This window comes from Pseudomonas sp. dw_358 (assembly GCF_018449655.1).
GTDB lineage: Bacteria > Pseudomonadota > Gammaproteobacteria > Pseudomonadales > Pseudomonadaceae > Aquipseudomonas.
Genome location: NZ_JAAVUX010000013.1, coordinates 1 through 57,671 on the forward strand (window position 1 = coordinate 1; position 57,671 = coordinate 57,671).

Annotated in this window: 49 protein-coding genes (1 of these 49 running past the window's edge); 32 read left to right on the forward strand and 17 right to left on the reverse strand. The window is 62.6% G+C overall.

Translation table 11 applies throughout. The features are described 5' to 3' along the window. Nucleotides 1-201: 201 nt before the first annotated feature. Together rhtA and HB675_RS18090 are read left to right on the forward strand one after the other, a co-directional pair. Nucleotides 202-1,089: a threonine/homoserine exporter RhtA gene (gene rhtA / locus HB675_RS18085; protein ID WP_213880020.1), complete on the forward strand. Its 888-nt coding sequence runs from the start codon at nucleotides 202-204 to the stop codon at nucleotides 1,087-1,089. A 63-nt stretch (nucleotides 1,090-1,152) separates the two neighbouring features. Further along, complete coding sequence (locus tag HB675_RS18090) at nucleotides 1,153-1,434, forward strand: hypothetical protein (RefSeq protein ID WP_213880022.1); 282 nt, start codon at nucleotides 1,153-1,155, stop codon at nucleotides 1,432-1,434. 34 nt (nucleotides 1,435-1,468) lie between these two features. Here the strand turns inward: HB675_RS18090 and HB675_RS18095 are convergent, their stop codons facing one another. Then, nucleotides 1,469-3,277, reverse strand: a complete 1,809-nt coding sequence (locus HB675_RS18095) for an aminopeptidase P family protein (RefSeq protein ID WP_213880024.1) — start codon at nucleotides 3,275-3,277, stop codon at nucleotides 1,469-1,471. A gap of 109 nt (nucleotides 3,278-3,386) precedes the next feature. After that, nucleotides 3,387-3,650: a hypothetical protein gene (locus HB675_RS18100; RefSeq protein WP_213880025.1), complete on the reverse strand. Its 264-nt coding sequence runs from the start codon at nucleotides 3,648-3,650 to the stop codon at nucleotides 3,387-3,389. A gap of 303 nt (nucleotides 3,651-3,953) precedes the next feature. Between HB675_RS18100 and HB675_RS18105 the strand changes: the two genes are divergently transcribed. From HB675_RS18105 to gloA, 8 genes are all read left to right on the forward strand, one after another. Further along, nucleotides 3,954-5,276 carry a sugar ABC transporter substrate-binding protein gene (locus HB675_RS18105; RefSeq protein WP_213880027.1) on the forward strand — a complete coding sequence of 441 codons (1,323 nt, stop codon included), beginning with the start codon at nucleotides 3,954-3,956 and terminating at the stop codon, nucleotides 5,274-5,276. Between the two features lie 103 nt (nucleotides 5,277-5,379). Beyond that, a complete protein-coding gene (locus HB675_RS18110; RefSeq protein ID WP_213880029.1) occupies nucleotides 5,380-6,306 on the forward strand; it encodes a sugar ABC transporter permease in 927 nt (308 codons plus the stop codon). 10 nt (nucleotides 6,307-6,316) lie between these two features. Next, complete coding sequence (locus tag HB675_RS18115; RefSeq protein ID WP_213880031.1) at nucleotides 6,317-7,150, forward strand: carbohydrate ABC transporter permease; 834 nt, start codon at nucleotides 6,317-6,319, stop codon at nucleotides 7,148-7,150. Nucleotides 7,151-7,222: 72 nt separating this feature from the next. Beyond that, nucleotides 7,223-8,326 (forward strand): sn-glycerol-3-phosphate ABC transporter ATP-binding protein UgpC, encoded by a 1,104-nt coding sequence (gene ugpC / locus HB675_RS18120; protein ID WP_213880032.1) that lies wholly within the window; start codon nucleotides 7,223-7,225, stop codon nucleotides 8,324-8,326. A 26-nt stretch (nucleotides 8,327-8,352) separates the two neighbouring features. Next, nucleotides 8,353-9,837, forward strand: coding sequence for a mannitol dehydrogenase family protein (locus HB675_RS18125; protein WP_213880033.1), 1,485 nt, complete (start codon nucleotides 8,353-8,355; stop codon nucleotides 9,835-9,837). Nucleotides 9,838-9,840: 3 nt separating this feature from the next. Beyond that, on the forward strand, nucleotides 9,841-11,319 hold the full coding sequence (xylB, locus tag HB675_RS18130) for a xylulokinase (protein WP_213880034.1): 1,479 nt from the start codon (nucleotides 9,841-9,843) through the stop codon (nucleotides 11,317-11,319). A 195-nt stretch (nucleotides 11,320-11,514) separates the two neighbouring features. After that, nucleotides 11,515-11,889, forward strand: a complete 375-nt coding sequence (locus tag HB675_RS18135) for a histone-like nucleoid-structuring protein, MvaT/MvaU family (protein ID WP_213880035.1) — start codon at nucleotides 11,515-11,517, stop codon at nucleotides 11,887-11,889. Between the two features lie 237 nt (nucleotides 11,890-12,126). Further along, nucleotides 12,127-12,648: a lactoylglutathione lyase gene (gene gloA / locus HB675_RS18140; RefSeq protein WP_213880036.1), complete on the forward strand. Its 522-nt coding sequence runs from the start codon at nucleotides 12,127-12,129 to the stop codon at nucleotides 12,646-12,648. A 64-nt stretch (nucleotides 12,649-12,712) separates the two neighbouring features. On the opposite strand, the gene ahpF is transcribed toward gloA, so the two are convergent. From ahpF to galU, 4 genes are all read right to left on the reverse strand, one after another. Beyond that, complete coding sequence (gene ahpF, locus HB675_RS18145) at nucleotides 12,713-14,275, reverse strand: alkyl hydroperoxide reductase subunit F (protein ID WP_213880038.1); 1,563 nt, start codon at nucleotides 14,273-14,275, stop codon at nucleotides 12,713-12,715. 122 nt (nucleotides 14,276-14,397) lie between these two features. Next, nucleotides 14,398-14,961, reverse strand: coding sequence for an alkyl hydroperoxide reductase subunit C (ahpC, locus tag HB675_RS18150; protein ID WP_213880039.1), 564 nt, complete (start codon nucleotides 14,959-14,961; stop codon nucleotides 14,398-14,400). A gap of 135 nt (nucleotides 14,962-15,096) precedes the next feature. Next, nucleotides 15,097-16,455, reverse strand: coding sequence for a glutathione-disulfide reductase (gene gorA / locus HB675_RS18155; protein ID WP_213880041.1), 1,359 nt, complete (start codon nucleotides 16,453-16,455; stop codon nucleotides 15,097-15,099). A gap of 99 nt (nucleotides 16,456-16,554) precedes the next feature. Beyond that, nucleotides 16,555-17,394: a UTP--glucose-1-phosphate uridylyltransferase GalU gene (galU, locus tag HB675_RS18160; protein ID WP_213880043.1), complete on the reverse strand. Its 840-nt coding sequence runs from the start codon at nucleotides 17,392-17,394 to the stop codon at nucleotides 16,555-16,557. Nucleotides 17,395-17,638: 244 nt separating this feature from the next. Here galU and HB675_RS18165 point away from each other — a divergent pair, with 244 nt between their 5' ends. Further along, nucleotides 17,639-17,923 (forward strand): hypothetical protein, encoded by a 285-nt coding sequence (locus HB675_RS18165; RefSeq protein WP_213880046.1) that lies wholly within the window; start codon nucleotides 17,639-17,641, stop codon nucleotides 17,921-17,923. 11 nt (nucleotides 17,924-17,934) lie between these two features. Here the strand turns inward: HB675_RS18165 and HB675_RS18170 are convergent, their stop codons facing one another. After that, nucleotides 17,935-18,291 (reverse strand): hypothetical protein, encoded by a 357-nt coding sequence (locus HB675_RS18170; RefSeq protein WP_213880048.1) that lies wholly within the window; start codon nucleotides 18,289-18,291, stop codon nucleotides 17,935-17,937. A gap of 168 nt (nucleotides 18,292-18,459) precedes the next feature. Here HB675_RS18170 and HB675_RS18175 point away from each other — a divergent pair, with 168 nt between their 5' ends. The 6 genes from HB675_RS18175 (at nucleotide 18,460) to HB675_RS18200 (ending at nucleotide 23,583) form a co-directional block, all read left to right on the forward strand. Continuing rightward, nucleotides 18,460-18,762, forward strand: a complete 303-nt coding sequence (locus tag HB675_RS18175) for a DUF1883 domain-containing protein (protein ID WP_213880050.1) — start codon at nucleotides 18,460-18,462, stop codon at nucleotides 18,760-18,762. A 29-nt stretch (nucleotides 18,763-18,791) separates the two neighbouring features. Next, complete coding sequence (locus HB675_RS18180; RefSeq protein ID WP_213880052.1) at nucleotides 18,792-18,953, forward strand: hypothetical protein; 162 nt, start codon at nucleotides 18,792-18,794, stop codon at nucleotides 18,951-18,953. Nucleotides 18,954-18,962: 9 nt separating this feature from the next. Then, entirely contained in the window at nucleotides 18,963-19,619 is a 657-nt protein-coding gene (alkB, locus tag HB675_RS18185; RefSeq protein ID WP_213880054.1) for a DNA oxidative demethylase AlkB, read from the forward strand. A gap of 88 nt (nucleotides 19,620-19,707) precedes the next feature. Further along, nucleotides 19,708-20,571, forward strand: a complete 864-nt coding sequence (locus HB675_RS18190) for a methylated-DNA--[protein]-cysteine S-methyltransferase (RefSeq protein WP_213880055.1) — start codon at nucleotides 19,708-19,710, stop codon at nucleotides 20,569-20,571. A gap of 284 nt (nucleotides 20,572-20,855) precedes the next feature. Further along, nucleotides 20,856-23,333 carry a PAS domain-containing protein gene (locus HB675_RS18195; protein WP_213880057.1) on the forward strand — a complete coding sequence of 826 codons (2,478 nt, stop codon included), beginning with the start codon at nucleotides 20,856-20,858 and terminating at the stop codon, nucleotides 23,331-23,333. A gap of 52 nt (nucleotides 23,334-23,385) precedes the next feature. Beyond that, a complete protein-coding gene (locus HB675_RS18200) occupies nucleotides 23,386-23,583 on the forward strand; it encodes an AbrB/MazE/SpoVT family DNA-binding domain-containing protein (protein ID WP_213880059.1) in 198 nt (65 codons plus the stop codon). A gap of 88 nt (nucleotides 23,584-23,671) precedes the next feature. Here HB675_RS18200 and HB675_RS18205 read toward each other — a convergent pair whose 3' ends face one another. The 4 genes from HB675_RS18205 to HB675_RS18220 form a co-directional block, all read right to left on the reverse strand. Continuing rightward, complete coding sequence (locus tag HB675_RS18205; protein ID WP_213880061.1) at nucleotides 23,672-24,628, reverse strand: NAD(P)-dependent oxidoreductase; 957 nt, start codon at nucleotides 24,626-24,628, stop codon at nucleotides 23,672-23,674. A gap of 27 nt (nucleotides 24,629-24,655) precedes the next feature. Then, complete coding sequence (locus HB675_RS18210; protein ID WP_213880063.1) at nucleotides 24,656-25,426, reverse strand: SDR family oxidoreductase; 771 nt, start codon at nucleotides 25,424-25,426, stop codon at nucleotides 24,656-24,658. Between the two features lie 47 nt (nucleotides 25,427-25,473). After that, complete coding sequence (locus tag HB675_RS18215) at nucleotides 25,474-26,166, reverse strand: fumarylacetoacetate hydrolase family protein (RefSeq protein ID WP_213880065.1); 693 nt, start codon at nucleotides 26,164-26,166, stop codon at nucleotides 25,474-25,476. A gap of 120 nt (nucleotides 26,167-26,286) precedes the next feature. After that, nucleotides 26,287-27,636: an MFS transporter gene (locus HB675_RS18220; RefSeq protein WP_213880067.1), complete on the reverse strand. Its 1,350-nt coding sequence runs from the start codon at nucleotides 27,634-27,636 to the stop codon at nucleotides 26,287-26,289. A 321-nt stretch (nucleotides 27,637-27,957) separates the two neighbouring features. Between HB675_RS18220 and HB675_RS18225 the strand changes: the two genes are divergently transcribed. Further along, complete coding sequence (locus tag HB675_RS18225) at nucleotides 27,958-28,875, forward strand: AraC family transcriptional regulator (RefSeq protein WP_213880069.1); 918 nt, start codon at nucleotides 27,958-27,960, stop codon at nucleotides 28,873-28,875. A gap of 44 nt (nucleotides 28,876-28,919) precedes the next feature. Here HB675_RS18225 and HB675_RS18230 read toward each other — a convergent pair whose 3' ends face one another. Further along, nucleotides 28,920-29,813 (reverse strand): LysR family transcriptional regulator, encoded by an 894-nt coding sequence (locus HB675_RS18230; protein WP_213880071.1) that lies wholly within the window; start codon nucleotides 29,811-29,813, stop codon nucleotides 28,920-28,922. Between the two features lie 212 nt (nucleotides 29,814-30,025). Here HB675_RS18230 and HB675_RS18235 point away from each other — a divergent pair, with 212 nt between their 5' ends. The 3 genes from HB675_RS18235 to HB675_RS18245 are packed head-to-tail and all read left to right on the forward strand — an operon-like array spanning nucleotide 30,026 to nucleotide 33,452. After that, nucleotides 30,026-31,333 (forward strand): MFS transporter, encoded by a 1,308-nt coding sequence (locus HB675_RS18235; RefSeq protein WP_256737602.1) that lies wholly within the window; start codon nucleotides 30,026-30,028, stop codon nucleotides 31,331-31,333. Then, a complete protein-coding gene (locus tag HB675_RS18240; protein ID WP_213880075.1) occupies nucleotides 31,330-32,604 on the forward strand; it encodes a glucarate dehydratase family protein in 1,275 nt (424 codons plus the stop codon). Before HB675_RS18235 ends, HB675_RS18240 begins: the two co-directional genes overlap by 4 nt. Before the next feature lie 59 nt (nucleotides 32,605-32,663). After that, nucleotides 32,664-33,452 carry a transporter substrate-binding domain-containing protein gene (locus HB675_RS18245; protein ID WP_213880077.1) on the forward strand — a complete coding sequence of 263 codons (789 nt, stop codon included), beginning with the start codon at nucleotides 32,664-32,666 and terminating at the stop codon, nucleotides 33,450-33,452. Nucleotides 33,453-33,488: 36 nt separating this feature from the next. On the opposite strand, the gene HB675_RS18250 is transcribed toward HB675_RS18245, so the two are convergent. Then, entirely contained in the window at nucleotides 33,489-35,789 is a 2,301-nt protein-coding gene (locus HB675_RS18250; RefSeq protein WP_213880079.1) for a fatty acid cis/trans isomerase, read from the reverse strand. 165 nt (nucleotides 35,790-35,954) lie between these two features. Between HB675_RS18250 and metH the strand changes: the two genes are divergently transcribed. From metH to HB675_RS18265, 3 genes are all read left to right on the forward strand, one after another. Beyond that, nucleotides 35,955-39,647 (forward strand): methionine synthase, encoded by a 3,693-nt coding sequence (metH, locus tag HB675_RS18255; protein ID WP_213880081.1) that lies wholly within the window; start codon nucleotides 35,955-35,957, stop codon nucleotides 39,645-39,647. A 506-nt stretch (nucleotides 39,648-40,153) separates the two neighbouring features. After that, nucleotides 40,154-41,806, forward strand: coding sequence for a nitrite/sulfite reductase (locus tag HB675_RS18260; protein ID WP_213880083.1), 1,653 nt, complete (start codon nucleotides 40,154-40,156; stop codon nucleotides 41,804-41,806). Continuing rightward, nucleotides 41,790-42,284, forward strand: coding sequence for a DUF934 domain-containing protein (locus HB675_RS18265; RefSeq protein WP_213880085.1), 495 nt, complete (start codon nucleotides 41,790-41,792; stop codon nucleotides 42,282-42,284). The genes HB675_RS18260 and HB675_RS18265 overlap by 17 nt, the downstream gene beginning before the upstream one ends. A 65-nt stretch (nucleotides 42,285-42,349) precedes the next feature. Here the strand turns inward: HB675_RS18265 and HB675_RS18270 are convergent, their stop codons facing one another. Both HB675_RS18270 and sohB read right to left on the reverse strand, forming a co-directional pair. Beyond that, entirely contained in the window at nucleotides 42,350-46,999 is a 4,650-nt protein-coding gene (locus HB675_RS18270) for a leucine-rich repeat domain-containing protein (RefSeq protein WP_213880087.1), read from the reverse strand. Between the two features lie 91 nt (nucleotides 47,000-47,090). Then, on the reverse strand, nucleotides 47,091-48,113 hold the full coding sequence (gene sohB, locus HB675_RS18275; protein ID WP_213880089.1) for a protease SohB: 1,023 nt from the start codon (nucleotides 48,111-48,113) through the stop codon (nucleotides 47,091-47,093). A 229-nt stretch (nucleotides 48,114-48,342) separates the two neighbouring features. Here sohB and HB675_RS18280 point away from each other — a divergent pair, with 229 nt between their 5' ends. The 8 genes from HB675_RS18280 to HB675_RS18315 all read left to right on the forward strand — a co-directional run bounded on the left by HB675_RS18280 (nucleotide 48,343) and on the right by HB675_RS18315 (nucleotide 55,877). Then, nucleotides 48,343-49,053, forward strand: coding sequence for a histidine phosphatase family protein (locus HB675_RS18280; RefSeq protein WP_213880091.1), 711 nt, complete (start codon nucleotides 48,343-48,345; stop codon nucleotides 49,051-49,053). A 54-nt stretch (nucleotides 49,054-49,107) separates the two neighbouring features. Next, nucleotides 49,108-49,425, forward strand: a complete 318-nt coding sequence (locus tag HB675_RS18285; RefSeq protein WP_213880093.1) for an SCP2 sterol-binding domain-containing protein — start codon at nucleotides 49,108-49,110, stop codon at nucleotides 49,423-49,425. A gap of 187 nt (nucleotides 49,426-49,612) precedes the next feature. Further along, nucleotides 49,613-50,455, forward strand: coding sequence for an iron uptake transporter permease EfeU (gene efeU / locus HB675_RS18290; RefSeq protein ID WP_213880095.1), 843 nt, complete (start codon nucleotides 49,613-49,615; stop codon nucleotides 50,453-50,455). Between the two features lie 7 nt (nucleotides 50,456-50,462). After that, on the forward strand, nucleotides 50,463-51,659 hold the full coding sequence (efeO, locus tag HB675_RS18295; RefSeq protein ID WP_213880097.1) for an iron uptake system protein EfeO: 1,197 nt from the start codon (nucleotides 50,463-50,465) through the stop codon (nucleotides 51,657-51,659). A gap of 20 nt (nucleotides 51,660-51,679) precedes the next feature. Then, nucleotides 51,680-53,005: an iron uptake transporter deferrochelatase/peroxidase subunit gene (efeB, locus tag HB675_RS18300; protein WP_256737598.1), complete on the forward strand. Its 1,326-nt coding sequence runs from the start codon at nucleotides 51,680-51,682 to the stop codon at nucleotides 53,003-53,005. A 9-nt stretch (nucleotides 53,006-53,014) separates the two neighbouring features. Continuing rightward, nucleotides 53,015-53,860, forward strand: coding sequence for an iron uptake system protein EfeO (gene efeO / locus HB675_RS18305; RefSeq protein ID WP_345945782.1), 846 nt, complete (start codon nucleotides 53,015-53,017; stop codon nucleotides 53,858-53,860). Nucleotides 53,861-54,028: 168 nt separating this feature from the next. Continuing rightward, nucleotides 54,029-55,096, forward strand: a complete 1,068-nt coding sequence (locus HB675_RS18310) for a phosphotransferase family protein (RefSeq protein ID WP_213880101.1) — start codon at nucleotides 54,029-54,031, stop codon at nucleotides 55,094-55,096. A gap of 13 nt (nucleotides 55,097-55,109) precedes the next feature. Next, nucleotides 55,110-55,877 carry an SDR family oxidoreductase gene (locus HB675_RS18315; protein ID WP_213880103.1) on the forward strand — a complete coding sequence of 256 codons (768 nt, stop codon included), beginning with the start codon at nucleotides 55,110-55,112 and terminating at the stop codon, nucleotides 55,875-55,877. A 112-nt stretch (nucleotides 55,878-55,989) separates the two neighbouring features. On the opposite strand, the gene nudC is transcribed toward HB675_RS18315, so the two are convergent. Together nudC and HB675_RS18325 are read right to left on the reverse strand one after the other, a co-directional pair. Beyond that, nucleotides 55,990-56,826 carry an NAD(+) diphosphatase gene (gene nudC / locus HB675_RS18320; RefSeq protein ID WP_213880105.1) on the reverse strand — a complete coding sequence of 279 codons (837 nt, stop codon included), beginning with the start codon at nucleotides 56,824-56,826 and terminating at the stop codon, nucleotides 55,990-55,992. Between the two features lie 36 nt (nucleotides 56,827-56,862). Next, nucleotides 56,863-57,671, reverse strand: the 3' portion of a protein-coding gene (locus tag HB675_RS18325) for a crotonase/enoyl-CoA hydratase family protein (protein ID WP_213880107.1). Its footprint extends 4 nt past the window's final position; 809 of the gene's 813 nt are visible here — the last part of the coding sequence; its start codon lies beyond the right edge, outside the window; its stop codon occupies nucleotides 56,863-56,865.

The window sequence follows — 57,671 nt, forward strand, 5'->3', positions numbered from 1 at the left end:
ACAAGAGGTTTTCCGTTTCGTCTGCGCCGGAAGTGGGGCGAATTATAAAGAGATCTGGAGGGGCGTCAAGCCCTGATTGCACGTCCAGGGTGAACTAAATCATCTGCGCATTATATTGCTCATTTTTGCGTTTTTGCGCATCATGCCTGGCCAGAAGCGCTGCCTGCGTTTTTCTTACCTTCTATATTGACGGATCGCCGCATGAACACCGCCAAGCCAAGCCTCGCCAGCAGCCTGTTTCCCGTAGGGCTGCTGGTCATTGCCATGGTCTCGATCCAGTCCGGCGCCTCGCTGGCCAAACAAATGTTTCCCCTCGTCGGGGCTCAGGGCACTACCGCGCTGCGTCTATTGTTCGCCAGCGTCATCATGTTGCTGCTTCTGCGCCCATGGCGCGCCAAGCTGGATGCCGGTTCGCTGCGCACCGTAATGGTGTACGGCCTATCGCTGGGCTGCATGAACCTGATGTTCTATCTGGCCGTACGTACGGTCCCCCTGGGCATTGCCGTGGCCCTGGAATTCACCGGTCCCCTGGCGGTTGCCATCTACGCATCGCGGCGCGCCATCGACTTTCTCTGGATCGGGCTGGCGGTATTCGGGTTGGTCCTGCTGGTCCCGATCGGCCATACCCATGACGCGGTCGATCTCGTGGGAGCCGGTTATGCTCTGGCGGCTGGCGCGTTCTGGGCGATGTATATCATTTACGGACAAAAGGCCGGCCACGACAACGGCGTACAGACCGCCGCCCTCGGGGTGATAATTGCAGCACTGTTTGTGGCGCCCGTGGGCATCATCCATGCTGGGGCCGCCCTCCTGAACCCGGCGGTCATCCCGCTGGCCATCGGTGTCGCCGTCCTGTCAACGGCCCTGCCCTATAGCCTGGAAATGGTCGCCTTGACCCGGATGCCGGCGCGCACCTTTGGCACCCTGATGAGTATCGAGCCTGCGATCGGCGCAGTCTGTGGCCTGCTCTTTCTTCACGAAACCCTTAGCGTTACCCAATGGCTGGCCATCGCTTCGATCATCGCTGCCTCCATCGGCGCGACGCTGACCCTGCGCAAGCAAAGCATTCCGGCGGTGGCTATGGACTAGTGGGACCACCCTGTTTAGGCTGTATCCGCGCTTGAACTCATGCGCCCCCCAGTAAGGACAGCAATGAAGTACCTCACACTCCTGGTCATCGCCCTTGCCCTGGCCAGTTGCGCGGCAACCCAGACCGCGCATGTCACCAAAGGCAGAAAGGGCCTGCATATCAACTGTTCAGGCCTTACTTCGAACTGGGACCAGTGCTACCAGAGCGCCACCGAGTCCTGTGCACCCAAGGGCTACAAGGTCATCGCCAAATCCGGTGATGCGGTCGAGGATCCGGGTGACTATCCGTTCGGCCTGAACCCGGCGGGGTACACCAGCCGCAGCATGATCGTCATCTGCCGATAACCGCGGGCGGTTGTCGGCATTCAAACGGCGCTGATCAAACCGCCTCGGTGCGTACCTGCAACCATTCCAATGATGCACCGCTCAAGAGCGGCGTGAGTCGTTGACGGACCTCGACGTGATAGGCGTTGAGCCAGGTACGCTCCTCCAGCGTGAGCAGCTCAAGCTCCAGGCAACGGGTGTCGATCGGGCACAAGGTCAGGGTTTCGAACTCCAGATACTCGCCGAACACACTTCCCGGCGCAACGCGGTTGAGCACCAGGTTTTCGATCCGCACGCCCCACTGCCCCGGCCGGTAGGTACCCGGCTCGATCGAAGTGATCATGCCCGGATGCATGGCAGTCTGTGGCGTGGACGCAGCCTGGTAGGCAATCACCTGAGGCCCCTCGTGCACGTTCATGAAATAGCCTACCCCGTGACCGGTTCCGTGACCGTAGTCGACGCTGTCTGCCCAGAGCGGCGCTCGGGCGATGGCGTCCAGCAGTGGCGAGAGGATGCCCTTGGGGAAACGTGCTCGGGACAAGGCTGACATGCCCTTGAAAACCCGCGTGCAATCATGCCGCTGTGCCAGGCTCGGCGTCCCGACGGGGACCATCCGCGTAATGTCGGTGGTGCCGCCCAGATACTGCCCGCCCGAATCAATCAGCAACAAGCCGTCGCCTTCGACCACGGCATGGGATGCTTCAGTGGCGCGGTAATGTGGCATCGCACCATTGGCATTGAATGCGGCGATGGTGGCAAAGCTCGGCGAGACAAAATCCGGGCGGCGAGCACGGGCGGCTGTCAGTTGGACATCGACATCCACCTCTGTGACCTGCTGATTGCCCAGCGCGGTCTCCAACCAGGCGAAGAATTCGCACAACGCAGCACCGTCCTGCTCCATGGCCTGGCGAATGAAGCCGGCATCGGTGTCGCTTTTGCGGGATTTGGCCAAGGTTGTCGGGTTCAGTCCCTCAACCAGGTTCACGCTGTCAGGGACATGCTCCAGCAGACCGCAGGTGGTCCTTGCCGGATCAACCAGAAGCCGGGCGCCCTCCGGCATGGCAGCCAGGGCCGAAGTCACTTCGTGGTAGTCATACAGGCTGATCCCATCCTCGGCCAGCTGTTCGCGCAAGGCCGGGTCCAGCTTGGCCAGATCAACGAACAGGCCAGCGCTGTGCCCGCTCACCAAGGCGAATGCAATGAACACCGGGTTGTACGAAACGTCGGAGCCGCGCAGATTGAACAGCCAGGCGATGTCATCCAGCGTGGCGAGAAAATGCCAGTCCGCACCCCGCTCGCGCAGCGCTTGGCGCAGTGCAGCCATTTTCTCGCTGCGGCCCAGGCTGGCATAGGGAGGCAAATGGGCGAAGACCGGATTGGATGGCAGCGGGGGGCGGTCAGTCCAGACGCTGGCCAGCAGATCCCGGTCCACCCTCAGCGTGGCCCCTCGGGCGTGCAGCTTCTCACGCAAGGTTCGGGCCGACGCCAATGCCATGACCGCACCGTCCACCGCCACCACCTGCCCGGGTGCAGCCTGTTCCGCGAGCCAGTCCAACGGACCCGGCTGACCGGGTTGCAGCTTCATCAGGACAATCCCGCTGCCGGCAAGCTCCTTGTCGGCCTGCTCCCAATAGCGGCTGTCGGCCCACAAGCCGGCGAAATCCGCCGTGACAATGAGCGTACCGACCGACCCGTGAAAACCGGACAGCCACTGACGGGCCTGCCAGTATCCGGGCAGGTATTCGGAAAGATGAGGGTCGGCAGACGGCACCAGCAACGCATCGACGCGCTCGTCGCGCATCACCGCGCGAACCTGCTGCAAGCGGGATATGACCTGTGCTACGGATGAAGTGGGGCTGCTCATGATGCCGATGACTCCCTTGCCATGGAACGCGTTTCCAGGAGCAAGATAATGGAGCACGTCACCCGGAGGGGCAACCACCTGCACTATTTTCAGACACTGCCAGCGCCGATCAACCCTTGATGCGCGGCGCCTGGCTGGCTACTGGAGCCGCATCCGCCAGACCTTGGGGCTGCTGCGAAGCGCTCAACAGCGCGGCCTTGCGTTGCTGAAACTCTTGATAAGGCAGGCCTTGGCGAGCCAGCGACTCAAGGGCCAGTTCACGGGTCTCGGCGGCGGTGTAAGGGCGCAACTCCGGATGATTGGCACAGCCTGCCAGGGTGGCAATGCCGGTAGCGATCAGGGCAACGAGCAGCAGGCGGGAAGTGGCTTTCATCGGGTGTTCTCCTTGTATCCAGGGGTTTGGACGGCGTCCAATCAGTGGGTTCAAGTTACCGCTCAGGGCCCCGATGGAGAAATCACGGGGATCGATAGTGGCTATCGGTCATTTGATGAAATTTTCACATCTTGCCCAGCCCCCTCTTCTGCCCTGTACAAAAAAGTATCAGCAAAAGTGCGCTCTAGGATTTGTGCTATCGGGCCTGCGGGTCTGTAATCAGTATCAGCTACTTCCTCACTTCGGAAGGCACAACAACAATAACCAAGCTTCGGTGGCCACGGCCCCGAGCAGGAGTGCACGATGCGCAAGACTGTCCCGCTTCCTTTTCGCACGACCATTCTCGCGGCCTGCCTGGCCCTCTCTGGCACGGCGCTTGCCGCCGAAACGCTGACCATCGCCACGGTCAATAACAGCGACATGATCCGCATGCAGCGGCTGTCCAAGACCTTCGAACAGCAACACCCCGACATCAAGCTCAACTGGGTGGTGCTGGAAGAGAACGTGCTGCGCCAGCGCTTGACCACCGACATCGCCACACAGGGCGGTCAATTCGACGTCTTGACCATCGGCATGTACGAAGCCGCACTGTGGGGCGCCAAGGGCTGGCTCGAACCCATCAAGGACCTCCCCGCCAGTTACGACCTGGACGACGTGTTTCCGTCCGTTCGTGAAGGTCTTTCGGCCAAGGGCCAGTTGTACGCCCTGCCCTTCTACGCCGAAAGCTCGATGACCTACTACCGTACCGATCTGTTCAAGGCGGCAGGGCTGACCATGCCGGAACGGCCCACCTGGACCCAGATCGGCGAGTTCGCCGCCAAACTCAACCAGCCTGACAAGGAACAGTACGGTATCTGCCTGCGCGGCAAAGCCGGCTGGGGCGAGAACATGGCCCTGATCACCACGGTGGCCAACTCCTTCGGCGGGCGCTGGTTCAACGAGCAGTGGCAACCAGAGTTCACCGGGCCGGAATGGAAGGACGCGCTGACCTTCTATGTCGACACCATGAAGAAAAGCGGGCCGCCCGGCGCCTCCAGCAACGGTTTCAATGAAAACCTTGCGCTGTTCAACAGCGGCAAATGCGCCATCTGGGTCGACGCCAGCGTGGCGGGTTCTTTTGTCACCGACAAGAGCCAAAGCAAGGTTGCCGACAGCGTGGGCTTTGCCTATGCGCCCCACGAGAAGACCGACAAGGGTTCGGCCTGGCTTTACTCCTGGGCCTTGGCCATTCCCACCAGTTCGAAAACCAAGCCGGCCGCCAAGGAGTTTGCGGCCTGGGCCACCTCCAAGGATTACGCCAAGCTGGTAGCTGATACCGACGGTGTCGCCAACGTACCGCCCGGCACCCGCAAGTCGACCTACAGCGATGCGTATATGCAGGCGGCCCCGTTCGCCAAGATCACCTTGGAATCGCTGAAAGTCGCCGATCCGAAGAACCCGGGCATACGTCCGGTGCCTTATGTCGGCATCCAGTTGGTGACCATCCCCGAGTTCCAGGCCATCGGCACGTCGGTCGGCAAGCTGTTCTCCCTGGCATTGACCGGCGGCAGCACGGTGGACAAGGCCTTGTCCGATGCGCAGACCTCCACCGAGCGGGACATGAAGCGCGCCGGTTATCCCAAGTAGATTCCCCCGCCGTGTGAGACTTCTCGCAGGAGCGAACCCGCCGCCGTAGCGGCCGCTCGCTCCTGCAGGAAAGCGCCAAGCTCAGAGCTACCCGAGGCCCCTTATGAACACCCACACCGTCAAGGCGCACCTGGAGACCTCCGAGGTCCCCCGCAAACGCCACTTTCTCAATCCAGGCTGGTTTCTGGTCAGCCCATCGGTAGCGCTGCTGCTGCTCTGGATGATCGTGCCACTGGGCATGACCCTGTACTTTTCGCTGATCCGCTACAACCTGCTCAACCCCGGTGAAAACGAATTCGTCGGCCTGGACAACTTCACCTTCTTCGTCACCGACTCGGGCTTTTTGCCCGGCGCCATGAACACTTTGTTGCTGGTGGGCAGCGTCTTGCTGATCAGCGTGGTCTTCGGCGTGCTCATCTCGGCACTGCTGGAGGCCAGCGAGTTCTTCGGCCGCGGCATCGTTCGAGTGTTGCTGATCTCGCCGTTCTTCATCATGCCGACGGTCGGGGCGCTGATCTTCAAGAACTTGATCTTCCACCCGGTCTCGGGGATCCTCGCCGCCCTGTGGAAGGTGTTCGGCGCCCAGCCCATCGACTGGCTGGCGCACTACCCGCTGCTGTCCATCATCATCATCGTCTCGTGGCAATGGCTGCCCTTCGCCATTCTGATCCTGATGACCGCCATGCAGTCGCTGGATCAGGAACAGAAAGAAGCGGCACGCCTGGACGGTGCCGGCCCCATCGCGATCTTCTGGCACCTGACCCTGCCGCACCTGGCGCGCCCCATCGCCGTGGTAATCATGATCGAGACGATCTTCCTGCTCTCGGTGTTCGCCGAAATCTTCACCACCACCAACGGCGGCCCGGGCTTCGAATCGACCAACCTGGCCTACCTGATCTACAACCAGGCGCTGGTGCAGTTCGACGTCGGCATGGCGTCGGCCGGTGGCTTGATCGCCGTGGTCATCGCCAACATCGCCGCCATCATCCTGGTGCGGATGATCGGCAAAAACCTCACCGACAAACAATGAGGCCCGCACCATGATGACCCTCAAACAATCCCGTCGCCTGCAAAGCGTGTTTCTCGGCTGCCTGGCCTGGGCGATTGCACTGGTGCTGTTCTTCCCGATCTTCTGGATGATCCTCACCAGCTTCAAGACTGAACTGAACGCCTTCGCCACGCCGCCGCAGTTCATCTTCACCCCGACGCTGGAGAACTACCTGCACATCCAGGAACGCAGTGACTACTTCCACTTCGCCTGGAACTCCGTGGTGATTTCCTTCAGCGCCACCCTGCTGTGCATGTTGATCGCGGTCCCGGCCGCCTATTCCATGGCCTTCTACGAAACCAAGCGGACCAAGGGCACCCTGCTGTGGATGCTCTCCACCAAGATGCTGCCGCCGGTGGGGGTGTTGATGCCCATCTACCTGCTCGCCAAGAGTTTCGGCCTGCTGGACTCGCGCATTGCCTTGATCGTGATCTACACCCTGATCAACCTGCCCATCGTGGTCTGGATGATTTACACCTACTTCAAGGACATCCCTCGCGACATCCTTGAAGCCGCACGGCTGGACGGCGCCACCCTGGCCCAGGAAATGATCCGCGTGCTGCTACCTATCAGCAAAGGGGGCCTGGCCTCGACCGTGTTGCTGTCACTGATTCTGTGCTGGAACGAGGCGTTCTGGTCGTTAAACCTGACCAGTTCCCAGGCGGCGCCGCTGACGGCGTTGATCGCTTCCTATTCGAGCCCCGAGGGGCTGTTCTGGGCCAAATTGTCAGCAGTCTCGACCCTGGCATGCGCGCCGATTCTGATCTTCGGCTGGATCAGTCAGAAACAATTGGTAAGGGGTTTGTCGTTTGGCGCCGTGAAGTAACGCGGCCCTCCCTTAGTGGGCTTCGCACGCTCCCACAGACAAAGCATTCACAACTATAAGAGGAGCCTGACCATGGCCACCCTGAAAATCCGCAACCTGAAAAAAGGCTTTGAAGGCCTGGAAATCATAAAAGGCATCGACCTCGAAGTCCGCGACAAGGAATTCGTGGTCTTCGTCGGCCCCAGCGGCTGCGGCAAATCCACCCTGCTGCGGCTGATTGCCGGGCTTGAAGACGTCACCTCAGGCACCATCGAACTGGATGGGCGCGACATTACCGAAGTCACCCCGGCCAAGCGCGATCTGGCCATGGTCTTCCAGACTTACGCCCTGTACCCGCACATGACCGTGCGCAAGAACCTGTCCTTCGCCCTCGATCTTGCCGGCAAAGACAAGGCCCAGGTCGAAGCCAAGGTTGCCGAGGCCGCGCGGATTCTCGAACTGGGCGCATTGCTGGAGCGCAAACCCAAGCAACTTTCCGGCGGCCAGCGCCAGCGCGTGGCCATTGGCCGGGCCATCGTGCGCAACCCGAAGATCTTCCTGTTCGACGAACCCCTGTCAAACCTCGACGCCGCGCTGCGGGTGCAGACCCGCCTGGAGTTGTCACGCCTGCACAAAGAGCTGCAGGCCACCATGATCTACGTGACCCACGATCAGGTCGAAGCCATGACCCTGGCCGACAAGGTGGTGGTGCTCAATGGCGGTCGGGTGGAACAGGTCGGCTCGCCTCTGGAACTCTATCACCACCCCGCCAACCTGTTTGTCGCCGGCTTTCTCGGGACACCGAAGATGGGCTTTCTCAAAGGCAAGGTCAGCCGCGTGGACAGCCAGGGTTGCGAAGTGCAACTGGAGGCGGGTGCAAGCGTGCTCCTGCCCCGCACCAGCGCGACCCTGAGCATCGGCAGCAGCGTGACCCTCGGCATTCGCCCAGAGCATCTGGAACTGGCAGCCCCCGGCCAGGCCGGCTTCAGTGTGACTGCGGATGTCAGCGAACGGCTGGGCAGCGACACCTTCTGCCATGTCATCACCGACTCCGCCGAACCCCTGACCCTGCGCATCCGCGGGGACCTCGCCAGCCAATACGGCGAACGCCTGCAACTGCACCTGGCCGCTGAACATTGCCATCTGTTCGACGAAGGCGGCGCCGCCGTGGCCAACCCCCTGCAAGCCGCAGCCTGAACATCGACAAGATCACGGACACGACCATGAAGCTCAATCGACTCAATCTCAGCCAGTTCGACCCACGCATTCAGCGCCCTGCCTACTCCTTGGCCGACACCCGCCAAGGGATCGTCCACATCGGCGTCGGCGGCTTCCACCGCGCTCACCAGGCGTATTACACCGACAAGTTGATGAACACCGGCGAGGGTCGCGAATGGGCCATCTGCGGCGCCGGCCTGCGCGCCGAAGACCGCGGCGTGCATGATGCCCTGGCCGAGCAGGACTACCTTTACACCCTCTATGAACTGGGCGACACCGACGACACCGAAGTGCGGGTCATCGCCTCCATCAGCGGCATGCTGCTGGCCGAAGACAGCCCCCAGGCGCTGATCGACAAACTGGCCGACCCGGCCATCCGCATCGTCTCCCTGACCATCACCGAAGGCGGTTACTGCATCGACGACAGCACGGGCGAATTCATGAGTCATCTGCCGTTGATCCAGCATGATCTGGCCCACCCCGAGCAGCCAAAGACCGTGTTCGGTTTTCTCTGCGCCGCCCTGGCCAAACGCCGCGCCCACGGCACCTCGCCGTTCACCTTGATGTCCTGCGATAACCTGCCCCACAACGGCGCGGTGGCGCGCAAGGCATTGATGGCCTTTGCCGTGCAGCGCGACCCGGCGCTGGCCGAATGGATTGGCAGCCACGTGAGTTTCCCCAATGCCATGGTCGACCGCATCACACCCATGACCAGCAACGCCCACCGCCTGCAACTGCACGACAAGCAAGGCATCGACGACGCCTGGCCAGTCGTATGCGAGCCCTTCGTGCAGTGGGTATTGGAGGACAAGTTCGTCGCCGGGCGTCCGGCATGGGAGAAGGTCGGGGTGCAATTCACCGACGACGTCACGCCCTACGAGGAAATGAAGATCAAACTGCTCAACGGCAGCCATCTGGCCCTGACCTACCTGGGTTTTCTCAAGGGCTACCGCTTCGTCCATGAGACCATGAACGATCCGCTGTTCGTGCGTTACATCCGCACGTACATGGACCTGGATGTGACCCCACAATTGGCACCGGTGCCGGGTATCGACCTGGAAAACTACAAACAGACCCTGATCGAGCGCTTTTCCAACCAGGCCATTGCCGATCAACTGGAAAGGGTCTGCTCCGATGGGTCGTCGAAGTTTCCCAAGTTCACCGTGCCGACCATCAACCGCCTGATCCAGGACCACGCCACGCTCGATCGCGCGGCGCTGGTGGTTGCAGCCTGGGCGCTGTACCTCAAAGGGGTGGACGAGACCGGCACGGCCTACCGCATTCCCGATCCGCGCGCCGAGTTCTGCCAGGCACTGGTGGCCGACGATGCCACGCTGACCGAAAAAGTGCTGGGCGTGGAGGAGATTTTCGGCAAGGCTGTGCCTCAGTCCACGGCGTTCGTCGAAGCCTTCGAGCGCCAAGTGTCCAACCTCAAGACATTGGGTGTGACCGGCACCCTGGAACGACTGCTGCAAGGCACCAAGGAGTGAGGTATGAGCCTGTTCTTAGGCATTGATTGCGGGACCCAGGGCACCAAGGCACTGATCCTCGAGACCGACAGCGGCCGGGTACTGGGCCTGGGCTCGGCGTCCTACAGCATGCAAAGCGGCGCCAATGGTCGTCGTGAGCAAGACCCTGCTGTCTGGGTCCAGGCCCTGCAAAAGGCCACGGCCCAGGCGCTGGAAGCCGCCGGCGCGGACGGCCAGCAGATCCTCGGCGTCGGCGTCTCCGGCCAGCAACATGGATTGGTGCTGCTGGATGCCGACGGCCAGGTGCTGCGCCCGGCCAAGCTGTGGTGCGACACCGAGACCAGCCCGGAAAACGAACGCTTGCTGCACTACCTGGGAGGGGCCGAGGGCTCCATGGCGCGACTGGGGCTGGCCATCGCGCCGGGCTATACGGTGTCCAAGCTGCTGTGGACGCTGGAACAGTTCCCCGAGCTGTTCCAGCGTATCCAGCACATTCTGTTGCCCCACGACTACCTCAACTATTGGCTGACCGGACAACTGTGCAGCGACTACGGCGATGCGTCCGGCACCGGGTATTTCGATATCCGCAGCCGCCAGTGGGACAGCGAGCTGCTGCATCACATCGACCCCAGCCGGCGCCTGGAAGCTGCCCTGCCGCGCCTGATCGAGTCCCACGAAGCCGTGGGCACACTGCTGCCTGAAGTTGCCCGACTGCTCGGCCTCAACCCGGCCGCCGTGGTGTCCAGCGGTGGCGGTGACAACATGATGGGGGCCATCGGCACGGACAACATCACCCCTGGCAACATCACCATGAGCCTGGGCTCCTCAGGCACGGTGTATGCCTTCAGCGCCGAGCCTCTGGTGTCGCCGGAACCGGCCGTGGCTGCGTTTTGTTCGTCCAGTGGCGGCTGGCTGCCGTTGATCTGCACGATGAACCTGACCAACGTTACCGGCGCTGTGCGCGAGCTGTTCAAGCTCGACCTGGCGGGGTTCAACCAGCACGTCATCGACGCGCCCATCGGCGCTGGCAATGTGCTGATGCTGCCGTTTCTCAACGGTGAGCGGGTCCCTGCCTTGCCCAATGCCACCGGCCGCTTCGTGGGCCTGGACAGCAACAACCTGACCCAGGCCAATCTCTGCCGCGCGGCGGTGGAAGGCACCACCTACGGCTTGCGCTACGGACTGGACCTGCTGCGCGACGCCGGCTTGCCCAGCCACTCCATCCGCCTGATCGGCGGCGGCGCCAACAGTCCGGTCTGGCGGCAGATCGTTGCCGACATCATGAATGTCCCGGTGGTCTGCACCGAACAGACCGAGGCGGCAGCACTGGGCGCTGCCATTCAAGCCGCTTGGTGCGCGGGGAAAGGTGGCGAGACCCTGGCACAACTGTGTAACAAGTGCGTGCGCCTGAACAGTGAAACACAGACCTCGCCTGTGGCGGCCAACGCCAGTGCCTATGAAGCGCTGTATCAACGCTACCGCGCCGAACTAGCGACGCTGTAAGCGACTTTAGTTGCCGCGCGACACCGATAAACACCCGGTGCAGCGCCGGCGGCCATTGTGCCGCCGGCGCGTCGGTACAGTGAATCTTGCCAAGTTACTTTGCAGGCCGAACAACTCCCACTATAGTGCTGATGAACGATGAGACGCCGCGCGCGCGCTCAGTGGGGCCTAGCGAACTATAGAGTGGGGAAAACCATGTCCAGATTAGCCGAATTCCGAGCTGCCGAAAAAGCCTTGCAAGAGCAACTTGCTCAGTTGGAAACGTTGAAAAACGACGCCGGCCTGAAAAAAGAGATCGAGTTCGAAGAGAAACTCCTCGGGCTGATGAAACATTACGACAAAGGTCTGCGCGAAATCATCGCCATCCTCGAGCCCGGCAGGGCCTCGAGCAAGGCCGCTGGCAAATCCGCCGGCGCCGCGCCCAAACAGCGCCGCGCCCGGGTGGTCAAGGTTTACGAGAACCCCCACACCGGCGAGCTGATCGAAACCAAGGGCGGCAATCACCGTGGTCTCAAGGCCTGGAAACAGGAGCACGGGGCCAGCACTGTGGACGCCTGGTTGCGCACTTGACCGACGGCTGAAGAGTTTCACGATATTTTCACAGCCACTGTTTCACGATAGGGCCTGCTAATGGAATAGCGCCCCAATGCCCGCTTCGGCGGGCTTCTTATTGCCCGCAGAAAAGTATTCGGTTTGCCCGCGGCGCGCATTTTCGTATCATGCCCCCTTGTAAAAAGAACTCTGACGCTGTGCCGGACTCCTACAAGGCGCACCGCCTGACGTTTCCATCCCTACTCTGGAGTTTCCATGAGCCTGCAAGAACTCGACAACCTGCCCGGCGTCACCGCACAACCGGACAGCGCCACCGCCAAGTTCGTGTTCAATCACACGATGCTGCGGGTGAAGAACATCGAGAAGTCGCTGGATTTCTACACCCGGGTACTGGGTTTCAGTCTGGTGGAAAAACGTGATTTCCCCGACGCGCAGTTCAGCCTGTACTTCCTGGCCCTGGTGCAGCGAAATGAAATCCCCTCCGACGATGCCAAGCGCAATGAGTGGATGAAGTCCATTCCCGGCATTCTCGAACTGACGCACAACCATGGTACCGAAAACGACGCGGACTTCGCCTATCACAACGGTAATGGAGAACCTCGCGGCTTTGGCCATATCTGCGTTTCGGTGCCGGATATCGTCGCCGCCTGCGCGCGCTTCGAAGCACTGGGTGTCGACTTTCAAAAGCGCCTGAGCGATGGCCGCATGAAGAGCCTGGCGTTCATCAAGGACCCGGACGAGTACTGGGTCGAAATAATCCAACCCACGCCGCTGTAAAGCAGGCGTAAAAAAACCCTTGAACGTCAAACGCGCTCAAGGGTTTTTTTATGGACTGGAGCCATCAGGCCGGTGCGGAGGTCCGGATCAAGTGATCAAACGCTGACAGTGACGCCTTGGCCCCCTCGCCGATCGCAATCACGATCTGCTTGTAAGGCACGGTGGTCACGTCACCCGCCGCGAAGATCCCCGGCAGATCGGTCTCGCCCCGCGCATCGGTCATGATCTCGCCACGGGGCGACAGCTCGATGGTGCCCTTGAGCCAGTCGGTGTTGGGCAACAGGCCGATCTGCACGAAGATGCCTTCCAGTTCCACGGTGTGTACTTCGCTGCTCTGACGATCCTTGTACCGCAGCGCGGTGACCTTCTGGCCATCGCCCAGCACTTCGGTAGTCAGCGCACTTTTGATCACTTTGACGTTGGGCAGGCTGTTGAGCTTGCGCTGCAACACCGCGTCAGCACGCAGCTGGCTGTCGAATTCGATCAGGGTCACGTGGGACACGATCCCCGCCAGGTCGATGGCCGCTTCCACACCCGAGTTGCCGCCGCCAATGACTGCCACACGCTTGCCCTTGAACAGCGGGCCGTCACAGTGCGGGCAGTACGCCACGCCGCGATTGCGGTATTCCTGCTCGCCGGGGACGTTCATTTCGCGCCAGCGCGCGCCAGTGGCCAGAATCACCGTCTTGGCCTTCAGCGACGCACCGCTGGCGAAGCGCACTTCGTGCAAACCGCCATCCTTGCCTGGAATCAGCGCTTCGGCGCGCTGCAGATTCATGATGTCGACTTCGTATTGCTTGACGTGTTCTTCCAGCGCCACGGCCAGCTTCGGCCCTTCGGTCTCCTGCACGGAAATGAAGTTCTCGATGGCCATCGTGTCCAGCACCTGACCGCCGAAGCGCTCGGCCGCCACACCGGTGCGAATGCCTTTGCGCGCGGCATAGATGGCTGCTGCGGAGCCGGCAGGGCCACCTCCGACCACCAGCACGTCGAAGGCTTCCTTGGCGTTGAGCTTCTCGGCCTGACGGTCAACCGCGCTGGTGTCGATCTTGGCCAGAATCTCTTCCAGGCCCATGCGGCCCTGACCGAAGTTGACCCCGTTGAGGTAAACGCTGGGCACTGCCATGATCTGGCGTGCTTCGACTTCCGGCTGGAACAGCGCGCCGTCGATGGCCACATGGTGGATATTGGGGTTGAGCACCGCCATCAGGTTCAATGCCTGGACCACGTCCGGGCAGTTCTGGCACGACAGCGAGAAATAGGTTTCGAAACGGAATTCGCCTTTGAGCGAGCGAATCTGCTCGATGACATCTGCGCTGGCCTTGGACGGGTGGCCGCCCACTTGCAGCAACGCCAACACCAGCGAGGTGAATTCATGCCCCATGGGCAGGCCGGCAAAACGCAGGTCCACCGAGCCATCGGGACGATTGATACTGAAAGACGGCTTGCGAACATCGTTGCCATCTTCTTGCAGCGTGATCAGGGTCGACAGCCCATCGATGTCACGCAGCAGGCCGAGCATTTCCTGGGATTTGGCACTGTCGTCGAGGGATGCAACGATCTCGATCGGCTGCGTGACCCGTTCCAGGTACGATTTCAACTGAGTTTTAAGGTTGGCATCCAACATACGGGCGGTATCCTGCAGAAAATTGATTCAAATGAAAACGCCCGAGCGATATCGCCCGGGCGTTTTCGGGGCGGGGGGTGCAACTACTTGCGGGAAACACCCGCCAAGGTCGGCTTCAAGATTCAGATCTTGCCAACCAGGTCCAGCGAAGGAGCCAGAGTGGCTTCGCCTTCTTTCCACTTGGCTGGGCAGACTTCGCCCGGGTGCGCAGCAACATACTGGGCAGCCTTGATCTTGCGCAGCAGTTCCAGTGCATCACGGCCCACACCACCGTCATTCAGTTCAACGATTTTGACCTGGCCTTCCGGGTTGATCACGAAAGTACCGCGGTCAGCCATGCCATCAGCTTCGATCAACACGTCGAAGTTTTTCGACAGGATATGAGTCGGGTCACCGATCAGCGGGTAGGTCACTTTGCTGATCACGTCCGAAGTGTCATGCCAGGCTTTGTGGGAGAAATGGGTGTCAGTGGAAACACCATAGATTTCAACGCCCAGTTTCTGGAACTCAGCGTAGTTGTCAGCCAGGTCGCCCAGTTCGGTAGGGCAAACGAAGGTGAAGTCCGCTGGGTAGAAGAACACGACAGACCATTTGCCTTTGAAATCGGCATCCGAAACCTCGACGAATGCCCCATTGTGGAAGGCGGTAGCGTTGAATGGTTTGACGGTGCTGTTGATGATAGGCATCGGGATGACTCTCCTTCAGGTGTATGAATCGTTCAATGGGGCTAATCCTAGCCCCTCTTGGCGTGCATTGCTCATTGGCAAAGTCGATGCTGACGATTGGCTTTGCCTATGGGGCGACTCTATAAAGAGAAGGCCCTAGCGCTGCACGGGCGTACGCATGGTAACGAATTCCTCGGCGCCAGTCGGGTGCACGCCAATGGTTTCATCAAACAATTGCTTGGTCGCGCCGGCTTTCAGCGCGATGGCCATCCCCTGGATGATTTCACCGGCGTCCGGGCCGACCATGTGGCAACCCAGCACCTTGTCGGTGTTGGCATCCACCACCAACTTCATCAGGGTCTTTTCCTGAACGTCGGTGAGGGTCAGCTTCATCGGACGGAAGCGGCTTTCGAAGATCGTCACCTCATGACCGGCCTCCAGCGCCTGCTGCTCGGTCAGGCCGACCGTGCCGATGGGTGGCTGGCTGAATACCGCCGTGGGAATGTGCTGATAGTCCACCGGGCGGTATTGCTCGGGTTTGTACAGGCGCCGAGCAACGGCCATGCCCTCGGCCAAGGCCACCGGGGTCAGCTGCACGCGGCCGATCACATCGCCCAGGGCCAGAATCGAGGGCTCGGCGGTCTGGTATTGCTCGTCCACTTCGATGAACCCGTCTTTGCGCAGCTTGACCGCCGTGTTCTCCAGCCCCAGGTTGTCCAGCATCGGACGGCGTCCCGTGGCGTAGAAAATACAGTCGGCATTCAGCTCGCGACCATCCTTCAAAGTGGCCTTGAGACTGCCATCTGCCTGCTTGTCGATGCGCGCAATATCGGCATTGAACTGCAGATCGACGCCCTTCTTGCGCAGCTCATCGCTCAAATGTTCTCGTACCGCGTCATCAAAGCCGCGCATGAACAAAGGGCCGCGATAGAGCTGCGTGGTCTGGCTGCCCAGGCCATTGAAAATTCCCGCAAACTCGACGGCGATGTACCCACCTCCGACGATGATTACCCGTTTTGGCAGCTGCTCCAGGAAGAAGGCCTCATTGGAGCCGATGGCATGTTCACGGCCCGGAATTTCCGGAATCACCGGCCAGCCACCGGTAGCGATCAGGATGTGGCCGGCGGAAAAACGCTGGCCGTCCACCTCCACTTCATGAGGCCCGGTAATGCGCGCGTGGCCTTCGAGCAGTTTGACCCCGCTGTTGACCAGCAGGTTGCGATAGATACCGTTGAGACGGCTGATCTCGCGGTTCTTGTTGGCGATCAGTGTGGCCCAGTCAAACTGGCTTTCGCCCACCGCCCAGCCAAAGCCTTGCGCCTGCTCGAAATCTTCAGAAAAGTGCGCGCCATAGACCAGCAGTTTTTTCGGCACGCAGCCGACGTTGACACACGTGCCTCCCAGGTAGCGGCTCTCGGCGACCGCCACCTTGGCACCGAAACCGGCCGCAAAGCGCGCCGCGCGAACGCCGCCCGAGCCGGCGCCGATAACGAAGAGATCGAAGTCATGAGCCATGCTGGAACCCTACCCTTGAAAAAAATGGAATCGCAGAAATAAAAACGCCGCTCATTCCAGAATGAGCGGCGGATTGCAAAACAGCAACCGGTGCCTGGCTTAGTAAGCCTTGCCGGTCTTGTAGAAGTTTTCGAAGCAGAAGTTGGTGGCGTCGATATAACCTTCGGCGCCGCCGCAGTCGAAACGCTCGCCTTTGAACTTGTAGGCCAGTACGCAACCGTCTTGAGCCTGTTTCATCAGCGCGTCGGTGATCTGGATTTCACCGCCTTTACCCGGAGGCGTGTTACGAATGATGTCGAAGATATCCGGGGTCAGAATGTAACGACCGATGATCGCCAGGTTCGACGGCGCATCTTCCGGCGCGGGCTTCTCGACCATGCTGTGCACCCGATAGATGTCATCACGGATCATTTCGCCGGCAATCACACCGTACTTGTTGGTTTCCTGTGGATCGACTTCCTGGATCGCGACGATCGAGCAGCGAAACTGGTTGTAGAGCTTGACCATCTGCGCCAGCACGCCGTCACCGTCGAGGTTGACGCACAGGTCATCGGCCAGCACCACGGCGAACGGCTCGTCGCCGATCAGCGGCTGGCCGCTGAGGATAGCGTGCCCCAGACCCTTCATTTCCACCTGACGGGTGTAGGAGAAGGTGCAGTTGTCCAGCAGACGACGGATGCCGACCAGGTATTTTTCCTTGTCGGTGTTGCGAATCTGGTTTTCCAGCTCGTAGCTGATGTCGAAGTGGTCTTCCAGCGCCCGCTTGCCGCGGCCGGTGACGATGGAGATCTGGTTCAACCCGGCTTCAAGTGCTTCCTCGACGCCGTATTGGATCAGTGGCTTGTTGACCACCGGCAGCATCTCTTTAGGCATTGCCTTGGTCGCTGGCAAGAAGCGAGTACCGTAGCCGGCTGCTGGGAACAAGCATTTCTTGATCATAAAAGTCCTTAATAACGGGCTGTGTCACGAGGTTCGCCGCAGTCTAATCAGGCGACGAGCAGGTGACAATGGCTCGTCCCACCGCGAATGATTGGATGATAGAGAAATCTTGTTACAGATAGTTCAACCGAGTGGTGAATATTGCCGCGGCGCCTGAATGCCACATGACAATCCCGATGCCATCTATGCGCTTGCCCGGACAACCTATAGCATTGCGCCACTTAATCTCAAGACTCCAGCCAAAATGCGTCGACTTCCCGTTCTGCTTGCCGCGATCGCTACCCTCGCCGGGTGCGCTTCAGCCACCCCTACCTACCTCAAGAGCGGCCAGCAAGGCCTGACCATCGACTGCTCGGGCCAGGCGCTGAACTGGGACAAATGCTACGAAAAGGCCCGGCAGTCCTGCCCGAGCAGCAACTACAACATCATCGGTGCCGATGGCAAACCCGCCCCCCGCCCCGATGCCAGTCTACTGGATCAGGACCTGGGCAAGTTTCAAGTGCGCACCTTGACCATCGAGTGCAAATAACCCACTGAGGGTCAACCCGAAATACAGGCCGTGGCGGCCTTGCGCACGTCACCTGGGCGCAACGGGAAGTTCTGCAGGTGCTCTTGCACCTTGATGCTGCTGCCGCTGGAGCGCTCGTCGATGGTAATCACCGCCGCCGGGCCAGACGACATTTTCTGCGGCACGATCACGCGAAAACCTTCCTTGTGTGGCTCCACCGTCGATGGCTTGCGCGTATCAGCCAGCTTGGCCACCAGGCAGTCGGTGTATTGCTTCGGGGTCTTGCCAGAAATCACACTGAGGGTTTCGGGGCTGTGTTCAATTTCTGCCACCGACGTACATCCACTCAACACCACACCCATACCCACCACCAGCCAGGCCCACTTCATAATGATCTCCACAGGAAAAAAACACTAAGACCACGGTCACTGCGCTTTTACTCCCGAGCCTGCTCGAGAAGTAGCCGATCGTCGTCAGCTTGCGCATATCGGCGGCCAGTGTACACCCACGCCGTGGTATCGTTGCCGTTTGCCTGCACCTGCGTCCCGGAGACCGACATGAAATTCGTACACCAGCGCGAGCACCTCAACGAAGATGATCTGGTGGTCATCGAGTGCTCCCAGCGCTGCAACATTCGCCTGATGAGCGACGCCAACTTCCGCAGCTTCAAGAACGGCGGGCGCCACACCTATCATGGCGGCGCGTTCGACACTTTTCCGGCGAAGATCGCTGCGCCCAGCACCGGCTTCTGGAACATCACCATCGACACCGCCGGTTCAAAACCTACCACCGCGACGCGCAAGGCCGCCTTCACGCACACCATCAAGATCGTGCGTCGCTCGACCTCCAAGTTCAGCTGAGCCCGGCTTTACCTCACCGAGTACCTGCCATGACCAAATATGTCATCCGCTACAAGCTCGACGGCGAGCGCCGTTGGGATTTCGCCCAGTTGGCCTCGGGTTCCGTCGAAGAAGCCACCGCCGCGCTGGCGCAGATCCATGGTGACGATGCCGTCAAGATCAGCGACATTCACGTCAGCAAGGCGCTGTAACCACCCACGATGAAACAGGACCTGCTTGCCGAGGCCGACGCCGCCCAGCCCCCGCGCACCGAACAACTGGGCGCGCAGACCTTCGTGCTGCGCGGTTTCGCCCTGCCGCAGGTCGATGCACTGCTGCCCGAACTGCGCGCCGTGCTGGCCGCCTCGCCCTTTCGGCGCATGGTTACCCCCGGCGGCTTCACCATGTCGGTGGCCTTGAGCAACTGTGGCGCGCTGGGCTGGACCACCGACCTGGCGGGCTACCGCTACAGCGATCGCGATCCCCACAGCGGCGCGCCTTGGCCAATGCTGCCCGAGGCCATGCGGACCCTGGCCATTGCGGCGGCGGCCGAGGCCGGCTTTGCCGATTTCGACCCGGATGCCTGTCTGGTCAACCGTTATGTACCCGGGGCAAAAATGTCCCTGCACCAGGACCGCAACGAACGTGATTACAGCCAGCCAGTGGTGTCCGTCTCCCTCGGGTTACCGGCCATGTTCCTGTGGGGTGGTCAGCAGCGCAGCGACCGGCCGCAACGGGTGCCCCTGCTCCATGGCGATGTGATGGTGTGGGGTGGCGTCGACCGTCTGCGCTTTCATGGCGTGCTGGCGCTCAAGGAAGGACGCCACCCGGTGATGGGGCCGCAGCGCATCAACTTCACCTTGCGCAGGGCCGGCTAGCCACTCGATCAAACAGCGCAAGACTCGGAGTGTCCGGCGCCGAACAGCGCGTTATGCTCGCCGCTGAAACAACCTCGGAGCCCCCGTCATGCCTCGCGTCGAACAGCACGCCGCCACCGTCACCGCCGCCTGTCGCAGCATCGAGAACAGCCTCGAGAGCAGCGCCGGCCTGCCTGAACTTCATACCCTGGCTGAACAGGCCGGCTTGAGCCCGGCGTACTTCCATCGCCTGTTCAAACGCCTGACCGGCTTGACCCCCCGCGACTATGCCGCCGCGCACCGCGCGCAACGGGTGCGCGAACACTTGCGCAGTGCCGACTCGGTCACCGAGGCGATCTATCAGGCGGGTTTCAACTCCAACGGGCGTTTCTATGAAGCCGCCGACCGCATGCTCGGGATGAAGCCAGCGGATTTTCGCAACGGCGGCAGCAACGCCGTGATTCACTTTGCCGTGGGCCAGTGTTCACTGGGCGCCATTCTGGTGGCCGGCAGCGAGCGCGGCGTCTGCGCCATCCTGCTGGACGACGACCCAGAGGCGCTGGTCCACGACCTGCAACAGCGCTTCCCCCGCGCCACCCTGGTGGGGGCCGACAGCGGGTTCGAACAGTGGATGGCGCAGGTCGTCGGCTTCGTCGAGGCCCCCGCGCTGGGCCTGGATCTGCCGCTGGACGTGCAAGGCAGCGCCTTCCAGCAACGGGTCTGGAACGCGCTGGCCGATATCGCCCCCGGCAGCACCGCCAGCTATGCCCAGATCGCCCGCTGCATCGGGTCACCCAACGCGGTGCGCGCGGTGGCCGGAGCTTGCGCGGCCAACCCGCTGGCGGTGGCGATCCCCTGCCATCGGGTGGTGCGCAGCGATGGCGGGCTGTCGGGCTACCGCTGGGGTATCGAGCGCAAACAGGCCCTGCTGGACCGGGAACGGCAACAGGCGCCTGATCAGAACCTGGCGTAATTGAGCGCATCCACCAGTGCCGAGCCACCGACACCCGTCAGCGACAGCAACACGGGACAGGCGAGCGCGTCGCGCCAGCGATCAAGCGCCACCAGCGGTGACCATCAGCCGAACCGCGATATCAGGCCGTTGGCAGTGAAAACTGAGGGCAGGTATAGCCCCGCTGGCAGAAGCCGCCAGACAAGCGAAGGTTATTTTTCACCCAGACCGGAACGACCCGGCTCGCGCCAATGTCTGGAACTTAATGCCCCGCTGCACGGGGCACCTGACAAGAATGGAATCGGATGCCTCGACCAACCCAGCACTCGACCTTGAGTTTTCTTTCCGGCGGCGGTCATGCCGGAGCCCTGATACGCCAGCAAGACTGGGCGCGGACGCCGCTTGGCCCGGCCTCTGACTGGCCCGCTTCGTTGCAGACGCTGCTGGTAGTACTGCTGGGCTCGCGCCAGCCAATGTTCGTTGCCTGGGGCCCCGCGCGCACCCTGCTCTACAACGATGCCTACAGCCAGATCCTCGAGGACCGCCACCCGGCCGCCATGGGCCGTGATTTTCTCGACGTATGGCACGACGTCCGCGAGCAAGTGCTGCCGATGGTCGAGCGCACCTACCAGGGCGAAGCCGTGCAGATGAACGACATCAGCCTGCAACTGCAGCGCCATGGCCAGTTGGAGGAAGCGCACTTCTCGTTTTCCCATACCCCGGTACGCGATGCCGATCATCAGGTGCTGGGGTTTTTCTGTGCCTGTCAGGAGACCACCGCCCAGATCATCAGCGAGCGCCGCACCATTGCCGACAGCGCACGGCAACGGCGCCTGTTCGAGCGCGCGCCCGGTTTTGTGGCGATCCTGCAAGGCCCGGAACACGTGTTCGAGTTCGCCAACGTGGCGTACTCGTTGCTGTTCGGCAACCGGGACTTCCTGGGCCGCAGCGTGCGCGAAGCCTTTCCGGAGCTCGGCGGCCAGCGTTATATCGACTGGCTCGATCAGGTTTACCGCAGCGGCGAGCGCTTGGTCTCCTCCCACGTGCCGATTTACCTGGTGCCCGACAGCGGCGGTCCGGCCCTGCAGCACTTCCTGGATTTCATCTACGAACCGGTGATCAACGATCAGGGCGAGGTCACCGGGATCTTCGTCCAGGGCTATGATGTCAGCCAGGCCCACCGTGCCCAGCAGGACCTGCGCGTGGCCACTGACGAGTTGCGTGCGCTCAACGAGACCCTCGAAGCGCGCGTGGCCCAGCGCACCGCCGAGCGCGACCGTGTCTGGCGCAACTCCCGGGACATGCTGGCGCTCATCGACAGAAACGAGATGCTGGCTGCCGTCAACCCGGCCTGGCGCGAGGTGCTGGGGTATGAGGCGCACGAGCTGGAAGGCAGGCGCTTCCTGGAGTTCATCTGGCCCGAGGATGTGGCCGCCACCTCGCACCATTTCCATGAAGTGGCCGGGGTTTGCTCCGACGTCTTCGAGAACCGCTATCGACACAAGGACGGTACGCCCCGCTGGATCTCCTGGCAGACCGTCAAGGAAGGCGATCTGTACTACGCCTACGGCCGCCACGTCACCATGGAAAAGGCCCAGGCTGCCGCGCTGCGCCATGCCGAAGAGCACCTGCGCCAGGCGCAGAAGATGGAAACTGTCGGACAACTCACCGGCGGCATTGCTCACGACTTCAACAACCTGCTGCTGGGCATCACCGGCTCCCTGGAGCTGATTCAGAAACGCATCAACAAGGGCAGCACGACCAACCTGGAGCGGCTCATAGACGGTGCCATGCATTCGGCCACCCGTGCGGCAGGTCTGACCCATCGTTTGCTGGCGTTCGCCCGGCGTCAGCCACTGGTGCCCAAGCCTACCGACGTCACGGCGCTGCTGCTGGGCATGGAGGACCTGCTGCAACGCACCCTGGGTCCCCAGTATCAGTTGGACCTGGCGGGCGCCGCCGACCTGTGGCCGACCCTGTGCGACCCCCATCAACTGGAAAGTGCCATCCTCAATGTGGTGATCAATGCCCGGGACGCCATGCCTCAGGGCGGCCAGATTCAGGTGGTGGTCAGCAACCAGCGCATCGAGGCCGACATGCTGGTGGTGGGCTCGGACATCAGCTCGGGCGATTACGTCAGTGTCTGCATCCAGGACCACGGCACCGGCATGCCGGCTGACGTGCGCCTGCGCGCCATCGAGCCGTTCTTCACCACCAAGCCGCTGGGCCAGGGCACCGGGCTGGGGCTGTCGATGGTGTATGGCTTCGCCAAGCAGAGCGAGGGCCATCTGGACATTCAGTCCAGGCCAGGCCAAGGCACCTCGGTGGCCATCCTGCTGCCCCGCTACGGCGGCGAACTGGAAATGCCGGTTGCACCGCTGGAGCACCGCGAGCCGGGACACCATAGCGAGGCCGTAGTCTTGCTGGTGGAAGACGAGCCGGCCATCCGCCAGTTGATCACCGGCTCACTGGAGGAACTGGGCTGCACGGTGTTTACCGCCGCCGACGGCCTGACTGGCCTGCAGCTGGTGGAGTCCCATGATCATTTCGACTTGTTGATCACCGACCTGGGCCTGCCCGGCCTCAACGGCCGTCAGTTGGCCGAACGGGCGGTGCAGCTGCGCCCGACCCTGCCGGTAATGATCATCACCGGCTACGCCCAGGACGCGACCCTGGCCAAGGGTTTTCTCACCGATGGCATGGAAATGATGACCAAGCCGTTTGCCCTGACCACCTTTACCCGCAATGTCTGTCGCCTGCTGCGCCGCACGGGCGAGGCGTGACCCTCAACAGAAAAATCGAATAGCCTGAAAAGCTTCGGGCAGGAGCATCACCATGCAAGGCATGAAACTGATCATCGAAGACTGGGACGGCGACGGCGCACTGCGCTTGCCGGACGAAGTGTTGCAGGAGCTGGGGGTGGACGTCGGCGACAGCCTGTACATCGTCGAAGCCGATGCGGCGGCGCAGACGCTGGTGCTGTCGACACGGGCCAAGGTGCGTGACCGGCTGGATGATCTGCTGGAAGGCTGATCCGGGCCGCCGTCGGTGCAGGATCCCCAGCCCGCGATGACTATCACGCTTTTTTTCCAGGTGACGCCATCGCGGGCTTCGCGTGCTCCTACGCGGTGACCAACCCCACCACCTTCTGCCCGGCAAACGCCGCCGCCAGGCTGGCCAGCACCATCTCGCCCATGCGTGTGCGGGTCTGCTCGGTGGCGCTGGCCCGGTGGGGCTGCAACACCACGTTGTCCAGGGCGTACAGCGCCGGCGGCACGTTGGGCTCGTCGACGAACACATCCAGGCCTGCCCCGGCGATAAGGCCCTGCCGCAAGGCCGCCACCAGGTCCGCTTCGTTGACCAGCCGCCCGCGGGCCACGTTGATGAGATAGCCCTCGGCGCCCAAAGCGTCCAGTACCTTGGCATCGATCAAACCTTCGGCCTTGTCGGCCGCTGCTGCCAGCACCAGCGCATCGCTTTGCCGGGCCAGCTCTACCAGATCACTGATAAAGGTGTAAGGCACATCCCCCATGGCATGCAGGTCGGTGTAGCTGATCGGGCAACCGAAAGCGGCCGCGCGCACCGCCACCGCTCGCCCGACCCTGCCCATACCGACGATGCCCACGCGCATGCCACTGAACTGCCGCGCCAAAGGGATCGGCGCCAACGGCGTCCTGCTTTGCGGCCACAGACCGGCGCGCACGAAGCGATCGGCTGTGCACAGGCCGCGACAAGTCGCCAGCAACAAACCGAGCGCCAGGTCCGCAACGTCCTCGGTCAGCGCCCCGATCGTCGCGCTGACCTGAATGCCCCGGTCCCGGGTATAGGCCAAGTCCACCGCATCAGTGCCTACGCCATTGACGGCCACCACCTCAAGGCGCGGCAGTTGCTCCATGACTTCGCGGGTGATCCCGGTGTGGCCACCGGTGACCACACCGCGAATGGCGGCGCCGTGCTCACGCAGGTAGGCGGCCTTGTCCGTCTGTTCGTAATAGCGCCGCACCGTGTAGATCTCGGCCAGCTGGTCGCGTACCGAAGCAATCAGGATAGGGCTCAGTTGCAGGATTTCAGGCTTCATTGAAGACCTCCTCAAAGGGATGAAACGTCAGCCGCGGCCGACAAAAGGCATGTGGGTGGCCATGACCGTCATGTTCAGCACGTTGGCCGACAGCGGCAGCCCGGCGATGTAACGCACCGCATCGGCGACATGCTTGACGTCCACCATGGGCTCCACGGCGATGCTGCCGTTGGCCTGGCGCACGCCCTTGGTCATGCGCACCGACAGGTCGGTCAAGGCGTTGCCGATGTCGATCTGGCTGCAGGCGATGTTGAACTCGCGCCCGTCCAGCGCCAGGCTCTTGGTGATCCCCAGCACCGCGTGCTTGCTCGCGGTGTACGGCGCGGTGAACGGCCGTGGCACGTGGGCGGAGATCGAACCATTGTTGATGATCCTGCCGCCTTGCGGCACTTGCCGACGCATCAGGCCAAAGGCCTCGCGGCAGCACAGGAATACCCCGGTGACGTTGGTGTTGAGCACGTTCAACCAGTTGTCCACGTCCAGCTCGTCCACCGGCACGGCAGGGGCATTGATGCCGGCGTTGTTGAAAATCACGTCCAGACGGCCATAGACCTCCTCCACGGTTGCCATCAAGGCTTTGACGCTGGCCGGGTCGCGCACGTCGGTGACCACGGCCAGCGCCTCGCCGCCTTCAGCCCGGGCCTGCTCGACCAGGGCCTGCAAGGGCTCGATGCGGCGCCCGGCCAGCACCACTTTGAAACCGTCGGCCAACAGCCCGAGGGCCACGGAACGGCCAATGCCGCTACCGGCGCCGGTGACCAAGGCAATCTTGTGCAGTTGTTGCGAATCCTGGCTCATGTCGTTCACTCCTGGGCAGAAAATCAGCGGATCAAAATGAAAAATATTCAGGCCTGGCCGCGTTCGCCGACCTGGACCTGCAAGCGGGCAATGCCCTCGATTTCAGCGGTGATCACGTCGCCAGGGAGCAAGGCATCTACCCCAGGCGGTGTGCCCGTCATGATCAAGTCGCCGGCCCGCAGGCGCACCGATTGCGACAGCTGGCTGACCACTTCGGCCACCGACCAGATCTGCGCATCAAGGTCCGAGCGCTGGCGTTCGACGCCATTGACGCTGAGCCAGACCGCACCCTTGTCCGGATGGCCAATGCGGCTCACCGGCACCAGCGGGGTGATCGGCGCCGAGCCGTCGAAGGCCTTGGCCGCTTCCCAGGGCTGACCAATGGCCTTGGCGGCCATCTGCAGGTCGCGTCGGGTCAGGTCCAGGCCGGCGCCATAGCCCCAGACATATTCCAGCGCCTGATGGGCCGGGATCTGGAAGCCGTCGGCACCGATCGCTACTACCAGCTCGATTTCGTGGCAAAACTCGTTGGTCTGGGTCGGGTACTCCAACTCCCCCACCGCCTCGATCACCGAGCTGGCCGGTTTCATGAAGAACAGCGGCACGCTGCGCGGCTGGCCGGCCGAGTCGCCCCAGTGGTAGTTGCGGCCCAGGCAGAACACCCGGGCAACGGGAAAACGCTGGTCGCTGCCTGAAATCGGCAGGCTGGCCACGGCGGGTGCAAAGAGTAAGTCGCTCACATCGAATCCTCGTCAAGGTGCTCTGCGCCGGGGCGTGGCGCGTGTTGGCCGATGCTTGCGCAGCGCAGCCGCCCCGTCATTGGATAAAGCCGTGGTGGCGTTGGACGTATCCCGCCAGCTTCAGCGGGCCTGCAACTGAATGCGGTAGAGCTTGCCCAACAACAGCGAGTACGCCAGGGTGCCGATCAAAGCCACGCCGCCGATGAACCAGAAAGCGTAGGCGAACGAGCCGGTCTCATGGACGATGGCGCCGATCACGATGGGCGTGACGATGCCGCCGATGTTCGCCGCCAGGCTGGTGATGCCGCCCGTGAGGCCGATCAACTCCTTGGGCGCCACTTCCGATACCGCCGCCCAGGACGCCGAGGCAATGCCCTGAGCGAAGAAGGCCATGGTCAGCACCGCGATGCACACCGCGTTGGAGTCGGTGAAGTTGACCAACACGATGGACATGCCGAGCATCGAGCCCACCACCAGCGGCAGCTTGCGGGCAAACGACAGCGACACGCCCCGACGAATCAACAGGTCGGAAATGATCCCCGCCAGCAGAATGCCCACTGTCGCGCCAATGAACGGCAGGACCGCGAAAATGCCCACCTTGATGGTGGTCAGGTGACGCTCTTCGATGAGGTACGTCGGGAACCAGGTCAAAAAGAAATACAGTGCCGAGGTGCTGGCGAACTTGCCGATGCAGATGGCCCAGATCTGCCGATAGCGAAACAGCTCGGTGATCTGCCGCCAGTTGAATCGGGTGCGCTCCTGGCTGCTCTTGACCAGGCCGCCTCCCTCTTCGATGTACTTGAGTTCTTCCTTGCTGACTTTTTTGCAGGACAGCGGGTCACGGTACACAAATAGCCAGACCACGCCAAAGACAATGCCCACAAGGCCCGTGCTGTAGAACACATGACGCCAGTCATAGGTGGTGGCCAGCCACAACAGTGCGCCGGTGAACAGCGCGGTGCCCAGGTACTGACCGCAGACGTAGATGCTGCTGGCCATGCCCCGCTCCCGGGCGGGGAACCACACCGCGACCGCGCGGGTGTTGGCCGGAAACGCCGGGGCTTCCATGACGCCCACCGCCAGGCGCAGGCCGAACAGCGAAGCGAATCCGCCGGCCAGGCCTTGGGACACGGTCACGGCCGACCAGCTCAGCAGCGAGATGCCATAGGTAAAACGCGAGCCGAAGCGGTCGGCGATGAAACCGGCGGGTACCAGGGCGAAGGCGTAGGTCCAGGCGAAGGCGGAGAAGATCAGGCCCATCTGGATCTTGTCCAGGCCCAGGTCCTTGGCCATGAACGGTGCGGCAATGGAGATATTGACCCGGTCTACGTAGTTGATGATGGTCGCGACCAGCAGCAGCGACAGCATGAACCACCGCCGCCGGGTGGGCAGGCGACCACTGGTGGCCGCATCCTTGGGCGCCGCGGCATCGACGGCGGGCGCCGGCCGGGTATCGGAAATGCTCGACATGTGAGACCTCATTATTGTTAGAGATGGTCCTGAAGCGAGGCTCTAAGTTATCGTACAACTGTCGCAGTGCAATGGGCTGGTTATATCGTTTTGCATCAGTAACCCAGGCTATTTTGACTTGTCCAAAAAAATGTTCGCCGCCCTCAGCCCGTGCTACCCGCCTCGCAAAACGCTGTAATGGCCGTGGCAGAGCCATGGCGACCCCACGTCGGGACGACTGAAACTTGGACACGGATTTTTCCAGGTCATTTTGCAAAATGTGGCCTGGCAGCCGCAGTCGTCGTATGATCGCCCTAACAAAAAAAAGGCAGGAACACCTCTATGCCCGTCGCCACTGCCGTCCCGACCTTCGCCATGCAGCAGCGCAGCGAACGCCCGGACTTCTACATCCGCGACAAGCTCGGTGGCAGCACCGCCACCACCCCGCACCGCCACGAATATTTCCAGATCCAGGTCAACCTCGGCGGTGACACGGTGCAGCACATCGGCAACGTGCAACGGCCTTTCCCACGCCGTGCGTTGGCCTTCATCCTGCCCCATCGCGTGCACCTGATCCCCCATCCGCCGGTTGGCGAATTCATCGTCATCAACTTCGATCAGAGCTTTCTGCTGCCGCACGTGCAATGCTCGCCGCTGGACCTCGAAGACCTGTCCATCACCCAGGCACCGGAGTTGTCGCCGTTTCGCTTCCAGGAGCATCTGGACTTCATCCTCGACCCCGAGCCCTTCGACGACATTCGTGAATTGATCGAACGCATGCGCCGGGTGGACAGCAGCCGCGCCTTCGGCTCGCGGGAATACCTCAAAGGCTGCCTGCTGCAACTGATCGGTTCGGTCTGCCAGCGCTACGCCGAGGGCCTGCAAGCGTTGGCGGCCACCAACGCCGCCCAGGCCAGCCGCCGGAATGCGATGGCGCGGATGAACGACTACGTGCGCAAGCACTTGGCCGACCCCGAGTTGAACCTGAAAAAAGCCGCGGCAGCCACCTACCTGTCACCCCACTACTTGACCCACTGGCTGCGCAAGGAAACCGGCAAGAGCTTCAGCGAGATGGTGCTGGAGCGGCGCATGCATCAGGCCCGCAGTCTGTTGCTCAACGGCAGCAAGGCCGTGGGGGAGATTGCGCGGTTATGCGGGTTTGCCGACGAGGCGTATTTTTCCCGCAGGTTTCGCCAGGCTCATGGGCTGCCGCCAGGGCAGTTTCGCCGGCGCGAGGGCCTGGTCGGCGCGGCGGGGTAATGGATGGATCCAGGGAACCGCAGGACCAGGGGACGTGAGCCCGTTCAGCGCAACCCCGACATCGCCCCGCGCAATGCCTCCAGCAACATCAAGAACGCCGGGTTGTCATTGTCCTCCCCCCACAGCAGGTGCAACTCGCTCTCCACCCCCGGCCCCAGGTCGATTTCACGAAACACCACGTTGCGAAACACCACACTGGACGCACAACGGGGCACCAGCGCCAGGCCCATGCCGGCGTTGACCAGCGCCAGAATGGTCAAGGACGATCCCAGCCACTGCACGTAATCCGGCGCCACCCGGGCCGAGCGAAACATGCCGGTGAGCAGTTCATTCCAAGGCTGGTAGGCCGAGTGCGAATACATCAGAAATGGCTCGCCCTGCAGGTCCCCCACCGCCACCGGCCCGGTTGCCAACCGGTGCGCCGCCGGCACCGCCAGCACAAAGGGCTCGCGCACCAGGCATTCACTGGCAAACCCGGCCTGGCGAATGGGCGAGCGGGCAATGCCCAAGTCGATGCGGCGCGAACGCAGGGCCTCGTGCTGCTGGTAGGTGTTCATCTCGCTCAAGGAAATCTTGATGTGCGGCTGTTTGAGCCGCGCCTCGGCAATCACCTGGGGCAAGAACTCATAGACCGCGCTGGCGACGAAGCTGACGGTGACCGAACCAATGTCGCCGGCAGCAAAGCGCTTGGCCGACAGCGCGGCCGCCTGCGCTTGCTCCAACAAGCTTTGCGCCTCGACGAAAAACGCCCGGCCGGCCGCCGTCAACGCCACGCTGCGGGTGCTACGGGTAAACAGCGCCACGCCCAGGTGATGCTCCAGCAGCTGGATCTGCCGACTCAAGGGCGGCTGCGTCATGTTCAGGCGTTCGGCGGCGCGGCGAAAATTCAGCTCGGAGGCGACGGTGGTGAAGCAGCGCAACTGGGCAAGTTCGAACATTGATCTATTCCGGGTATCAATCGAGAGCCAACTTGGATTAGACGGGAACAATCAGCAAGGCGATGATCCTCTCACACCGCTCTACCCCAAAAAAGAATAATCATCGGGAGCTGCCTGTGACTGAAGTCCAACCCGCCTTGCCCATCGACCCCGGGACGCTGGCCCGCGCCGCTGCCAAGGTCAAACGCCATGTGCTGCCGTTGTTCGTGGTGATGTTCATCGTCAACTACATCGACCGGGTCAACATCGGCTTCGTGCGCAGTCACATGGAGACAGACCTGGGTATCGGTGCGGCCGCCTATGGCCTAGGCGCCGGGCTGTTCTTCATCGGCTACGCGCTGTTCGAAGTGCCGTCCAACATCCTGCTGCAGCGCTTCGGCGCCCGAGCGTGGCTCGCGCGGATCATGTTGACCTGGGGCGCCGCCGCCATGGCCATGGCCTTCGTCAAAGGCGAAACCAGCTTCTACATCCTGCGCTTCATCCTCGGCGCGGCCGAGGCCGGTTTCTTCCCCGGCATCATCTATTACTTTACCCAATGGCTGCCGGCGTCCGAGCGCGGCAAGGCGATGGCGGTGTTCTTGAGCGGTTCGGCCATTGCCTCGGTGATTTCCGGCCCGGTGTCTGGCGCGCTGCTCACTGTCAGCGGCCTGAACCTGCATGGCTGGCAGTGGATGTTTCTGATCGAGGGTTTCGCCTCCATCGTCCTGTGTGGCTTCGTCTGGTTTTGGCTGCAATCGTACCCCCATCAGGCCCAATGGCTGAGCACTGATGAACAGCAAGCCCTGGTGCAGACCATCGCCCAGGAACAGCAAGACCGTGAAGCCGAGCAGGGTAAACGGCCGTCGATGTTCACGCTGCTGGCCGACGGGCAGATCGCACTGTTCTGCTTCATCTACTTCTCCATCGCCCTGACCATCTATGGCGCCACTTTCTGGCTGCCGAGCATGATCAAGAAGATGGGCAATCTGGGCGACTTCGAAGTGGGCCTGTTCAACTCGGTGCCGTGGATTATCTCCATCCTCGCCATGTACGGCTTCGCAGCGGCCGCCAGCAAATGGAAACACCCGCAGGCCTGGGTGGCCCTGACCCTGGTGATCGCCGCCGTGGGCATGTTCATGTCCACCACCGGCGGGCCGATCTTCGCCTTCATTGCCATCTGCTTTGCCGCGATCGGTTTCAAGGCCGCCTCGGCGCTTTTCTGGCCCCTGCCACAAAGTTATCTGGATGCTCGCATCGCGGCGGCCGTGATCGCACTGATCAACTCGGTGGGTAACCTGGGCGGGTTCGTAGCCCCTACCACCTTCGGCTTTCTGGAACAGACCACCGGTTCCATCGAAGGCGGCCTGTATGGGCTGGCCGCCACCTCGCTGGTGGCCGCCATCGCCGTGTTCTTCGCCCGCAGCAAACCCCGTCGCGACGCGCCACGCAAACACCTGAACAAGACGGCGGTGAGTGCCGCGCCCAACAGCGCCGCCCACTGCCAGACCTTCGACCCAGACCTCTCGGGAGCCGCCTCTTGAAAATCGTCCGCGTAACCGTCACCCCCATCGCCTTCCGTGACCCGCCGCTGCTCAATGCCAGTGGCATCCATGAACCCTATGCCCTGCGCTCGATCATCGAAATTGAAAGCGACAACGGCTACATCGGTCTGGGCGAGAGCTACGGCGATGCACCGGCACTGTTGATCCAGCAGCAGGTCAAGGAGCAGTTGATCGGACTCGACCCGTTCAACCTCAACCATCTGCGGGCCGTGGTCCAGGCCACTGTGGCGGCGCACAAGCCGGTCAGCCTGGCTGGCGCCGAACTGGCCCCCGGCTCCCACGCCAGCAAGGCGGTGAGCAATGCCTATTCGGCATTCGAAGTGGCCTTCCTCGACCTGCAGGCCCACTCGCTGAATGTGCCACTGGTGGACCTGCTGGGCGGGGCGATTCGTGATCAGGTGCCGTTCAGTGCCTACCTGTTCTTCAAATACGCCGAACACGCCGGCTCGCCCTACGCGCCTGACAGCTGGGGAGAAGCCTTGAGCGAAGCGCAGATCGTCGCCCAGGCCGGGCGCATGATCGAGGCCTACGGCTTCAAGAGCATCAAGCTCAAGGCCGGGACGCTGCCGCCCGAGCATGAAGTAGCGTGCATCAAGGCGCTGAAAAAGGCCTACCCCGACCATCCACTGCGCATCGACCCCAACGGCAACTGGTCACTGGAGACCTCGGTGCGCATGGCCGAGTTGCTGGGCGATGACCTGCAATATTACGAGGACCCCTGCCCCGGCCTCGACGGCATGTCCGCGCTGCACAAGCGCACAGGCCTGCCCTTGGCGACCAACATGGTGGTCACCGATTTCGACGAGTTCCGCCGCAGCATTGCCCTGAACAGCGTGCAGATCGTGCTGGCCGACCACCATTACTGGGGCGGGCTGCGCGACACCCAGGCACTGGCAAAAATGTGCGAAACCTTCGGGCTGGGTGTGTCGATGCACTCCAACTCGCACCTGGGTATCAGCCTGATGGCCATGGCCCATGTGGCGGCGTCGGTGCCCAACCTCGATTACGCCTGCGACACCCATTACCCTTGGCAGGAGCCGGACGAAGAAGTCATCAAGGGTGGCAAGCTGCCCATTGTCGACGGCTGCGTGAAGATCACTCGCGCACCGGGGCTGGGGCTAGAGCTGGACCATGAGCAGTTGGCCAAACTGCACGACCAGTTCCTGACGTGCGGTATTCGCCAACGCGACGACGTCAAGCAGATGCAGAAATACAAGCCGGACTGGAAAGCGGTCAAACCGCGCTTCTGAGCAAGCGGCCCGCCATTTGCTAGCCAATGCAATCACTCGCCGTTTTCTCTTGAGGTCCCATGATTGCATTGCGCCGCTGCCTGTCCACTCTCACCCTTCTTGCTGCGGCCTGTGCCGTCACCTCCTGGGCCCACGCCGATGCCTTGGCGGACATCAGCCAGCGCGGCGTACTGAACGTCGCCGTGCCCCAGGACTTCCCCCCCTTCGGCTCGGTGGGGCCCGACCTCAAGCCGCGCGGGCTGGACATCGACATGGCGCAGCTGATCGCCGACAAGCTGGGGGTCAAACTGCATCTGGTCCCGGTCAGCTCGGCCAACCGTATTCCCTACCTGACCACCGGCAAGGTCGACCTGGCCATCTCCAGCCTCGGCAAGACTCCGGAGCGCGAGCAGGTCATCGCCTTCAGCAGCAAGTACGCGCCGTTCTACATGGCCGTGTATGGGCCCGAGGATGTGGTGGTCAAGGGTCCGGCGGACCTGGCCGGCAAGAGCATCGGCGTGGCCCGCGGCGCCCTGGAAGACCTCGAAGTCAGCAAGGTGGCACCCGAAGGCACCAATTTGAAGCGTTTCGAAGATAACAACACCTCCATTGCCGCGTTTCTGGCCGGGCAGGTGCAATTGATCGCCAGTGGCAACGCGCCCATGGCCGTGATCGCCGAGAAAAACCCCAAACGCCCGCCGCTGTTGAAGTTCAAGCTGAAGGATTCGGGGTGTTACGTGGGCATCGGCAAGGATGAAACGGCGTTGACAGGCAAGGTCAACGAGGTGATTGCCGGGGCGAAGGCGGACGGGTCGTTGAATCAATTGGCCGAGAAGTGGTTGAAGGAGCCGTTGCCGGCCGATTTTTGAGGCCGGCCCAGCCACTGCGCCGGCTGTATCGCGGTGTCAAAGGTTCTCATACCGGTTCATGTCCAATACCCCCGCCTCCTGCGGGTCAGTCTCCTGCAGGTACGTAGTCATGTCGTGGAAAAAGAACCAGAACTGCGGATGACTGCGGCGGATGCCCCAGCGCTCGACGATCTTGTCGAAGGCCGGCGCGTCCTTGGCCGCCGTCATGGCGTCGACGAAGGCCGGCACCTGGTCGGCCGGAATATTGAACATGAAGTTCGGGTAGCTGCTCAGCACCCCGGGGTAAATGGTCAGTGTGTCCAGCCCCGGACGGTAGCGATAGGCCTCGCCCAGCAGGAACGCGACGTTGGTGTGCGAGCGGTTACGCAGCATGCTGTACACCACGCGGTGGCCGTGACCATCGTCGATGCGCAGCAAGGAAGCCTCTGGCAACTGGTCGATGACCTTGAGCCCCGCCGCCGGCCGCGACACCAGCCGGCTGAGTGACTGCTCGACGTCCCGGAAGGTTTCGCTGATGCCCTCGCGTGAGCAATAAGCCCCCATGCAGCGGTTGATCGGGTCCGGGCTGGCGTTGAGCGAGCCGACTCGCTCGATCAGCTGGTAGGCGAAGTCGCGCTTGGGGTCATGCTCGTCCAGTTGCAGCGCCGACGGGGTGCTGGTGTCGATCTTCTGGTAATCCAGCCACATCTTGAATTTGCCGCCATCGGCGTACCAGCTGTCGAGGATCTTGCCCCGACGCTTGGCCGGCATCAAGCGCAGGAAGTTGACCTCGGCACCGTTGCGGATCAGGTCGAAGTACAACCGTGTCTGCACCTGATGAGACACATTGCCATAGACGTCGAAGTTGACCGCCAACTGGTAATAGGTGCGCTCCAGCAACGGGTAGTCGAACAGCCACATCGTGGTGGGCACGTCACCGATCAGGCCCTTGTTCACCGAGGCGCTGTCAAAGTGCCGGAAGATGGTCAGCAAGGCGTTGTCATTGCCGGTCCACACACTCGACCAGTTGGCCGGCGGCGCCTTGGCGTAGGCATCGCGGCGCAGGTTTTCGTAGTCGTTGCGCTTGTCCCGGTAGTCGAGCCACAGGCTCAGCACACTGCCGACATCATCGTTCTGCCCTGGCATGGCCAGCAGGGGTGTGGCCTTGGCGCGGTACACCGGGTCGGTGATGTAGCGGTCGTGGCTGGGGTCCTGGAACAGTGCCCAGAAATGATCGCGGATCACGTCAGTGGCGATCTGCCCACGGCAGACCGGCCCGCGAATGAAGGTGCGCACGAAGTATTCGGCGTTGTCGAGCATGAACTGATAACGGGCCGCCGCCGGAATGGCCTCGAAGGTCTCGAACGGATTGGCCCGATGCCCAGGCCCGTAGCCCGGCAGGCTGTCGGTGTGCCAGTTGCCGCTGTAGAACAGTTGCTTGATCCGCGCCAGCTTCTGCGGGCTGGCCGGGTAGGTGATGTGGGTCTTGTGCACGATGACCCCTTGCACCGGGATCAGGCGGTAGTACAGCTGGGTGCCAGGATCGTCGTCCGGCCGGCGGGTGGCGATGATGTCCACCGGCTGACCACTGGGCGTGCGCGAGCGCACCCACTGGAAGAAATGCCCCGGTTCGCCGCCGGTGAAATAAATGTGGGCCAGAAACAGGTGCTCGAACAGCCAGCGCGCGGCGAGCGCTTCGCTGGCACCGGGACGGTTGAACAGCGCCTCCCAGCCGGCGATCTGCGCGGCCTCCACGGCGCTGGGCTGCAAATTCTGCGAGTCCACCGGTGAGTCGGCCTTGAACCAGCGTTGCAGGATGGCGTACTCGTTGTCGGTCAGGCCGGTGACTGCCAGCGGCATGCCCTGGGTGGGGTGAGCGCCGGCGTAGGCGTCGAATTCGGCGGGTTTGGGGCACATGTTCTGCCGGGCCAGCCCGAGGATGATGTCCGAAGGCACTTTGGCATTGGGGGTCATCGGCGCCGAGTGACCCAGTTCCAGCATGCGCTGCATCAAGGCCGCCTGAGGCCCTTGAGACTCGAGGACCGAGTAAAAGCCCTTGGCGCGCCAGCCTTCGGTGGTCTGGGCATCGAAGAAGATTCGCGTCGGCGTGACCGCAACGCTGCGGTCGCCCTGGTACACCGGGACCTTGGAAGCACCACGGCTGGCGCCTTCGGCGCTGCCCAGGTTGAGCTGGCAGGCCGCATCGTTGCAGGCGTGGCAGGCCACGCACTTTTCGGCAAAGATCGGCTGCACGTCGCGCAGATAGGAGATCGGGGGCAAGGAGTCCGTGGGACCCTGGGCGAGAACGGCGCCGCAAGAGAGCATTGCCAGCAGGCCGGCAAATATACGATGGATCATGCGACGGTCGTCCCAACGAGAAATTTCAGGTGGCCATTGTACCTGCCTAAGCAGCGATCTAACATGAATGCGATTCATGTTGGATCGCGGGCAGTTTAACGCCCTGCAGGTTTGCTATCATTTCGCCGTTTCGTGCACCGATTTCATCTCGACCAGGTAGCCCTTATGTCCGACCGCAGCGCTCGTCTTCACGCCTTCAAGCAAGCCCTGAAGGAACGTATCCTGATCCTCGACGGCGGCATGGGCACTATGATCCAGAGCTACAAGCTGGAGGAGGAGGACTACCGCGGCACGCGCTTCGCCGACTGGCCGAGCGACGTCAAAGGCAACAACGACCTGCTGCTGCTCAGCCGCCCGGACGTCATCGCCGCCATCGAGAAGGCCTACCTGGATGCCGGTGCCGACATCCTCGAGACCAACACCTTCAACGCCACCCAAGTGTCCCAGGCCGACTACGGCATGGAATCGCTGGTGTATGAGCTGAACGTCGAAGGTGCCCGTGTGGCGCGGCGGGTGGCCGATGCCAAGACCCTCGAGACGCCGGACAAGCCGCGCTTCGTCGCCGGCGTGCTGGGTCCCACCAGCCGCACCTGCTCGCTGTCTCCGGACGTCAACAACCCTGGCTATCGCAACGTCACTTTCGACGAACTGGTGGAAAACTACACCGAGGCGACCAAAGGCCTGATCGAAGGCGGCGCCGACCTGATTCTGATCGAGACCATCTTCGACACCCTCAACGCCAAGGCGGCGATCTTCGCCGTGCAAGGCGTGTTCGAGGCGATCGGTTTCGAGCTGCCGATCATGATCTCCGGGACCATCACCGACGCCTCCGGCCGCACGCTGTCCGGGCAGACCACCGAAGCCTTCTGGAACTCCGTGGCCCACGCCAAGCCGATTTCCGTCGGTCTGAATTGCGCCCTCGGGGCACGGGAACTGCGTCCATACCTGGAAGAGCTGGCCAACAAGGCCGCCACCCATGTATCAGCCCACCCCAACGCCGGCCTGCCCAACGCCTTCGGCGAGTACGACGAACTGCCCCGGGAAACCGCAGCGGTCATCGAAGAATTTGCCCAGAGCGGTTTCCTCAACATTGTCGGCGGCTGCTGCGGTACCACGCCCGGACACATCCAGGCCATCGCCCAGGCCGTGGCCGGCTACGCCCCGCGGGTCATCCCGGACATTCCCAAGGCCTGCCGCCTGTCGGGTCTGGAGCCGTTCACCATCGATCGCAGCTCGCTGTTCGTCAACGTCGGCGAGCGCACCAACATTACCGGTTCCGCCAAGTTCGCTCGGCTGATCCGTGAAGAGAACTACACCGAAGCCCTGGAAGTGGCCCTGCAGCAGGTCGAGGCCGGCGCCCAGGTGATCGACATCAACATGGACGAGGGCATGCTCGACTCGAAGAAGGCGATGGTCACCTTCCTCAATCTGATCGCCGGCGAGCCGGACATCTCGCGGGTGCCGATCATGATCGACTCCTCCAAGTGGGAAGTGATCGAGGCCGGCCTCAAGTGCATCCAGGGCAAGGGCATCGTCAACTCCATCAGCATGAAGGAAGGCGTCGAGCAGTTCATTCACCACGCCAAGCTGTGCAAACGTTACGGCGCCGCCGTGGTGGTGATGGCCTTCGACGAAGCCGGCCAGGCCGACACCGAAGCGCGCAAGAAGGAAATCTGCAAGCGCTCCTACGACATTCTGGTGGATGAGGTCGGCTTCCCGCCCGAAGACATCATCTTCGACCCGAACATCTTCGCCGTCGCCACCGGTATCGAGGAGCACAATAACTACGCGGTCGACTTCATCAACGCCTGCGCCTATATCCGCGACCACCTGCCCCATGCCCTGACCAGCGGCGGGGTGTCCAACGTGTCGTTCTCGTTCCGGGGCAACAATCCGGTGCGCGAGGCGATCCACTCGGTGTTCCTGCTGTATGCGATCCGCAACGGCCTGACCATGGGCATCGTCAACGCCGGCCAGCTGGAGATCTATGACCAGATCCCGGCGCAACTGCGCGACGCCGTGGAAGACGTGGTGCTCAACCGCACCCCGGAAGGTACCGACGCGCTGCTGGCCATTGCCGACCAATACAAGGGCGATGGCAGCGTCAAGGAAGCGGAAACCGAAGAGTGGCGCACCTGGCCGGTCAACCAGCGCCTGGAACATACGCTGGTCAAGGGCATCACCACCCACATCGTCGAAGACACCGAAGAGTCGCGCCAATCGTTCAAACGGCCCATCGAGGTCATTGAAGGCCCGCTGATGTCAGGGATGAACATCGTTGGCGACCTGTTCGGCTCGGGCAAGATGTTCCTGCCCCAGGTCGTCAAGTCGGCGCGGGTGATGAAGCAGGCGGTGGCCCACCTGATTCCATTCATCGAGCTGGAAAAAGGCGACAAGCCGGAGGCCAAGGGCAAGATCCTCATGGCCACGGTCAAGGGCGACGTGCATGACATCGGCAAGAACATCGTCGGCGTGGTGCTGGGCTGCAACGGCTACGACATTGTCGACCTGGGTGTGATGGTGCCGGCGGAAAAAATCTTGCAGGTGGCGCGCGAGCAAAAGTGCGACATCATTGGCCTGTCCGGGCTGATCACGCCGTCGCTGGACGAAATGGTCCACGTTGCCCGGGAAATGCAGCGCCAGAATTTCCACCTGCCGTTGATGATCGGCGGCGCGACCACCTCCAAGGCTCACACGGCAGTGAAGATCGAACCCAAGTACAGCAATGATGCCGTGGTCTACGTCACCGACGCGTCCCGTGCGGTCGGCGTGGCCACCCAGCTGCTGTCCAAGGAATTGAAAGCCGGCTTCGTCGAACGCACGCGCCTGGAGTACATCGAAGTGCGCGAACGCACCGCCAACCGCAGCGCGCGCACCGAGCGCCTGAGCTACGAGCAGGCCATCGCGGCAAAGGCCAGCTTCGACTGGAGCACCTACATCCCGGTCAAACCGAGCTTCACCGGCGCCAAGGTGCTGGACAACATCGACCTGAATGTTCTGGCCGAATACATCGACTGGACGCCGTTCTTCATCTCCTGGGACCTGGCGGGCAAATTCCCGCGCATCCTTCAGGACGAGGTGGTGGGTGAAGCGGCGACAGCGCTGTACGCCGACGCGAAAGAGATGCTGCGCAAGCTGATCGACGAAAAGCTCATCAGTGCCCGCGCGGTGTTCGGCTTCTGGCCGGCCAACTCGGTGGACCACGACGACATCCAGTTGCTGGACGAACAGGGTCAGCCGCTGGAGCGCCTGCACCATCTGCGCCAGCAGATCATCAAGACCGATGGCAAGCCGAACTTCTGCCTGGCCGACTTTGTCGCGCCCAAGGACAGCGGCATCACCGACTACGTGGGCGGCTTCATCACCACCGCCGGCATCGGTGCCGAAGAAGTGGCCAAGGCCTATCAGGACAAGGGCGACGATTACAATTCGATCATGGTCAAAGCCCTCGCCGACCGCCTGGCCGAAGCCTGTGCCGAGTGGCTGCACCGGCAGGTGCGCAAGCAACACTGGGGCTACGACAAGGACGAACAGCTGGACAACGACGCCTTGATCCGCGAGCAGTACAAAGGCATCCGCCCGGCCCCGGGCTACCCGGCGTGCCCGGACCATACCGAAAAAGGCCAGTTGTTCGACCTGCTGGATCAGGGCGGCCAGAGCGGCGTGACCTTGACCGAGCACTACGCCATGTTCCCGGCGGCGGCGGTCAGCGGTTGGTATTTTGCCCACCCCCAGGCGCAGTACTTTGCCGTGGGCAAGGTGGATCGTGATCAAGTGCAGAGCTATTCGAAACGCAAGGGCCAGGAGCTGGCCGTGAGCGAACGCTGGCTGGCGCCTAATCTGGGCTATGACAATTAATTTGCTTTAGCCCGTGCGGGCCTCATCGCGAGCAAGCCCTGCTCCCACAAAGTGAACCCCGATATCGCGGTCGACTTTGGGGGATCAGGGCTAGCCCGCGCGGGGGTCTGCACGGACAAACAGACTCAATGATGGGTGACCCAGAACAACCCGGCCCCCACCACCACGACGATCATGAACAATATGGCCCAGGCATCGGTATGACTGGCAGGCTTGCGAACTTTGGCAGGCTGACTCATCGGTTTGTCTCTCTTGTTGTTATAAAGATGTAACCTGTACGCCAGTACCAGTTAAGCGCAGCAAAGCCCTTTCAACAAGCAAGGTCATGAACCGTCGAGCCTTATCGATTTCAGCTATGAGCTTATCGTTAAAGTTCACTTTTACGGATATGAACAAACTTGTATATTTCGGCGGCTCCGTCGGGAGTGCGCGGCCGTGCGCGCTGATGCGTGGCGCCTATGTTCCTCATAGGGCCCAGATAACAGCCTGAGAACCACAGGATAATCATGTACGTTTACGACGAGTACGATCAACGGATCATCGAGGACCGCGTCAAGCAGTTCCGCGATCAGACCCGCCGATATCTGGCTGGCGAGTTGAGCGAAGAAGAATTCCGCCCACTGCGCCTGCAGAACGGCCTGTACATCCAACGCTTCGCGCCGATGCTGCGCGTGGCCGTACCTTATGGGCAGCTGACCTCCCGCCAGACGCGGATGATGGCCAAGATCGCCCGTGACTTCGACAAGGGCTATGCCCACATCAGCACCCGGCAGAACGTGCAATTCAACTGGCCGGCGGTGGAAGATATCCCCGACATCCTCGCGCAACTGGCCACCGTGCAGATGCACGCCATTCAGACCAGCGGCAACTGCCTGCGCAACGTCACCACCGACCAGTTTGCCGGTGTCGCTGCCGATGAGCTGATCGACCCGCGACCGTGGTGTGAAATCGTTCGTCAATGGACCACCTTCCATCCGGAGTTCGCTTATCTGCCGCGCAAGTTCAAGATTGCCGTGAACGGTGCCAGCAGCGACCGCGCCGCCATCGAAGTGCACGACATCGGCCTGGAGCCGGTGCACAACGCCGCCGGCGAGTTGGGTTTCCGCGTACTGGTGGGTGGCGGCCTGGGCCGTACCCCGGTGGTCGGCTCGTTCATCAACGAGTTCCTGCCGTGGCAGGACCTGTTGAGCTACCTGGACGCCATCCTGCGGGTGTACAACCGCTATGGTCGTCGCGACAACAAATACAAGGCGCGGATCAAGATCCTCGTCAAGGCGCTGACCCCCGAGGTCTTTGCCGCCAAGGTCGATGCCGAGATGGAGCATTTGCGCGGTGGCAGCACCACGCTGACCGAAGCCGAATTGCAACGCGTGGCCAAGCACTTCGTCGACCCGGACTACAAGGCCCTGGAAAACGTGGATTACAGTGCTCTGGAAGCCGAGCACCCCGGCTTCGCCCGCTGGCGTTCGCGCAACACCCTGGCGCACAAGAAGCCGGGCTACGTGGCCGTGACCCTGTCGCTCAAGCCCACCGGCGTAGCGCCGGGCGACCTGACCGACAAGCAACTGGATGCAGTGGCCGACCTGGCCGAGCGTTACAGTTTCGCCCAGCTGCGCACCTCCCACGAGCAGAACATCATCCTCGCCGACGTCGAGCAGAGCCGTCTGCACGCCCTCTGGCTGGAGCTGCGCGAAGGCGGTTTCGCCACGCCGAACGTGGGCCTGCTGACCGACATCATCTGCTGTCCCGGTGGCGATTTCTGCTCCCTGGCCAACGCCAAGTCGATCCCGATTGCCGAATCCATCCAGCGCCGTTTCGATGACCTGGACTACCTGTTCGACATTGGCGAGCTGGATCTGAACATTTCCGGCTGCATGAACGCCTGCGGTCACCACCACGTCGGCCACATCGGCATTCTGGGTGTGGACAAGAAAGGCGAAGAGTTCTACCAGGTCTCCCTGGGTGGCAGCGCCAGCCGCGACGCCAGCCTGGGCAAGATCCTCGGGCCGTCCTTCGCTCAGGAAGCGATGCCCGACGTGATCGAAAAGCTCATCGACGTGTACGTGGAAAAACGCACCGAAGACGAACGCTTCATCGACACCTACCAGCGAATCGGCATCGATCCCTTCAAGGAGCGCGTCTATGCAGCGAATCATTAAGAACAACGCCGTCGTCGACGAAACCTGGCACCTGCTGCCCAAGGACGCGACGCTGGACGGTATCAGCAATTGCGACGACCTGATCGTGCCGCTGGCCCTGTGGCGCGAGCACGCGCACGCCCTCAAGGCCCGCGATGGCGGCCTGGGTGTGTGGCTGGACGCTGACGAAGAAGCCGAAGAGCTGGGCGAGGATGCCCAGCAGTTTCAGGTCATTGCCCTGAACTTCCCGGCCTTCACCGACGGGCGCAACTATTCCAATGCGCGCCTGCTGCGTGATCGATATGGCTTCAAGGGTGAACTGCGCGCCATCGGCGATGTGCTGCGTGATCAGCTGTTCTACCTGCACCGCTGCGGCTTCGATGCCTTTGCGCTGCGGGCGGACAAGGACCCGTATGAAGCGCTGGAGAGCCTGAAGGACTTTTCGGTGACCTATCAGGCGGCCACCGACGAGCCGTTGCCGTTGTTCCGGCGCCGTTAGGGTTCACCTGCAGAGCCGACCGGGCTCGCGTACGAGCTCCGGTCGGCCCTGCCATCGGTCCAGCGCTAGACGAGCGCCTGCGTCAACCGCGTCAATGCCTCCCCCTCCGCCTGCCGCTGCCCTGCCAGCAAGGCCTGACGCACCACTTCCTGCTCATCCACACTCAGTGCCACCGACTGGCTTCCCCATTCCCGATCCGGGAACAGCTCGCCCAGGCGCACCCGCACGTGCGGTGCCAGCGGCGTCACGGGCGCCCCCCCATTTGTCACCTCATACAGATACTGCTGAGCCTGCAACCAGGGCCGGCGAGCCTCGGCCAATGCTTCTGGCGAGCGCCGCTCCAACATTCCTTGCCACCAGGGCTGCTCCACCAGCCAATCAATCAACCGCGCGTCGGTCAGTTGCGCCAGAACATAGGCCTGGACTCGGTCCAACTGAGCCGGCGAAGACTGCAGTGCATAGAGCATGCGCTCCGCCTGGGGCGGCAGCGCCAGCCGTTGCGCCAGATCAAGACGCAGGCGCAGGCGTACTTCAGCCTCATCCAGGGCCAGCGGCTGAATGGCCAGGGCCGGCTCGTCCATTGAACTCAGGGCGCTGTCGGGAGCCTGGTCACCACGGGCCAATGCACCCTGCCGCGCCTCCCGACCCTGCACGATCCGCAGGGCCGCTTCGTCCACCAGTTCGGCGCGCAGCACCCCGCGCGCGGTGTTCAGCAGCGCCGGCATGTCGGCACCCGGCCGAGCCGCGGCCCGATAGATCAGCAACAGCGTTTCACAGCGGGTCAACAGTAACTGGATGCCGTCACCACAGGTGGTGATGGCTTCCTCGCCAATATCGAAAAAATCTTCACGCAGACGGGTCAGGCCCTGGCTGTCCTCGCCTGGTGCTAGCTCGCTGATGGCGCTGACCAGTGCCTGAACCCGGACACGACCTGCCGGCGGATCGCGACGATAGCTGGCCATGTCCTCGGCACGCTCCAGCGCCTCAAGAAAGTACCCGGCGCGTGGTTCGCTGCGCAGCGCCTCGACACTGGCCAGCAGCCCAGGTGTCGCGCCGACCAGCCAGCTCGGTCGCTGCGGCGCGGGTAGGTCACCCAGGCCCAAGTCCGGTTGCCAGGCATGCACGCGCTGGGCGCGGTGCAAACGTTGCAGCCCGAGCGCGTCGAGGTGCTGGGTGGACAGGTTGAAGGAGCGTAACGGTCGACGAAAATAGGCCAGATTGGCCAACACCGGGATTTCGACAATGGGGTTGTTTTGCAGCCACACTGAGCGTAACGGGCCGTCCACAATGGCCATCAGCCCGTCCAGGCCGGAGGGCCATTGCGTCAGCCCGCAGTCGCGCACATCAAGCATCTGCAAATCATGCAGTTCGCCCACGACGGGCGCCAGTACCAGGGGATTGCCGTGCAGGTCCAGCAGCGTCAAGCCCCGCATGCCGGCAATGACCTCGACCATCGGCGGGGTCAGTGCCAGGCGATTATTGCCTAGCCACAAGCGCTCAAGGTTCGGTATCTCACGCAGCGCCTGCCAATGGGCCAGGGTAAAGAGGGCACCGACATTGGGCATCGCGAATTCGTACAGCCGTGTCAGCCCGGCCAGACGTTGCAGGGCCTGCAAGGGGGGCGCCTCGGGTTGATTGCCGAGCACCAGGTATTCCAGATGTGCCAATCCAGCCAAGGGATCGAACATCGTGTCCGAGGCCGACAACGGGTTTTCGTCCAGCGTCAGGCCGCGCAACTCGGTCATGTGCTCCACAGCAGGCGGTATTCGGGTCAACGCATTGCTTTGCAGTTCCAACGCCTGCACTCGGGGGAATCGAGCGAGAAAGGCCGAGGGGTCGCCATGCAGCCCCATGTCGCTCAGGCCGAGGGAATAGACATGGGAAAAATCCGCCGTCAGCGCCGGCAACTCCCCGATGTGGCGCTCGCCCAAGTACAGGTCGGATGCCGTGGCCCAATCCATGCCGGCAAAGATCAGCCCGGTCTCGCGGCGCCACGCCGCACGAATCTCGTCGGCCACCGCCTCGCGATCCGCGACCTCCACAGGAAGCCGCACGCCCAGCCCATCCACCCACTCGGCGGCCTCCCCCTGCCACTGCTCCAACTGCTGAACGAGTGCTTCAAACTCCTGCTCCCGGACGCTCACGGCCAGCGCGCGATCCTCTCCCAGCTCCGCCAGCAACTGATTGAAATGGGCATCGGTGACCGCAGGGTACAAGGCCCGCAGGCGCTGCGCGATCGGATCGATGAGCGCCGGTCCGCGACCACTGAGGGCATAGCCCACCCGACCATTGGCCGAGCGGACCGGCGGGCGCCACCAGCTTGGCGCCCGGCGCTGGCCGAGCAGCGCAGCAGCCGCGTCGCGATGCGCGACGGCGTACTCGTAGACCCACAAACGCCCGGCTTGGGGGGCCAGGCCCTCGGGCACCCGGGCCAAGGTGCCCTGCCACAGCGTCTGGCTGTCCACACTTGCCCATGCCGGCAGCCACAGACCATTGATCGCCCGATCGAGTTGCCAATCCTGCAATGCACGCCGCGCCTGCTCGGCCTGACGCATCGGCACCCTTCCCGCGCTTAACAGCCGGCGTTCCGGGGCGCTGGCACCCGCGGCGATTTCTTCGACCAGCGACGGCGGCAACCCGGGAAAATCGCGGCCCAGCGTGGCGCCTGCCGGGGTGGACAGGGCGTGCGGTGGCAGGCGCAGTTCGACAGCGTTGCGCCACTCTCCAGGTCGATCAACAAGGCGCTGGGCCTGCGCATCGGCCATGGCTTCGCGCAGGGCTGCGGGGATCCTGTGGTTGTGCCGATGCAGCTCGCGCAGGCCGGTCTCGGACAACCGCGCCGTACGCCGCAAACGATCCAGTACGGGGCCGTCCAGGCCATGGGCTTCGGCCCCCAGCCGAGCCATGGACTGTTCAAGGCTCCAGCGCTCCACGCGCTCGTGGACCGCCCGCCATGTGCCTTGGCCGTTGTGCCGCAGTTCCACCCCTGCCGACTGCGCAGGATCAGGGTGGACCACCCGCCAGCGTTGGGCAGCCGGGTCGTGCGCAAGCCGATAGACCCGACCGTCCAGCACGATGTGCTCGGCATCGTCGAATCGGTATTGACCGAGCCGGTTGGGCATCAGGTCGGCCGGCAGGGGTTGGCTCAGGGCAAAGTCGTGCAGCGTCGCTTTCATCAAGCGCGTACGGCCCTGGCCATCGAGCACGGGCAACAGGTTCTCCATCAACGGTGACGGCCTGAGCGTCAGCGCCGCCCCGGCCGCCAGGGCGGTGACCGCCAGGGTCTGGGCAATATCGGCAAAGTGCGCGAGGGCCTCGACCCGTTCGCTGTGCTGCCATTGCTCTATGCCGATCACCAGGTCACCCAGCAACTGCACCGCCGTCGCCCCCAGCAGCAAGGTGCCCACCCCGGGGACGAAGAATCCGGCAACGTTGGCCAGGTTCAGGCCAATGGCTTCCCACAGCGCCAGGCGCGCCTCACGCTCGTGGCGATCCTCATCGTCGTTGGGCACCACTACCCGGCGCGCATCGGCAAGGATCCCGGTGACCTGACGCTGTTGCAGCCAGACATGAGGAGCACCGGACACCGCTGCCGCGCGCAGGACCAAGTCAGCATCGGGGTCGTCCACGCGCTGCGCTTCGCCAGCCCCCAGCGACCAGAATGGCAGGGGCCTGAGAGCATTATGCAGGCGCCGGGCAAACTCGGCGCGATCGGCCAGGGCGATCTGTCCAAGGAAGCCGAGCCCATAGTCTTGTTGGCGCAACTGCCCGCGCAGGTAGTCGGCCACCTCGGCCAGCGAAGCATATTCGCGCACGGGATGATGGGGATCACCGGCCAGGTAGAGCACACAGCGCGCCTGCCCGCTGAGCCGAGGTTGCAGCACCAGCGCCCGTTGCAAGGCAATGCCGACCTGATCCAGCGCGCCGAGCATGCGCAGCCCGCACACCTGGACCGGGTGGCCATGCCACTGTGCACGACCCTCCTCAAGCATGCCCTGCACCACCTGCAGGCCTTCATCGCTGAGCCATTGGCGCGCGTGCGCGCCGTTAGCGTGCAGGCGGATATCGGCCGCCACATCCGCCTGCAGGAGGGCGGTGACCCGAGGCGTCTCCAGTACCCCGCGCAAGTGATCCTGGTAGCGGCGCCCCAGATCCAGCTCGCGGCAGACCTGGGCAAACTCATGAGGCGCGATGTCGATGACCTGAGCGGCGTCGTACCAAGGGCCTTTGCCATAGGCATCGAAGTCAATGGGGACCCCCGGGGCCAGCACGGTGGAACCCGCTTCAAAGGCCGAGGCCGTCGTTTCAAGGCTGGAAAAGTTGGCCATGGCGGCCTCGATCAGCGTCTGGCGGGTAATGGCCACCCGTGTGCGTGCCACCTGAGCCTCGCCCACGTAGCGCAGCGGGATGTCGGGATACAGCTCCTTGTGATGGCGCAATCGCCAGAGCTCGATACACGTCACATCCACTGCGCGGTTGAAACGCTGGTGCAACGCCGCCGTCAGCAGCGGCTCGACGAAGGCGGTGGGTGTCGGCAGTGAATCAATTACGCCCTGCACGGCATGGCTGGCGGCGATGTGCTCGCTCAGGGCGGCTTGCCAGAGGCGGTGGACGCTCGGGGGCGCCTGGGTCAGCCAGTCGGGAATGCTGGCCTTGATGAGGTCAAAGTGTGCGGGCTTGCCACCGCGAACAACGGCTGGCGAAAGATTGGCCATGGTCATGGCTCCACTGCTTGAGGGGGCGGCAGTGGAGCAAAAATACCGTGGCGGACAGCGTTACATAGCTATTGTCCGCCGACGTCGGCGATTACCAGAAGCGCTGCTGGCTGAGCGTGTCGAAGGCGCGGCTGGCCAACTGTTCCACGGAGCTGCTGGCCGCCAGCCCGATCCGTTCCTGCAGGCTTTTGCGCTCGGCAAAATGCAGGTGATACAAATCGGCGGTCTTGGCGCGCTCGGCCAGGTATTCGTCGCTGGTCTTGAGTTCGTCCACCAGTTGCTTGTCGATGGCCGCGACCCCCAGCCACACTTCACCGGTGGCCACGTCGTCGATCACCAGCTGTGGGCGGTAATGGGCAACGAAGCTCTTGAACAGACGATGGGTGATGTCCAGGTCCTGTTGAAACTTTTCACGGCCCTTCTCGGTATTTTCACCGAACACAGTCAAGGTGCGCTTGTACTCGCCGGCGGTGAGCACTTCGAAATCGATGTCGTGTTTCTTCAACAGTTTGTTGAGGTTGGGCAACTGCGCGACCACCCCGATCGAGCCGAGGATGGCGAAGGGCGCGCTGATGATTTTCTCGCCGATACACGCCATCATGTAGCCACCGCTGGCGGCCACCTTGTCGATACACACGGTCAATGGCACGCCCGCCTGGCGGATACGCGCCAGCTGCGACGAAGCCAGGCCGTAGCTGTGGACCATCCCGCCGCCGCTTTCCAGGCGCAGCACCACTTCATCCTTGGGCGTGGCCAGGGTCAGCAGTGCGGTGATTTCCTGGCGCAGGCTTTCGGTGGCGGAGGCCTTGATGTCGCCATTGAAGTCCAGCACGAACACCCGGCCCTTGCTGTCGGCGGACTTCTTGAGCTTCTTCTCGGTCTTGCCTTGCTGCTTGCGCAAGGCTTTCAACTGGTCCTTGTCCAGCAGCGCGCTTTCCAGACGTTCACGCAATGCCTTGTAAAAATCATTCAGCTTCACCACCTGCAACTGCCCGGCCGTCTTGCGGCGGCCCTTGCTGCGCAACGAAGCAATGACCACCAGCACCACGACAATGGCGACGACCAAGGTGACGGTGCGCGCCAGAAAACCCGCGTAGTCGGCAAGAAAATCCACGGTGACTCCTTTACATGCAATGCTTCCGGCGGTTTGCCGGGACAGAATCGATGAAGCATACCGACAGCCCGCCGCTCCGGCTACCGGCACGTAGGCAGACACTGTCCACGGCGAAGGTTCAAACAGGCCATTCAAACAGACGTATGAATTATCATTGACAGCCCTTCGGCAGGCCCCTAACCTCCGGGAAACGTTCCAGCCGCATTTCAACTTAAAGGGCAGCGCAGGCGTGGGCAGCATCTATCTGATCCGACATGGCCAGGCCTCTTTCGGTGCCGCCGACTACGACGTGTTATCGCCAGTGGGCATTCGCCAGGCCAAAGTGGTGGGCGATCACCTCGCCGCCCTCGGCGTGCGCCTTGATCGCTGTCTGGCCGGGAGCCTGCAGCGCCAGCAGGACACCGGGCGCCTGGCCCTGACCCAACTGGCGAAAGCCGGTGCCAAGGCACCCGCCCTGGAAACCGACAACGGCTTCAACGAATTCGACGCCGAAGGCCTGGTCCGCGCCCTGTTGCCCGCCTTGCTGGCCAGCGAGCCCCAGGCCCTGGAGGTGATGCGCAACGCCGCGCACAACCGCGCCGAGTTCCAGCGCCTGTTTGCGCTGCTGATCGCCGACTGGCTCGAAGGCGGCCGCGACCCGGCGGGGCTAGAGGGCTGGACCGCCTTCCTCGAACGGGTCCAGGCCGCCCTGCAGCGTGTGCTCGACCGCGCCGCGCCGGCCGACAACATCGCCATATTCACCTCCGGCGGGGTAATCACCGGCCTGCTCCACCTGATCACCCGGATGCCTGCCCTGGAGGCCTTCGAGGCCAATTGGCAGATCGTCAACACCTCGCTGAGCGTGCTCAAGTTTCGCGGGCACGCCGTGAGCCTGGCCACTTTCAACAGTGATGCACACTTGCAACTGGCGAACGCGCCGCAGCTCATCACCTGGCGGTGAGTGGCGCCCACAGGTGACCTTCCGTCACCGCCTCTATTGATAAAGGATCGAACCATGACCTCCGTAGCCGATGCCGTACACACCATGAAAGCCAAGTTCAACCCAGCCGCTGCCGCCGGCCTGGACCTGGTGTTCGGGTTCAATATCACCGACGAAGACAAGCACTACGCGTTGATCGTCAAGGACAGCACCTGCGAGCTCGAAGAAGGTGAAAATCCGGATGCCAACGTCACCCTGGTGATGGACAGCGAGACCCTCAAGGGCATCGTCAGCGGCGAAACCGACGGCATGCAGGCCTTCATGGGCGGCAAACTGCGCGCCGAAGGCGACATGATGCTGGCCATGAAGCTGAGCGAGCTGTTCCCGGTTTAAGGCCCGATCCGACGCGACACCGCCGGGGCCGCATCGCGGCCCCGCACCTTGCAGCACTCTCCTGTTCGCCCGCCCCGCAATGCAAATGAATCCCGCCCCGATTCCATGAATTTAACGGGAATCTATTCAATAATGGTTATCATTATGGTAAAACGTAACCACTTATTGATACTCATTGTGGTGCACTGTGCTCGTTCCATTCCTGATCATGCTGCGCGAAGGCATCGAAGCCGCGCTGATTGTCGGCATCATTGCCAGCTACCTGAAACAGACCGGCCGCGGCCAATGGATGCCGGCGGTCTGGATCGGTGTCTTTCTGGCCGGCGCCCTGGCGCTGCTGGTCGGTGGCGGCCTGGAATTGGTCAGTGCCGAATTCCCGCAGAAGCAGCAAGAGCTCTTCGAAGGCCTGGTCGGCCTGCTGGCCGTGGTCATCCTCACCTCCATGGTGTTCTGGATGCGCAAGGTCGCCCGCTCGGTCAAGCAATCCCTGCAAGCCTCCCTCGAACAAGCTTTGGGCAACTCCAACAATCAGGTCTGGGCGCTGATCGCCATGGTGTTCTTCGCCGTAGCCCGCGAAGGCCTGGAAACGGTGTTTTTCCTGCTGGCGGTGTTCCAGCAGAGCCAGGGTGCCAGCGGCCCCTTGGGCGCGCTGTTGGGTCTGCTGGTGGCGGTGGCCGTGGGCGTGGCCCTGTACAAGGGCAGCCTGCGCATGAACCTGACCCTGTTCTTCCGCTGGACCGGCCTGTTCATTCTGGTGGTAGCCGCCGGCGTCCTGGCCAATTCGGTGCTCGCTCTGCATGAGGCCGGTCTGTGGAACCACTTCCAGGACGTGGTGTTCGACATCAGCGCCCTTCTGCCGATGGACGGCCCCACCGGCTCGGTACTCGCCGGCATGTTCGGCTATCAGGACGCGCCGACGGTCAGCGTGCTGGCGGCCTATTTCCTGTACCTGATCGTGACCCTGACCCTGTTTTTCATGCCCGCTACCGCCCATGCAGCGGGCAAGCCCACTCCCGTTTCCCATACGTAAGGCTCTCATGTCCAACCCCAATTCCGGCATGCCGCCCCGCGCCATGCGTTTCGCTGTCATCGGCTCGGCCGTGGTGCTGATTGCCGCGGGTGGCCTGTTCTACTACGCCTCCAAGACTGCCTCGGCCAAACGCCAGGCCAACGCCGGGGATGAAATCGTCGTCAACATTCACCCGCAGAGTTGCGAGCCCAACGCTCTCACCGTGCCGGCCGGCCGCACCAGCTTTCGCATCGTCAACAAATCCGAACGTGCCGTGGAGTGGGAAATCCTCGACGGCGTGCTGGTGGTCGAAGAACGCGAAAACATCGCTCCGGGCCTGAGCCAGGTGATCAACGCCAACCTGCAACCGGGCGACTATGCCATTACCTGCGGCCTTTTGAGCAACCCCCGCGGCACCTTGCACGTCACCCCGACCGCCGCCTCCGACGCCGCCGCCAAGGCCCGCCCGTCGATGGTCGCCTTCATCGGCCCGCTGTCCGAATACCGCGTCTACCTGAGCAGCCAAGGCAACGCGCTGATCCACGCCACCGATGATCTGGCCCAGGCGATTGCCGCCGGCGACCTGGACAAGGCACGCGCCCTCTACCTGCCCGCCCGCAGTGCCTACCAGCGGCTGGCCCCGGCCGCCCAGCGCCTGGCAGAACTGGACAACGGCATCAATGCCCGCGCCGACTACTTCGAAAAGCGTGAGCAGGACCCGCAATTCGGCGGCTTCCACCGCCTCGAATACGGCCTGTTCCAACAGAACAGCCTGGAAGGCCTGACACCTGTGGCACAGCGCCTGCAAGCCGATGTCGCCACCCTCAAGACCCAGCTGCTGGCCCAGACCCTGCCGCCCGAACAGTTGGTGCTGATTGTTTCACGCAACATTCGCAGCCTGGCCGATGTGCGCACCAATGGTGAAGAGGAACGCTACAGCCACCTTGACCTGAACGGCTTCGCCGCCAACCTGGAAGGCGCGCGCAAGGTGGTCGACCTGCTGCGCCCGGTCATGGCCAAGTCGGCCGCCGACCTGTTGCCCAAGGTCGACAGCGCCGTTGCGGCGCTGGATGCCCAGCTGAACGCCTTGCGCGGCAGCGACGGCCAGTACCTCCCGTACGACAAGGTCGGCCCCGATCAGCGCAAGCAGATCGCCGACAAGGCCAAGGCTCTGGCCGATGCACTCGACGGAATTGATCCCGCCCTTGGCCTGTCCGGCCTGTAATTGCGAAAAGAACCGATTTCATGAGCGAAGAACCGAAAAACCCTTCATTGATGCAAGGCTGCCCCGTGGACCCTCAGCGCCGTCGCGTGCTGATGGGCCTGGGCGCCGCCGGCGTGGCCCTGGCGGGCAGCACCATGAGCTGCCCGGCCATGGCCGCCCCCGCACCGGCCCAGGTGACCGAAGCGCCGAAAAGTGAAAAGACCCATGACGCCCACGATTATCAAGGCCAGCATCAGAGCGGCATCGTCACCCCGCGTCCGGCCGCCGGCATGATGGTTGCCTTCGACGTGCTGGCCAGTGATCGCGAGGACCTCGACCGGCTGTTTCGTACCCTCGACGAACGCATCAAGTTCCTGATGGCCGGCGGCGAGGTCAAGGAAGTCGACCCCAAGCTGCCCCCTGTCGACTCGGGCATTCTCGGGCCGGTGGTCATTCCCGACAACCTGACCATCACCGTCTCGGTGGGTGACTCGCTGTTCGACGAGCGCTTCGGCCTGGCCAAGGTCAAGCCCAGGCGCTTGAGCCGCATGGTCGGCTTCCCCAATGACGCGCTGGAAGAAGCCCAATGCCACGGCGACCTGACCCTGCAATTCTGCGCCAACACCCCGGACACCAACATCCACGCCCTGCGTGACATCGTCAAGAACATGCCTGACCTGCTGTTCGTGCGCTGGAAACAGGAAGGCAGCGTGCCGCCCCAGGCGCCATTGGCCCCTGGTGAACCGGCCCAGAGTGCGCGCAACTTCCTCGGTTTCCGGGATGGCTCGGCCAACCCCGACTCCAACGATGCCAAGGCCATGAATGCCCTGGTGTGGATTCAACCCGGGAGCGACGAACCGGCCTGGGCCGCCCATGGCAGCTATCAGGCCGTGCGCATCATCCGCAACTTCGTCGAGCGCTGGGATCGCACGCCGCTGCAGGAGCAGGAAAGCATTTTCGGCCGTCACAAAATGACCGGCGCACCCATGGGCGGCAAAGTGGAAGCCGAGGTGCCTGACTACGCCAAGGACCCGGAAGGCAAGCTGACCAAGCTCGATGCCCACATTCGGCTAGCCAACCCGCGGACGCCGGAGTCCCAGGCCAACCTGATCCTGCGCCGCCCGTTCAACTACTCCAACGGCGTGAACAAGAACGGCCAGCTGGACATGGGCCTGCTGTTCATCTGTTACCAGGCCGACCTGGAAAAAGGCTTCATCACCGTGCAGACCCGCCTTAACGGCGAGCCCCTGGAGGAGTACCTCAAGCCTTGCGGCGGTGGTTATTTCTTCACTCTGCCCGGCGTTGTCGGCGACCACGACTACATCGGTCGCTCATTAATCGATGCAACCAGAAAAACAACTGCTTAATCACACTTGATCACTTGGGGACCCGCTATGAAGAAGACGCCTCTCGCTCTGTTGCTGTCTGCCACCCTGCTCGCATCGCCGCTGGCCGCCTTTGCTGCCGCCTCGCCTTCGCTGGACCTGGTGCAGCCGATTTCGGACTACAAGATCTACGTGACCGACAAAGTCGACACCCTGGTCACCGAAACCCAGAAGTTCACCGACGCGATCAAGAAAGGCGACATCGCCACCGCCAAGAAGTTGTATGCGCCGACTCGCGTGCACTATGAATCCATCGAGCCGATCGCCGAGTTGTTCAGCGACCTCGACGCCTCCATCGACTCCCGTGTCGACGACCATGAGAAAGGCGTGACCGCGGAAGACTTCACCGGCTTTCACCGCATCGAGTACAGCCTGTACTCGGAAAACACTACCAAAGGCCTCGACGCACTGGCTGACCGTCTGCTCAAGGACGTGAAAGACCTGCAGACCCGCATTGCCGGCCTGACCTTCCCGCCAGAGAAAGTGGTAGGCGGCGCGGCAGCACTGATGGAAGAAGTCGCCGCCACCAAGGTGACCGGTGAAGAAGATCGCTACAGCCACACCGACCTGTATGACTTCCAGGGCAACGTCGACGGCGCACAGAAAATCGTCGAGCTGTTCCGTCCGCAACTGGAAAAACAGGACAAGGCCTTCACCGCCAAAGTCGACAAGAACTTTGCCGCTGTGGACAAGATCCTGGCCAAGTACAAGACCAAGGACGGCGGCTACGAGACCTATGACAAGGTCAAGGACGCTGACCGCAAGGCCCTCATCGGCCCGGTCAACACCCTGGCTGAAGACCTCTCGACCATGCGCGGCAAGCTGGGCCTGAACTAAGGCCTGACAGTCCGCATCGCCCTTGCCAGCGGCAGGGGCGATGCGGTCTCCAAGCAATATAAAACCTTCATATCCCCCCAACACCCCCACCAATAACACCCCCCGCGCCCTTGTGACCCACCCGCCCACGGATTAGATTGATCGGCAGAATAAAGACAAGGGACCCCCATGGTGCTCACAGATCAACCCACCGGCATTCGCCCAGGCGAAGAGCTGGATGCCCAGCTGCTCGACCCTTACCTCAAACAGCACATCCCGGGCCTGACCGGCCAGCCTGCCATCAGCCAATTCCCCGGTGGCGCCTCGAATCTGACCTATCTGCTGCACTACCCCGAGCGCGATCTGGTACTGCGTCGCCCACCCTTTGGCCACAAGGCACGCACGGCCCACGACATGGGCCGCGAGTTCGGCATCCTGCAACGTCTGGGCAGCGCTTACCCGTACTGCCCGAAAGCTTTCGTGCATTGCACCGACGCGCAGCTGATCGGCGCCGAGTTCTATGTCATGGAACGGGTCAACGGCATCATCCTGCGTGCGGATCTGCCGCCCGAACTGGGCCTGGATGCCGAACGCGCCCAGACCCTGTGCAAGAGCTTCATCGACCGGCTGGTGCAACTGCATCGCGTCGACTATCACGCCTGCGGCCTGGGTGACCTGGGCAAGCCCCAAGGGTATGTGGCGCGCCAGATCAGCGGCTGGAGCCAACGCTACGAGCAGGCACTGACCCCCGATGCGCCGCAGTGGCACGCCGTACGGCAATGGCTGGAGCAGCACATGCCCGCCGATTCACCGCGCTCGGCCATCGTGCATAACGATTACCGCTTCGACAATGTGATCCTCGACCCGGAAAATCCGATGAACATCATCGGTGTCCTGGACTGGGAGCTGACCACCTTGGGCGATCCGCTGATGGATCTGGGCAACACCCTGGCCTACTGGATCGAAGCCTCAGACCCGGCACCCGTGCAGTTGACCCGCCGCCAGCCCAGTAACGCGCCCGGCATGCTGACCCGACAGGCGTTTGTCGATTACTACGCCGAGCAGTCGGGCATCGTTATCGATAATCATGATTTCTACTACACCTACGGCCTTTTCCGCCTGGCCGGGATCGTCCAGCAGATCTACTACCGCTACTTCCACGGACAGACCCGGGACAAACGCTTCGCGCCTTTCATCCACATGAACCGGTTGCTGGAGCAGATGAGCCTGAACGTGATCAAACATTCCAGCCTTTGACCGGGAGCGTCCCATGAGCAAAACCGAACTCTTCGATCTCGACGGCAAGATCGCCTTCGTCTCCGGCGCCAGCCGCGGCATCGGCGAAGCCATCGCCCGGCTGCTGGCCACTCAGGGCGCCCATGTAATCGTGTCCAGCCGCAAGCTCGAGGGCTGTCAGCACGTCGCCGACGGGATCATCGCCGACGGCGGCCAAGCCACGGCAGTAGCGTGCCACATCGGTGAAATGGAACAGATCCAGCGCGTGTTCGCCGACATTCGCCAGCGTTTCGGCCGGCTGGACATTCTGGTCAACAACGCCGCCACCAACCCACAGTTCTGCAACGTGCTGGACACCGACCTGAGTGCCTTCCAGAAAACTGTGGACGTGAATATCCGCGGTTACTTTTTCATGTCAGTGGAGGCCGGCAAGCTGATGCGCGAAAACGGCGGCGGCAGCATTATCAACGTGGCCTCGATCAACGGCGTGTCCCCCGGCGTGTTCCAGGGGGTGTACTCGATGACCAAGGCGGCGGTGATCAACATGACCAAGGTCTTCGCCAAGGAATGCGCCGCGTTCGGCATCCGCTGCAATGCCTTGCTGCCGGGCCTGACCGACACGAAATTCGCCTCGGCACTGGTGAGCAATGACGCGATCCTCAAGACCGCCCTGGCGCAGATCCCCCTCAAACGCGTAGCGCGCCCGGATGAAATGGCCGGCGCCGTGCTATACCTCGCCAGCGCGGCCTCCAGCTACACCACCGGTGTGGCGTTGAATGTGGATGGCGGATTTCTCTCCTGACACATCCACTTGCGCCCTACACACTCGCAAGCCCGCGACGAGGCCCAGCGTCAATCATGCCTGGACCTCATCGCGGGCTTCGCGCGCTCCTGCAACGTTCATCACCGTGGTGCTAAACCTGGCCGGCCAGCACGGGTTCAGGCAAGCCGAGCCGTTCGGCCACGTAGAGGTCGATCAAGTAGCGGGCAATGGAGCGCCCGGCCGGCAGCGGCGGCAGTGCGTCGACTCGAAACCACTGGGCGTCTTCGATCTCGTCGGCCTGGGGCACAATATCGCCGCCGGCATATTCGGCGTGGAAACCCAGCATCATCGAATGGGGAAAAGGCCAGCATTGGCTACCCTTGTACTGAATATTGCGCACTTGCAGGCTGACCTCCTCGCGCACTTCGCGAATCAGGCATTGCTCGGCCGATTCCCCCGGCTCCGCGAATCCCGCGAGGGTGCTGTAGACCCCAGTGACGAAGCGCGGCGAACGGGCCAGCAGAATCTCGTCGCCGCGGGTCAGCAGCACGATCATGCTCGGCGAGATGCGCGGGTAGGCGCGCAGATCACACACGTCGCAATGCATCGCCCGTTCGCCCTTGATCTGCACTGCGGCGCGGCCGCAGCTGCCGCAGAAACGATGCTCCCGGGCCCAGGTGGCGATCTGCGCGGCGTAGCCGAGCAAATTGAAGATATCCAGGTCGCCCTGCATCATGAACTGGCGCAAGCCCTGCCACTCGCAGCCCGGCAGTTCGACCGGCCCTTGCAGCTCATAGACGAACACCGGTTCACCCTCGAGATGGCCGACGCCATGCTCGGCCAGTACCGGCAGGCCCTGGCTCGCGACCCATTCCCGGGCAAACAACGGGCCTTGCTCATCGCGCAGAAAACCCAGGCTGCTGCGCACCACAGCCCAGCCACCTGTGTGGCTGGGGTCAAGAACAGCGGTCGTCCAACGTGAAGACATCATGATTTCCTTAAAACGGGGCAGCGGCGCGAGCGCTCAATCGTCGAAGCGCGCCGGCTGCTTGCTCATACTGGCTGCCACGGCCACTTTCAGGTCGCTGGATTGCAACATGGCAGCGTTCCAGGTGGCAATGTATTCAAGACCATCGTCCACCCGATGGTCACGCATGTAGCTGATCATTTCCTTGGTCCCGGCGATGGCCAGTGGCGACTTGGCGGCAATCTGCGCGGCGATGGCCATCACCCCTTCCAGCAGTTCGGCATGACTGGGCCAGACCCGGTTGACCAGGCCGATGGCCAGCGCCTCGGGCGCCAGCACCGGACGGCCAGTGTAAGCCAGTTCGCGCAGGATGCCGTCGCCGATGATACGGGGCAAACGTTGCAGGGTGCCGACATCGGCGGCCATGCCCATGTCCACTTCCTTGATCGAGAAATACGCGTCGCTGGCCGCGTAGCGCATGTCGCAAGCGGCGATCAGATCGATGGCGCCACCGATGCAATAGCCCTGAACGGCTGCCAGCACCGGCTTGCGGCAGTGATCGACGGCGTTGAAGGCCGCCTGCATCTGCACAATCTTGCGCCGCAGCAGGCGGGCGTTGCGGCCCACGTCCTTACCCAGCTCGCTGGCCACCGACGCCAGCAGCATCAGGTCGATGCCCGCCGAAAAGTGCTCGCCGGCCCCACTCAGCACCACGACCCGCACGCTGTCATCTTCGTCCAGGGCTTGAAAAATCTCGATGATCTCGCTCCAGAACGGCGCGTTCATGGCATTGAGCTTGTGCGGGCGATTGATCTGCACGTGGGCAATCGAGTGGGCGATCTCGACCTTGAATGCCTGGTAGTCGG

Coding starts and splice junctions, on each gene's coding strand:
- rhtA (WP_213880020.1), top strand. CDS start 202: ATGAACACCGCCAAGCCAAGCCTCGCCAGCAGCCTGTTTCCCGTAGGG.
- HB675_RS18090 (WP_213880022.1), top strand. CDS start 1,153: ATGAAGTACCTCACACTCCTGGTCATCGCCCTTGCCCTGGCCAGTTGC.
- HB675_RS18095 (WP_213880024.1), bottom strand. CDS start 3,277: ATGAGCAGCCCCACTTCATCCGTAGCACAGGTCATATCCCGCTTGCAG.
- HB675_RS18100 (WP_213880025.1), bottom strand. CDS start 3,650: ATGAAAGCCACTTCCCGCCTGCTGCTCGTTGCCCTGATCGCTACCGGC.
- HB675_RS18105 (WP_213880027.1), top strand. CDS start 3,954: ATGCGCAAGACTGTCCCGCTTCCTTTTCGCACGACCATTCTCGCGGCC.
- HB675_RS18110 (WP_213880029.1), top strand. CDS start 5,380: ATGAACACCCACACCGTCAAGGCGCACCTGGAGACCTCCGAGGTCCCC.
- HB675_RS18115 (WP_213880031.1), top strand. CDS start 6,317: ATGATGACCCTCAAACAATCCCGTCGCCTGCAAAGCGTGTTTCTCGGC.
- ugpC (WP_213880032.1), top strand. CDS start 7,223: ATGGCCACCCTGAAAATCCGCAACCTGAAAAAAGGCTTTGAAGGCCTG.
- HB675_RS18125 (WP_213880033.1), top strand. CDS start 8,353: ATGAAGCTCAATCGACTCAATCTCAGCCAGTTCGACCCACGCATTCAG.
- xylB (WP_213880034.1), top strand. CDS start 9,841: ATGAGCCTGTTCTTAGGCATTGATTGCGGGACCCAGGGCACCAAGGCA.
- HB675_RS18135 (WP_213880035.1), top strand. CDS start 11,515: ATGTCCAGATTAGCCGAATTCCGAGCTGCCGAAAAAGCCTTGCAAGAG.
- gloA (WP_213880036.1), top strand. CDS start 12,127: ATGAGCCTGCAAGAACTCGACAACCTGCCCGGCGTCACCGCACAACCG.
- ahpF (WP_213880038.1), bottom strand. CDS start 14,275: ATGTTGGATGCCAACCTTAAAACTCAGTTGAAATCGTACCTGGAACGG.
- ahpC (WP_213880039.1), bottom strand. CDS start 14,961: ATGCCTATCATCAACAGCACCGTCAAACCATTCAACGCTACCGCCTTC.
- gorA (WP_213880041.1), bottom strand. CDS start 16,455: ATGGCTCATGACTTCGATCTCTTCGTTATCGGCGCCGGCTCGGGCGGC.
- galU (WP_213880043.1), bottom strand. CDS start 17,394: ATGATCAAGAAATGCTTGTTCCCAGCAGCCGGCTACGGTACTCGCTTC.
- HB675_RS18165 (WP_213880046.1), top strand. CDS start 17,639: ATGCGTCGACTTCCCGTTCTGCTTGCCGCGATCGCTACCCTCGCCGGG.
- HB675_RS18170 (WP_213880048.1), bottom strand. CDS start 18,291: ATGAAGTGGGCCTGGCTGGTGGTGGGTATGGGTGTGGTGTTGAGTGGA.
- HB675_RS18175 (WP_213880050.1), top strand. CDS start 18,460: ATGAAATTCGTACACCAGCGCGAGCACCTCAACGAAGATGATCTGGTG.
- HB675_RS18180 (WP_213880052.1), top strand. CDS start 18,792: ATGACCAAATATGTCATCCGCTACAAGCTCGACGGCGAGCGCCGTTGG.
- alkB (WP_213880054.1), top strand. CDS start 18,963: ATGAAACAGGACCTGCTTGCCGAGGCCGACGCCGCCCAGCCCCCGCGC.
- HB675_RS18190 (WP_213880055.1), top strand. CDS start 19,708: ATGCCTCGCGTCGAACAGCACGCCGCCACCGTCACCGCCGCCTGTCGC.
- HB675_RS18195 (WP_213880057.1), top strand. CDS start 20,856: ATGCCTCGACCAACCCAGCACTCGACCTTGAGTTTTCTTTCCGGCGGC.
- HB675_RS18200 (WP_213880059.1), top strand. CDS start 23,386: ATGCAAGGCATGAAACTGATCATCGAAGACTGGGACGGCGACGGCGCA.
- HB675_RS18205 (WP_213880061.1), bottom strand. CDS start 24,628: ATGAAGCCTGAAATCCTGCAACTGAGCCCTATCCTGATTGCTTCGGTA.
- HB675_RS18210 (WP_213880063.1), bottom strand. CDS start 25,426: ATGAGCCAGGATTCGCAACAACTGCACAAGATTGCCTTGGTCACCGGC.
- HB675_RS18220 (WP_213880067.1), bottom strand. CDS start 27,636: ATGTCGAGCATTTCCGATACCCGGCCGGCGCCCGCCGTCGATGCCGCG.
- HB675_RS18225 (WP_213880069.1), top strand. CDS start 27,958: ATGCCCGTCGCCACTGCCGTCCCGACCTTCGCCATGCAGCAGCGCAGC.
- HB675_RS18230 (WP_213880071.1), bottom strand. CDS start 29,813: ATGTTCGAACTTGCCCAGTTGCGCTGCTTCACCACCGTCGCCTCCGAG.
- HB675_RS18235 (WP_256737602.1), top strand. CDS start 30,026: ATGTTCATCGTCAACTACATCGACCGGGTCAACATCGGCTTCGTGCGC.
- HB675_RS18245 (WP_213880077.1), top strand. CDS start 32,664: ATGATTGCATTGCGCCGCTGCCTGTCCACTCTCACCCTTCTTGCTGCG.
- HB675_RS18250 (WP_213880079.1), bottom strand. CDS start 35,789: ATGATCCATCGTATATTTGCCGGCCTGCTGGCAATGCTCTCTTGCGGC.
- metH (WP_213880081.1), top strand. CDS start 35,955: ATGTCCGACCGCAGCGCTCGTCTTCACGCCTTCAAGCAAGCCCTGAAG.
- HB675_RS18260 (WP_213880083.1), top strand. CDS start 40,154: ATGTACGTTTACGACGAGTACGATCAACGGATCATCGAGGACCGCGTC.
- HB675_RS18265 (WP_213880085.1), top strand. CDS start 41,790: ATGCAGCGAATCATTAAGAACAACGCCGTCGTCGACGAAACCTGGCAC.
- HB675_RS18270 (WP_213880087.1), bottom strand. CDS start 46,999: ATGGCCAATCTTTCGCCAGCCGTTGTTCGCGGTGGCAAGCCCGCACAC.
- HB675_RS18285 (WP_213880093.1), top strand. CDS start 49,108: ATGACCTCCGTAGCCGATGCCGTACACACCATGAAAGCCAAGTTCAAC.
- efeO (WP_213880097.1), top strand. CDS start 50,463: ATGTCCAACCCCAATTCCGGCATGCCGCCCCGCGCCATGCGTTTCGCT.
- efeB (WP_256737598.1), top strand. CDS start 51,680: ATGAGCGAAGAACCGAAAAACCCTTCATTGATGCAAGGCTGCCCCGTG.
- HB675_RS18310 (WP_213880101.1), top strand. CDS start 54,029: ATGGTGCTCACAGATCAACCCACCGGCATTCGCCCAGGCGAAGAGCTG.
- HB675_RS18315 (WP_213880103.1), top strand. CDS start 55,110: ATGAGCAAAACCGAACTCTTCGATCTCGACGGCAAGATCGCCTTCGTC.
- nudC (WP_213880105.1), bottom strand. CDS start 56,826: ATGTCTTCACGTTGGACGACCGCTGTTCTTGACCCCAGCCACACAGGT.